Source organism: Deinococcus betulae, from assembly GCF_020166395.1.
GTDB lineage: Bacteria > Deinococcota > Deinococci > Deinococcales > Deinococcaceae > Deinococcus > Deinococcus betulae.
This window is the reverse complement of record NZ_JAIQXU010000026.1, coordinates 1-55,664: the sequence shown is the minus strand read 5'-3', so window position 1 is coordinate 55,664 and position 55,664 is coordinate 1. Positions and strand designations below refer to the sequence as shown.

Sequence of the window (55,664 nt, the reverse complement as noted above, 5' to 3'; positions counted from 1 at the left end):
ATGCGCCGTCCTTCCGCTGTTGCCCAGCCTAATCGTTGGCGGCCAGCACCTCGTAGGTGGCCTCGACCACGCGCCTGAAGAGGCCCTGAATACTCTCCAGCGCGGCGCGGCAGGTCACGGTGCCGGTCAGGTCCAGGTGGGCCGTCAGCCCCTCAAGGTCGTGCAGGGTGTCGAGGTCAACCCGCTCCTGCCGCCACGCCTCTTCCAGTTGCCGCAGCAGCCCCAGGGCCTGGGTGTGGTGCGCGGCCGTCCACCGGCTGGTCAGAGCCTGCTGCCCAAAGCCCCGGTGCAGGTCGGCCAGCAGCAGCTGCAGGCTGGGACTCAGGCCGTGCCACTGGGCGCGGGCCGGGTTCATGGCCGGGCGCGACTGGCCCACAGGTCGCTGACGAACAGCCCCAGTGGCAGGGCGTCCGCCGTCTCGTTGGTCCTCAGCATGTGCCACCCCTCCCCAAACTCTTCTGCACACACCTCGTCGCCAGCGGCCGAGGCGGTCAGGAGGTCCACGGGGCGGCTCAGGGCCACCTGGCCACCCAGCCAGACATTACTGGCCGCGCCGCTCAGCGAGACAGTCAGGGCGGGCAGCCCGGCCGGACGGGGTTCATCCCGGCCCTGAATGCACGCCACAGGCAGGCTGACAGCGTCGGTGTCATCCAGGGAGAGGTGCAGCCACTTGCCGCTGACGGTGACCTGAGCGCGGCGTGCCTGGGCCAGAACCTGGAGCCTGGGCACCTTGACCTCGATCAGGTCGGTGGGCTGGCCCAGTTCCGGCAGGCCGCCCGCCTCACTGGCCCACACCCAGGCCGCCTGGACAGCGTGACTCGGTTTGCCACACGAGGGACAGATGTCGTCGTTCAGGGCGCGCAGGGCCGGCGCGGTGGCGGTGGCCTGGGGGGCAGGCACACGGGCGGTGCCGCAGGAAGCGAGCAGAGCAGCGAGGGTCAGGGGCAGCAGGGCAGTCAGGGGGTTGGGCATGGGGGTCCTCTGACCGGCAGCATGCCGGGCGACCTGGGAACTTTCAGGGAACGCGGCAGGCCAGCGTCAGGCAGGTCAGCGCACCGGAGGCGTGACTCGCAGCTGCGCCAGGAAGCCCTCGGGCAGCCCGCTGCCGTAGTCCTCGCGCAGGACCCGCTCGTAGGTGTGTAGCGCCTGCCGGGCCTGCGCGGCTTCCCCCTGCGCCTGAAGGGCCAGCACCAGCCCCTCGTGCGCCGCGCCCAGCAACGGGTCCAGGCGCAGGAGCGCGCGGTAGGCTTCGGCGGCCTGGGGGGCGGGCAGGGCAGCGGCGGCGTCCAGCAGGGCACTGGCGCTGCGCCCCGCCTGCACCTGACGGAAGGTTTGCGCCCATTCGGTGTCCACCCCCGGCAAGAAAGGCCGCAGCGCCGCTGGGCCGGGGGCGTCTTCAAGGTCGGTGTGCACCGTCAGCACCGGGTCCAGGCGGTAGCGGCCGTCGGCGTAGGGCAGGGGGTCCAGGCCGCCGGGCAGATGATCGCGCAGCGCGGCGCGCAGCCGGCGCACCGCCACCCGGAAGTATTCGACATGCCGCTCCTCGGCCGAGCCGTCCCACAGCGCCGTGACCAGTTCATCACGTGACCCCGAGCCGTGCAGCGCCAGCCACACCAGCAACTCGCGCGCCTTGGCCAGCCCCAGTTTCACAGGCTGACCGTTGATGCTGGCCCGGCAGTCCCCCAGCGTGACCAGGTGCAGCAGGTAGGGAACCGCGCTGACAGCCGGGTCTGACGGTGCTGGGACGCCTGCCTGCCCGGACGGGCTGAGGGCCTGGGCACGGGCGCGGGTCTCGGCGTCCGGCTCGGCCTCCAGGTCCTCTGGCGAAACCTGGAGGGGCTGCCCTGCCGCCTGCGCCCGCAGCAGCGCCTGAAGCAGCCGCGATTGGCCGGGGGCGTCGGCTGAGAGCCAGTCCTGCGCTTCCTGAGCCTGGCCCGCTTGCAGCAGCACGTCGGCCAGCGCCAGAGTCAGTCCCGCGCTGCCCGCGTGGATGCCGGCGGCGCCCGCCACTTGCAGTGCGCGGCGCAGCGCCGCTTCGGCGGCGTCCAGGTGGCCCAGTCGGCGCTGAACTGTGCCCAGCAGCCGGAGCCGGCGAACCTGCGCGGCCGGGGCCTCGGCAGGCAGGCGGCCTTCTAATGCGCTCAGGGTCACGGCCAGCACCTCAGACGCCCGTCCGGCCCGCACCGCCAGTTCCAGTTCTTCAAGCTGCACCGCCGCCGCACGGCCCTGCCAGCCCAGGGCCTCGTAGGCCGCGCGGGCACGCGCCAGAGGGCGGGCCGCCGCTTCGGGCGGGCGGGTGTGGCGCCACACCAGGGCCTGCAACTGCCACGCCTCGGCCTGGCGCACGCTGTCGCTGCCCGCCTGAGCCCAGCGGTGAAAGGTCTCGGCAGCCTGCTCGGCCTCGTCAAACTCGCGCAGGCGCAGCGCTGCCTGCACAAAGGGCCAGAACAGGGCGGGGACGGGGGGGCCGCCGCGTTCCAGGCCTTCACGCGCCAGCGCGTACTGCGCGGCGGTGTCTCCCTGGCGCCCCCTGACCATCGCCAGCGAGGCGAGCCCAGCGGGGCTCAGCGCTTCTGTTGCCCGCAGCGCCGTCAGGGTGGCCTCGCCCTGCGCGGCGGCCCCCGTCTCGATCTGGGCCCAGGCCAATCGCTCTTGCAGGGGCGCGTCCAGCCCGGCGGGCCCAAAGGCTTCCAGCAGCGCGCGGGTGCGCAGATGCTCGCCCCGGTCACGGTAGACGCCCACCACCGGGCGCGCGGCCTTCAGGGCGGCTTCAGGCTGCCCCGCCTGAAGAAACAGCTGGGCGGCGCGGGCCAGGTCGCCGCGGTCCTCGGCCAGGGCGGCGGCGACGGCGCGCGCGGCGGCCGCGCGGCCGGCGTCACGGGCCAGCAGACTGTCCAGCACGCCGGCCAGCAGCCGGTGAGGCTGAAAGGCGCCGCCCCCCAGGGCCGTGACGGGCAGCCCGGCCCGCTGCACCGCCTGAAGCCAGCCGGCCGGTAATTCGGGGGCCACCAGCGCCGCGTCGGCCTCGTTCCAGGTGTCCAGCGGGGCCAGCGCGGGCAGGGCGGCCTGCACGGGGCCGGGCAGGGTCAGCAGCGCCTCCAGCACCAGGTCGTCGGCGCCCGCGTGGCGCGGGGCGCCGTGGGCCGCCAGGGCCAGGCCGGCGGGCCAGCCGCCCAGGTGGGCCAGTTCGTCTGCGGCGGCCAGCCCTCCCCGCTCCTGAAGGTAGGTCTGCGTTTCTTGCGGGGTAAAGGCCAGGTCGGCGGCGTCCAGCACCTGCGCGCGGCCCTCGGCTAGCCGCCGGGCAATCCGCAGGCCTTCGGTGCTGTAGGTGCCCAGCAGCAGCCGGTGCCCCTCTTCCAGGGCGTCGGCCAGGCGGGCCAGCCACTCGCTCTGGGCCAGGGTCTCGACGTTGTCCACAATCAGGTCCACGCCGTCGTGGATGGCCGATAGCCCAGCCGCCAGTTGCTCCAGCAGGGCGCCGGCAGGCGTGCGCGCGTCGGGAGTGGTCAGGGGGGCCAGTTCCGGGAGGCTGGCCGCCAGCCGCGCCGTGATGCTGGCCGGCCCCTCCTGCTCACCGGTCAGGCGGCACCAGGCCACCCGGCGCGGGGTCACGCGGGCGTACTGCGCCAGCAGGGTGGTCTTGCCGTACCCCGACGGCGCGGCCAGCACGATCAGGGGCACGTCAACGGTGTCCGAGAGCTGGGTCAGCAGGTGCGTGCGGGGCCGCTCGAACCGGGCGGCGCGCGGCACCGCCGAACGTCTGGGCACAGGGGTCATGGCTGGGGGCAGTCTAGCCCTTCTGGTGGGCGCGGGCAGTCCCCAGGGCGCCGCGTTCCCTGAGCGTTCCCTGCGGCCCCACCATGCTCACGCCATGCCAAGACCTGACCCCGCTGCACCCCCACCGACGCTGCTTTGCCTGGCTGGCCTGACGCTGGCCCTGGCCCTGTCGAGCTGCGGCACGCCCACCCCAGGTGGTAACCCGGCGGCCGTGCAGGCGCAGACCGCCATGCAGGCCCAGCGCGCCGCTCCCTGCGACACGTTCACGCAGGAGTGCCCCCCGACTGGCCCCACCGAGCCGGCAGACCCCACAGAGCCCACCGAAGTTGCCGATCCCACGGTGTTGCACACCCCAACCAGCGCCGCCGAGACCTTTGAGGCCCAGGGTGGCGTGGCGGCCATCCCCGTGACCGGCGAGGTGCCGGGCTGGGCGCGCGACCTGATGGACGGCGACCACCTGCGCGCCGGCAGCGTGAAGCTGGGCGAGCCGGTCGAGGTCCGCTCGACGGTTGAACTGAGCGTCTCGGGTGAGGACGCCGCCGCTGATGCCCAGGCCGGGGCGGCCGCCCTGCTCACGCTGGCCGAGGTCGGTGATGCGGCGCTGCTGCCCCTGCTGCTGCCCAGCGGCGACCTGGCCGGCTGGGTGCGCCTGCCGCTGGTGCCGGTGGCCCCGGACGCCGCTTCTCCCCGCCATGAGGCTGTGGACATCCGCCGCGTGGCCCGGCCCCGGCTGGCCCTCCTGACCACGCCGGCCAAACCCCCCAGTGCGGCGGCGGCCCGGCAGGCTGCGGGCGCAGGGCCAGAGGCGCTGGTGCTCGCCCTGGCCACGGGCGGCAGTGACTACCGGCCCTTTGATTTCACTTGGCTGGTGCAGACCGGCGGCCAGCCCACGCTGGTGGCCCAGGGCCAGCCCAATCTGGTGACCGATGACGGGCGCCTCATGCCCAGCCTGGAGGCAGGTGCGCGCCCGGCTGAGGCTCTGAAGCCTGTCGAGCCCAGCGCGGCCCTCAAGACCGAAGCCAGTTTTGCGCCGTACCACCCCGGCCAGCAGGAGGAGAAATAATGCGCCGCTTAGCCCCCACCTTCCCGCTGCCCGTCTTAGCCCACCAAACCCTGCTGTGCAGCGTGGCCCTGTTGGCCCTGGGCGCCGGCACGGCGGGCGCCTGGAAACCCAGCACCCACCTCGCCGTGGCCGAGGAAGCCATGCGCGACGCTCTGGATGACGGGCAGGTCAGCATTCAGCAGCTGAGCGGCGGGCAGGTCGTGGCCACGCGCCAGTACCCGGTGGACCCCACGGTGCTGCAGGACCTGCGCACGAACGCGGCGCAGTACCGGGCCGGCGTGGTGGGCCCCGACGCCTACCCCGACCTGCTGACCGGTCAGCAGATGATTCATCCGGGGGACCTGCCCACCGGCAACCCGCAGATTTCTCCGGGCAACAGTGACGCCTGGTTGCAGCACCTGTTTCAGAGCAGCCGCTCACAGGGGGGCGCGGCGCGGGCCTTTACCACCGGCTTCATTACCCACGCCGCCGGCGATATGTTCGCGCACAGCCTGGTCAACCACTACACGGGCGGCCCCTTTGAGCTGGGCGGCAACGCCGTTCAGCATCTGGTGCTCGAAGGCTATATCGGCAAGCGCACGCCCAATATTGCGCGGGTCAGTGGGGGCGGCCTGGTCACCCGCAGTGACCTGAGCATCAGCGGCGCCGAATCCTTTATCTACCAGTACCTGATTGACGCCAAGCCCGGAACGCCCCTGCATGGGCTGTACCAGCACAACGACAGCCGCCTGTCTGTGCCGGCCATCTTTTCCAAGCGCCGGGCGGGCCTTCAGCGCGACATTGACGAGTACTACGCGAAAAAAGCGGACTATCAGCGCCGCATCCGGGAGTGCCGCACCTGGGACTTCAGCTGCAGCCGCGTGGCGCTCAGTCTGCAACTGGCCGCCTACGTAACGGCCAATGCCTGGAAAATTGAGTACAAGGAACACTGGCGTGCCGATATTGACACCGGCCTGCGCGCCTGGCCCCGGGTCAGCGCGGACATCTCCAGCGCCCTGATCTTCACCACCACAACCGGCGACCTGGCCCAGGGCGGTATGGAGATCAGCCGCGCCCGGCAGGTGCTGGGCGATTACGTCACCGGGCATGTCCTCTCTATGATGGGCGCCCCAGACTTGGTCGGCCAGATTGCGGGCTTTGACCTGCTGCCGCCGCTGGAACTGGCCTTCGTCAAGGAGTTTATCCGGGACCGGCTGGACAGCGTGGTGCAAAACGCCACTGGCATGAGCCTGAATGACTGGCAACTGCGCATGACCAACCCCGAGAATTATTTCGACGCCACCATGAATCTGCCTGGCGGCGCGCCACTGACCCTCACGCAGCTCAACCGCGCCCTGGGACTGACCGACACGGGCTACACCAACGCGCAGGAGCGCTTTAACCTCGCCTCGTTCGCGCCCACGGCCAATACGCTGACCCTCAGCAAGCTGGTGCTGCTGAGCCAGGGCACCTTTGAGCAGGTTATTCGGGATCTGGGCGGCACCGTTCCAGCAGGGCTGCCCGGCAACGCCGCCCTGGGCTTTATCCGCACCTTTGACGGCGACCACCAGTGGAATGCGTCTTCGCTGCTGACGGCCAACAGCTGCGCGGTGTACTACAAGCTGTTCCGGTCGCAAGACGGTGACGGCTGCGGCGCCGTGACCCCGGTGGTCTGCCCCGACACGCTGGCCAGCAACACGACCATGAACATCAACGAGCAGCGCGTGTCGTGCAGCGGCCGCAACGTGCTGATCATGCAGGGCGACGGCAACCTGGTGCTGTACAAGAGCGGCCGGGCGGCCTGGGCCTCTCAGACCTGGGGCAATACGGCAGCGGCCCGCCTGACCCTGGGCGGTGACGGTCACCTGGCGCTGTACAGAAGTAACGGGCAGCGCGTCTGGACGGCCAGCACCTGGGGTCACCCCGGCGCCTACCTGAAGGTGCAGGACGACGGCAATGTGGTGCTGTACGAGGTGGTGGGCGGCGCGCCCCGCGCCATCTGGTCCACGAACACCTGGGGCCCCTGAAGACTGGTTGCTAAGCACGAAGGGCTCTTGAGCCTAGGGCATGTCGGCAGAGTCTCCGACATGCCTTTTCTCTTTGGCCCAGCGGCCCCCTCTATCTGGGTCCAGAGATGAACCTCTCTTTACACCCCTCTTGTGTGCCCGGCCCCTGCCCACGCGCAAGCTGGGCACCATGACTGACCCCAAGCCCGGCTACGACCCCGCCAACCAGGCCCCTGCCGAGGGCGAGCGCCAGAATGCCCCCGAAGAAGCCCGTGGCAAAGCCCCTAATGCCGACCCAGCCGCCAAGCCCGAGCCTGCCGAGGGGGGCCGTGATGAGGTCGAAAGCAGTGCCGAGCCGCAGTCCTGAGCCACTCCTGATGACCGGCGAGCCTCGCCTGAATGCGGCCCGCCCAGAGCAGGAGCGGGCCGAACTGCTGGTGTGGATGAAGGAGAAGGTGCGGCCTGAATACGGCGAGAAGCCGCTCTCGCCCCGCCGTGATCCGCTGCACGAACTGATCAGCACCATTCTCTCGCAGCGCACCAACTGGCGCGACGAGGACGCTGCCTATCAGGAACTGAGGACTCTGGGGGACTGGGACGCCATCATCGCCGCGCCCGTGGAGACGGTGGCCCACGCTATTCGCCGCAGCAACTACCCCGAGAGTAAGGCGCCGCGCATTCAGCAGACGCTGGTCGCCATTCGGGATTCGCCGGGCGGCTACAACCTTGATTTCCTGAAAGAGTTGCCGGTCAAAGACGCCCTGAAGTGGCTAACTGACTTACCCGGCGTGGGCGTCAAGACCGCTAGTCTGGTCCTCCTGTTTAATTACGCCCGGCCTGTGTTTCCGGTGGACACCCACGTTCACCGCATCACCACCCGCGTCGGTGCCATTCCCAAGATGGGCGAACAGGCCGCGCACCGGGCGCTGCTGAAGGTCCTGCCACCCGACCCGCCCTTCCTGTACGAACTGCATATCAACCTGCTGACCCACGGGCAAAAGGTTTGTTCCTGGCACAAACCCCGGTGTCCGGTCTGCGTCCTAAAGGAACGCTGCGACGCCCACGCGCTGTACGGCAATGACGTGCCCAGCTGGAAAGGCTGAGCCGGCGGCTGTCTGCTCCCCAACAATACTGAGGAGCCCATACGGAGCCTGGAACCCAGCCATGTTCGGCTCTTGCCAAGTCTTTCTAAGACAGGACAGTTTTGATTTCAGGACGTATTGGATGGGCAGAGTCGTGTTCTCCCAGCTTGTCTCGCCGCTATGCAGCCCTGCTTGTAGCCTGCGGTGGGTTGCCGACAAATCCTTATCATTCCGGCTGTGAGGCTGACATCAGCCGCGTTCGCGCTCGCGCAGCACCAGCTGGACCAGGCCCAGCAGCACCAGTTCATCGTCGGCGGGGTCATGCTTGCCCAGCGCCTCAACGGTAAAGCGGCGTGAAAAAAAGCCGCGTTTCTTATGGACGCGGTAGGTGGGCTGCCCGCCTGCGTCGCTGACCGTATAGGTCGGGTTGATCAGGTAATCAAAACCCATGGCGATCAGGTCGCCCACAAAAGGAATGGCGCCGATAACGCCTTCCAGCACGCCCAGCCACGGGTGGTCGTCACGGAGGCTGAACCGGACCTCATCGCTAGGGCCCAGGAGGTCGTAACGGGCGCCCCAGAGCGTCCTTACGCCCTGCGCCTGCAAGGCCCCAACCGGGGTGCCGTCGGCGCGGCGCATCAGGCGCCGGGCTTTCCAGTCCAGCGCGCCGGCCAGAAAGCCCTCGGCGCGGATCCCGTGGGTCTGCTGGGTACGGGCCTCGTCGGCATACACCTTGACCTCGTCGCGTACGCTGAAGGTCTTTTCCTTGACCAGAGCAATGAGATGTCCCCCGGCGTCGGTGACCCGCAGTTCGGTCAGCAGGCTGAATTTGAAGGTCAGGGTCAGCGGAAAGGCGAGGCTCACAGAAAAGAACTACGTGGTCAGTCCGCTGCGGGTTGCCACAGGTCAAAGCCGGTGCCCCGCGAGACGCCCGCTGCCTGGGCCCACAGCTGGGCGGGCTGGGCCTTGCGGGCCTCGGGCTGCACGGTCTGAATCCAAACGGCGCCTGTCTGGGCGGCCACCAGCAGGCCCTCCTCTGAAACCGCCAGCACCTCGCCGGGCTGGCCCTGACCCTCGGCCCTGCTCAGCCCGCTCAGCTTTAGCCGCGCGCCGCCCAGAAACGCGGTGGTCTGTGGCCAGGCGGCCACGCCACGCGACCGGTTGACGATCTGCGCGGCGCTCTCACCCCAGCGCACGAAGCCGTCCTCTTTGGTCAGCATCGGCGCGTGGGTGGCCAGCGCCCCGTCCTGAGGGGTCGGAGACAGGCGCTCCACCTCCGACAGCGCGGTCACGATCAGCCGGGCCGCCTGGGCGCTTAGGGCGTCGGCGAGGTCCAGGCTGGTCCACTCGGGGGCAATCGGCAGCGCCTCTTGAAGCAGCACCGGGCCAGTGTCCATGCCCTCGTCGGTCTGCATGACGGTCGTGCCCGTGACGGTCTCGCCGCGAATCAGCGCCCACTGAATCGGCGCCGCGCCCCGGTAGGCGGGCAGCAGGCTGGTGTGGGTGTTCAGAAAGCCGAAGCGGGGAACCCCCAGCAGAGACGCCGGCAGAATCTTGCCGTAGGCGCAGGTGACGGCCACATCGGCGCCGGATTCGCGCAGCAGGGCCTCAAAGCTGGCGTTGCTGCGCAGTTTCTTCGGCTGGGCCAGGGGCAGCCCCAGTTCGGCGGCGCGGGCTGCCACCGGGGGCGGGGTCAGCTTTAACCCCCGGCCCACGGGTTTGTCCGGCTGGGCCACCACCAGCACGACCTCAAACTGCGCCTGAATGGCGGCGAGCACCGGCAGGGCAAAGGCCGGCGAGCCAAAAAAGGCCACGCGGGGCGGGGTCAACGGCCCTCTCCGGGGGGGCGGGCGGCCAGCGTGTTCAGGTAGGCCTTGGCCTTTTGCTGAAGGGCCAGCAGTTCCCGGCGGTAGTCCTCGGTGACCTCGGCGGGCAGGCGGTCCAGAAACAGCACCCCGTCCAGGTGGTCGGTTTCGTGCTGAAACACGCGGGCCAAGTAATCGTCGGCCTCAATGACGCGGGCCACGCCGTCCAGGTCGGTGTAGCTGACCTGTACCGCGCGGGCGCGCGCCACCCCTTCTTCGTAGATGCCGGGAATACTGAGGCAGCCTTCCTGGTACGAGCGGTCTTTTTTCTTGTCGATCACGCGCAGGACCGGGTTCAGCATCACGTACTCCCGCAGCACCCGTGACTTCAGGGGGGTGTCGCTGCCCTCGTTTTCCTCTTCATCGTCGTCGTATTCCACAGCCACGAACAGCCGCACGGGCAGGCCCACCTGCGGGGCGGCCAGGCCCACGCCGCGCGCCTCGAACATGGTCTCCAGCATGGTGTCGGCCACCTGGCGCACGGTCTGCGGCGAGAATCCAGGCACCGTCAGCCGGTCGGTGTGCAGCAGCGGTTTGGCCTTGCGGCGCAGCACCGGGTCGCCGTACAGGCGCAGCGGGTAAATGCGGGGGGAAGAGGCGGAATCGCTCACAGTACCCTGTTTTACCAGACCGGCTGTTTTGACGGCCCGCTCTGCCTGACCTGCCCCGGAACTGGGAAGGGTAAATACACCCTTAGGGAAGCCAGAGGCTGGGGGTCAGCCCCGGCTGCTGTGATGGCGCCATGCGTGTCCTGACCCTGCTGCTGGCCCTGACCTCGTCCATGTCGCTGGCACAAACCACCCCGGCCCCGGCAGCCCCTACCGCGCCGCAAAGCGCCCTGACGGCGGCCCAGAACGCGACCCAGCTGGCGGCCCAGGCGCGCGACCTGGCCGCCCGTGCCCGCACCGCCTATCCCAAGGGCAGCGCCAACATTGACCAGCCCCTGTGGAAACAGGCGGCGGCCGCTGCCGAGGCCGCTGTGCAGGCGGCGCCCGACCAGCCTGACGTGCTGCGGCTGCGGGCCCAGATTTATACCGAGGTGGGCTTCTGGCGTCAGGCGGAACTGGCGTGGACCGCCTACTTTAAGGTGGCGCCCAGCGCGGCAAAAAACAGTGCAGAGGCCAAGTCGGCCGCCACCGTGCAGTACAACCTGGGCTACGCGGCTTACACCCGCACCCAGCCTGAGCAGGCCGCCTCGTTTTTTGCCGCGTGCCTGAGCTTTGACCCGGCCAACGTGCTGTGCGCCACATGGGCGGCCCGCACGGCCCTGGAAGCTGGCAAGAGCGCCGAGGCCCTGGCCCTGTACGACCGCGCCCTGGCCCTGACGCCCGGCGACAAGATCCTGACCTACCTGCGCGGGGTAACCAGTCGCGCCGCCCAGTACGGCCCTGAGGCCACCCGCACCTTCAGCCGCGCCTACGCAGACCTGGAAGCCGGACGGAAGGCGCAGGCCTTGACGGGCTTTCAGGCGGCGGCCCGCCTGGCCCCTACCTTTGCCGAGGCCCAGCGTGAAGCAGGCCGCCTGGCGCTGGACCTGGGCAACGTTGACGCCGCCGCCGACGCCTACACCACGCTGGTGGCCCTGCCCAGTCCCACGGCCGCCGACCGCTATAACCTCACGCTGGTGCAAGAAGCCCAGCAGTACGGGCTGGGCGCCGTGCAGACTTTCCGCGCGGCGTACAGCAAATACGCGGCGGGCGATAAGGCCGGCGCCGAGGCCGGCTTTCAGGCCGCCACCGAGCAGAGCCCCCGGTACGCCAAAGCCTGGGCCTGGCTGGGGCGCGCCCGCTACGAGCGCAAGGAGTACCCTGGCGCCGCCAGTGCCTACGAGCAGGCCGTGACGCTGGACCCCGCCGACAAGAGCAGTGCCTATTACCTGCGCCTCGCCCAGCAGGGCAAGTAGGCGGCCCGGCTGAGGTCACCTACGACAGCGCGCAGCGGTAGGTGACCTTTTCCCAGTCAAACTTTAGACCAAACAGGCGCCAGGTGCCCAGCAGGGCCGAGAGGGTCAGGCGGCCGATGGGCTGGCCCTGAGTGACATACCGCTGGTAATGCGGCTGAATCTGCGGCAGCGCGCGGCCCGTCGCCAGCACCTCGGCCCCGGCCGCGTTGGTCGCCAGCTGCACAACCTGAAAATGAAGGGGGCCTGCTTCTTCCAGGGTGAGGGCCGCACTGAGGGGGGGCCGGCCTGGCGCTGCGCAGGCCACGCGGCGCACCTGAAGGGGACGACCCGAAGGCGCCCGCACCTGCTCGGTGTGAACAGAAGCCAGCGCCGCGCCTCCCGCCACCAGGCCGCATATCAGGAAGGCCGACGCTGCTTTCATCGTGCCCACAGCGTACCTTCTTCGACCTGACACTGCGGCAGCAAAAAGAGGGAGATCGCGGCCGTTTGCTTTTGTGGCTCTGTTAGTACCCCTTAGCGGTAGAGAGGAAAGGTGAACGACCCTGGCTTGGTATCGGCGTGGCCCAGGCCCCACTTCAGGAGACTGTTCCATTTGTCACCGACCTGCTGGCCGACCGTCAGGGTCGAAACCGCAAAGGAATTGGTGTTCTTGCCGGGTGTGTATTTGACGGTCACCACGTTCTTCCCGGCTTTCAGAAAAGGAGTCAGGTCGGTGTTGCCGTCTGTATTCATGCTGGCCACGACCTCGCCGTTCAGGGCGACCTCAAATTCTGCGGGCTGCGATTGACTGAATTTGCCAGACACCACGATCTTGCCCGGCTTGGGCGCGGCGCTGGGGTTGCCCATAAAGACGAAGCTGGTGCTGCCCGCCGCCGTCCCCTTCTCGACCACGCGGTTGAGCAGCGTTTTCCACTGGCTGCCGTTCCGGGCCCCAAAGGTGAGGCTTGACTTGTTAAAAGAGTTGGTGTTCTTGCCTGGCATCCACTCGACTGTCAGCGTGTTCTTGCCTTTCTTGACCAGCGACGTGACATCCAGCGACCCGTTGGCGTTGTGGTAAAGGGCCACCGGAACACCGTTCAGGGTCGCTTTCAGGGTGGCCGGCTGGTAGAGGCCAAAGTCTGTCGAGAGGACGTACTGCTCGGCCCACGCCACTGAGCCCACACTGGCCAGGGCCAGGGCACCGATCAATTTGGGTGTTCTGAACATGGGGTCATCGTGCCCAGGGACTCTGGCGTTTGGGTGAATCCACCCAGTCGCTGGCTTGGCCGAGTGTTAGGTGAGTGGGGCAACCGAGACAATGCTGGTCTTTAGTCTGTAGCTGGGTCAAGACAGATCAATCCGTCTGGATCGTTCTTTTGAAGAAGGAAAATGTTGGGCTTTGGGTGTAGTGGAAAGCCTCTTTATGTCTTCTGCTTGGGCTGCTGCTCATAGAGGCGTCATGCGGCGACTTGAGGATGACCGCAGTTCAGTTCCGCCCTCGTCCCCTGTCTTTGGAGGTTTCATGCGCGCTCCCGTGTTGCTCTCGTTTCTTCTGACTGGTCTGGCTGCGGCGCAGACCTACCGCGCCGTGGATGTCACCCTGACCTTTGGCAGCGGCATTTTCACAGCAGCCCTCAGTCATGCGGTGAGTGCAACCCTGGGCAGCCAGAAGCCGACTGTTAAAAACGGGGTGGCCTATGTGGGTGCCCGCCAGACCTCAGGCGCCTGGGACGTGGGCCTGAGCCCCAAACTGCCGCTGGCGCTCAATGTCACCCAGGAATCTGGAAGCCAGGACCTGAACTTGCGCGGCTTGCCCCTGACCCGGCTGAACGTGAAGATGGGGTCGGGGCCGGTAGACATTCAGCTCCCTGCGGCCTCCTTGACAGCACAGGTGCGGCAGGAAAGCGGCAGTCTGGACCTCTATGTGCCCCAGAACACGGGCCTCAAACTGGTCGTGAACCGCTTTGAATCTGGCGCGCTGACTATGGAGAGGAGGACCGTGGCGGTAGGGGATAGCCTGAGCGGCACCTATCAGACGTCCAACTACGACACGGCCAAGCACAAGGTCACGGTGAACCTGATCTGGGGCAGTGGCCCGGTGCAGGTGCATACACCGGGACAGTAGTTCAAGGCGTTGGGTAGGGGGAGGCGGGGGACCACTCGCCTGAGCATGAGTCTCTGCGCTTTTCGTGGTGCTCTGAGCTTCAAGGGCAGCAGCACACCACTCGCTCTGCTCAGCACAACGTCCTCTGCCCCGACTGAAGCGCCCGCGCTAGGCTGCGGTATGGCAGCACACAAGCGACAGGCAGACCGGCCCACCGTGCTGGTGGCCAACGACGACGGCATTTTCAGCCCCGGCATCAAGGCGCTGGGCCTGGCGATGGCGACTTTTGCCGATGTGGTGGTCAGCGCCCCCGATGTTGAGCAGAGTGCGGTTGGCCACGGCATTACCATCCGGCGCCCGCTGCGCTTCAAACACACGGCCGCCGCCGGATTTGGCGAGGTGCCGGCCCACCGGGTAGACGGCACCCCGGCCGACTGCGTGGTGCTGGGCGTACACCTGACCGGCCTGCCGGACCTTGTGGTGAGCGGCATCAACCTGGGGCCCAACCTGGGCGACGACCTGACCCATTCTGGGACAGTGGCCGCCGCCATTGAGGGGATGACGCTGGGGGTGCCGGCCATTGCCTTCAGCCAGCAGGCCACGCCAGGCGGCGAGTACGACTTTGGCCGCAGCGCCGAGTACGCCGCCCGGTTGGCCCAGCAGGTGCTGGCGCGCGGCCTGCCGCCCCGGACACTGCTGAACGTCAACTTTCCGCATGGTGTTCCCCGGGGTGTGCGCGTGACCCGCGTGGGCGAACACCGCTGGGAAGACGCCATCGTGACGCGGGCTGACCCCGAGGGCCGGGAGTACCACTGGGTTGCCGGGACCAGCCGCGCCGCCGACGCCCACGACGAGGACACCGATTACGGCGCGGTGCAGGCCGGGTTTATCAGCGTGACCCCCGTGCGTATTGACCTGACCGCCCGCGACCTGCTGGCCGAGGTGGCGGGGTACGTGCCGGGGCTGAGCTGAGATTTAGATCTCTATGTCTTCAGCTGCTGGCCGAACAAAGTAATCAATCGGTTTAAAGGTGCCGTTGTTGCTGCCTTCTGCAGAGCAGGCCGTAAGACCCACCACCAGGTCCATTTCAGCGCGCAGTTCCAGCCGTTGACCCGCCTGCGAGATGGGCGGGCCAATCTTGACCTGGCCGCGCTCATCCACCAGCACATTCATAAAGATGTTCAGGGTGGTAGGAATCTGGTCGGGCGAGATGCCGTAGGGCGCAAAGGCCGACATCAGGTTGGAAAAGCAGCTCGGGTGGCCCTCGGCAGTACCAGGCGGATACAGCAGTTCAAAGGTTTCTGTCGAGCAGGGGGTCAATAAAAAGTCGTGCCGCCCCACGTCATCGCGTAGCAGCGTGAACATGGGGCGGCTGCGGTTGCTGTACAGCACATGCCCGGTCGTCAGGTAAATAGTCTCGTTGTAGTCAAAGGTGCGGCCTGACGACAGCCACTCCTCGCGGTTCTCCTGGGCAAAGGCCATTAGATCGGCCACCTGCTCGCCCTGAGGATCAATCACCACCAGCACGTCGCCGCGCCGCAGCAGAAAACCTGTCCCGCTTTGCGGGGGAATACGGTGGGTGGGAAGACTCATGGCGTTCACCCTAGCGGCCAGGGTCCTACACACGCCTGCTGCCACAACTTTTGCTCAAGAGGCATGCTGCTTAACTGTGACCAAAGGGGCAGCGGCCCTGTGGTGCCTGCGGAAAAGGGGCAGCCCAGTCAGCCTCCACCGCACGGCCAGAATACTGGCGGGCCTCGCTGGCCTCACCGTAATCGGCCAGGTTGGGATTCAGGTTGCCCTGCCCCTTCAGTTCGCGGGTGCGAATGGTGTCCTGCATGCGGCCGTAGCGGCCAGTATCGCGCAGCGCCTGAAACTGGCGGTGGGCGTTCAGCACCAGCGCCGGAAAAGGAAAGGTGCGAGCCAGACGGCTGCTGCCAGGATGCAGGCCAATCACAAAAAATGCGCGGCCTCCAAATGAAAATCCAAAGCGCGGGTCATTCGGGTCGCAGCTGACCTCAGGGCTGTAATCGGCGTCATCCAGGCGGTGTATGGCCCGCAGGAGGTGCCACAGCGCCGCCTCGAACTCGTGTTCATCGGCTGGTGTCTGACCGTCAAAGGTGGCAATCATGGACGTGAAGCCTGATCCCATGCGGTCCTGGTCCTGAAGGAAGCGGCTCAGGTCACTGGCCAGCATCTGCGCCGTACTGTCTGCGGTCAGCTCACCGTAACAGCCCAGCGCGTAGCAGTCTGTATTCAGTGAGGCGCGAGCGGCAACACAGGAAAAATCGTTTGCCAGAATCTTGCTGCGAATGGCGCTGTGGACAGCCTGAACCTGCGGGGTCACGGCACCTCGGGTGGCCTGGGCCTCGCCACGGCAAATCAGGTGGTAGCTCTGGGCGGAGGGGGTTGGGATGCGCCGGGCGGCGGAAAAGGTCTGGGTCATGGGCAGGCTCCTGAGGGCGGGCCAGGGGCGCCGCAGAACCCCAACCTAGAAAGTTCGGCTGGTCCACTTGGGGAGAAATACCCGAATTGGCTTCAGGTGCGAAGCCTGGACCAACAAGCTCTCAAGGCTGCCTTCAGATCAAGGGAGCTCAGATGATGGCGGTGAGAAGACCGCCAATGCCTGGACCAGTGCCAGATGGCAACTTTGAGATGACGCCGCTCAGGCTCAAAATTCACGTGACTTGCTGGAACAGAGACCAACGTCTTTAGACAAATCAGCTGGCGAAACCTTTCGGAAGTGGGGACGGTTTGAGGACACTTGTGCCAGTGACCCTGTGCTCAGAGTGCCGCAGCGCTCCTGGTGTGTCCCCCATGTAAAAGCTCGGTGTATCTCCTTTCAGGCTTCTGGGGGGCGAGCCAGTGGATTGGTGTTTTCTAGATGGCACAATTGCTTGCGTTCCTCTTCACTGCACGAGGCCGCGCAACCTGGGCTGATTCAGACCCAGAGATGTAAATGCAGAGGCCATTTGTCAGCCCTGCACACCAGAACTGCCCAGGTGAACCAACACCATGCCTGGACCCTGCTGTGTTTTTGCTCTCCCTCTTTGGATTCCACCGTCTGCAAATGGCTCCCTTCAGGCTTGTATGGGTCAAAAGGCGGCGGCGGACGTGAGATTCACGTCCGCCGCCTTCTTGGTCTGCTTTACAGCACGAGCAGAATAGGCTGTTCCAGGGTGCCGGCCACTTGCGCCAGGAACTGCGCGGCGCGTGCCGTTTCCACGTCGCCGTTCAGGCTCAGGGTGGCGCGGCCGTTCTCGGTGCGGCCCACGCTGAGGGTCACGGTCTGCGGGTAGTGCAGGTCGTCCAGGTCCAGGGCGGCGGCGTCCACGACCAGCAGGTCGGGCGTGCCGTCAAAGGTGGTGTCCAGCGCCGTCACGGCGTCGCGCAGGCTGCCGCCGCCCACGGTGTGCGTGCGGCCCTGTCCGTCCAGGGCCACGCTGCTCAGGCCCAGGGTGTCGGCGTGGCGCTGCGCGGCGCGGGCGACCAGCAGGCCCAGCGGCAGCTCCTGCGAGAGCGCGCGGCTGACCTGATCGCGCAGGTCGTACAGGGCGGCCACGTCTGCGCCCCGGCGCAGGTAGGTGCCGAACCACACGCCGCCAGTGGGGGCCTGGGCAGGTGCAGCCGGGGTCTGAACCGGCACCGGCGCGGCAGGCATGGGGGCAGCGGGCGTGGGGACCACAGCCGGCTCAGGCTGCGCGGCCACTTCCGGCTGAGCAGGCTCAGGCTCGGGTGTGGGTGCCACAGGCTCTGGCTCGGCCACGACCGGCTCTGGGGTGGGTTCGGGCTGCACGGGTTCGGCGGCAGGTTCGGCCTGCGCGGCGACGGGCTCGGGCAGAGGGGTGGGCTCAGGCACGGGGGTCGGCTCGGGCTGCGCCGCCACTTCTGGCTGCACGGGTTCTGGCTGCACTGGGATCTGCATCGGCTCGGGTTGGGCCGCCACAGGGGTGGCCACCGGCTCGGGCATGGGGGTGGGTGCGGGGGCCGGCGCCGCTTCTGGCTGGGCCGGCTTCTGGTACAGGCGCGAGAGCAGGCTGCTCAGACCACCGGCCGGGGCCGCAGGCGCCGCCGGGGGTGGGGTGACCGGCGCTGGGGTGGGCTCGGGCATGGGGGCCGCCGCCGCAGGCATGACCGGCTCGGGGGTAGGGGTCACCACGGGCTCGGGCACAGGGGGAGTCGGCACCGGAGCGGCGGCAACAGGGGCGGGCGCCACTTCGGGCTCGTCGTCCAGCTCGAACTCGGTGTCCTCGTCCAGATTGCTGGGGGCGGGGGTGGCCGGCACCTCGGGGGAAGCGGTGCGGGTTTGCTCCACAAAGGCTGTCAGGTCGGTGTCCACGCCCGCGCGGCTGAGCATGTCGGCGTTCATGCCGGCCTGGTTCAGCATGGCGGCGCTGGGCACTTCCTCGCCGTTCCAATCGGGCGGCGGCAGGTCCACCGGGGTATCGGGCGGATCTTCCTCGCCAGACATCACACGCGACAGGTAGTTCAGAATGTCCTGTTCGACGATCTGACCGCCGGCTCCGGAGCCTTGAATCTTCTGCCAGTCAATCCCGTTCGCTTCTGCCAGCACCTGGGCAAGCGGCGCAATCCGTTCCATTCAGTTCCCCCTTTGTGCGGCCCATTGTACGGGACGCGGCGACGGGCACGCGGCGCAGGCGCCCCACACGGGCACCAGCACTGGTCGCGCTTCCAACATCAGCATGCCCGTTAGGGTGCCGCCTGGCCTCTGACAGCGTTCTTTCATGCGGCGTTCACCTGAGGCGCAGGCCCGGGGAATCCCGTCCCTGTCGCCTGCGGGGCACGGGTGCTAGGCTGCTTTCTGGTTGGCGCGTCCCCTGCCCCGCAGGCGCCGGGCGCGGCCACAGGAGAAGCCATTTATGCAGATACTTGAAGAGATGGGGTCGCGCGGTCACGAGGCCCTGACGCTGCTTCACCATGCCCCCAGCGGCCTGCGCGCCGCGCTGGCGGTGCATTCGACGGTGCTGGGGCCGGCCATCGCGGGCGTGAGACTGCGCGAGCAGGACGAGGACCTGGCGGTGCGCGGCGCCCTGGCGCTGTCGGAGAGCCTGACCCTGAAAGCGGCCCTGGCAGGCCTGAACTACGGCGGCGGCGCCTGCGTCCTGATGACCCCTGAATGCGGCATGGACGACCCCCACGCCCGCGAGGCCCTGTTCCGGGCGCTGGGCCGTCAGGTCCGCCCCATGGAGTCTCGCGTGGTGCTGACCGAGGATATTGGCGTCAGTCCCGCCGATATCTCGTTTGTGGCGCAGGAAACCGGCTCGACGCTGGGCATGAACACCGACACCAGTTCGGTGACGGGCTACGGTGTCTACCGGGGCATGAAGGCCGCCGCGCGCTTTGCGCTGGGCTCCGAAAGTATGCGCGGCGTGCGCGTGGCGATTCTGGGCGTGGGGGCTGTGGGCCGCACCCTGGCCGCGCACCTGCACCGCGAGGGCGCCCGCCTGACCGTGGCCGATGAGCGCCCCGACCGCGCCGAGGCCCTGGCTGAAGACCTGGAAGGCATCAAGGTGGTGGGCGCCCACGAACTGCTGGACACCCCCTGCGACATCCTGGCGCCGTGCGGCTACGGCCATTCCATCCGCAGCGAGGACGTGCCCCGCTTGCAGTGCCGCCTGATTGCGGGCGGCGAACACCATCCCCTCACCCGCCGGGGCGAGGCGGCGGTCAAAGAGGCGGGCATCGTGTACCTGCCGGATTTCGCTATCAATTCGGCGGGGCTGATTGCCGCGGCCACGGGGCTGGACATGAACCAGGCCGCCGAGCGGGTCTACCAGACGGTGGGGCGCATCACGCAGGCGGCCGAGCAGTACGGCAAGGCTCCCCATGTGGTGGCCCGCCGCATGGCGGAGCGGCGCATTGACCTGATCGGCTCGCTGGGTGCCGGGCAGGGCCGGGGAGGCCGCGCGTGAGCCTGCCCTTCGTGATCGGCGTGGCGGGCGGCTCGGGCAGCGGCAAGACCACCGTGACCCGCCGCGTGATCGAGACGGTGGGCGGCGGCGGCGTGGCGGTGCTGAGCCAGGACAACTATTACCGCAACCAGGACGAGATTCCCTTCGAGACCCGCCTGAAGACCAACTATGACCACCCAGCGGCCTTTGACTGGGCGCTGCTGCGCGAGCATGTGGACGCCCTGCTCTCGGGCGTGCCTATCGCCATGCCGGAATACGACTTTACGCAGCACACCCGTTCGGCGCAGACGACCCCCGTGCTGCCCGCGCCCGTGGTGGTGCTGGAGGGGTTTTTTGCCCTGTACGACGAGGGGCTGCGCGAGCGCATGCACCTTAAGGTCTTTGTGGATGCCGACGCCGACGTGCGGTTTATCCGCCGCCTGCTGCGTGACACCCAGGAGCGGGGCCGCACCCCGCAAAGCGTCATCGAGCAGTACCTGGAATACGTGCGCCCCATGCACCTGAGTTTCGTGGAACCTACCAAGCGCTACGCCGACGTGATTATTCCCCACGGCGGCATGAACGAGCCCGCCCTGGACATGCTGGCCGCGCGCATCCGCACGACGATTTAGGGGCGTGGACAGGAGGAAGTAGGGAGTGGGCAGTAGGAAAAACTCTGGTCCGTGGGGGTTCGCTCACTGCCAACAGTGTCGCCCTTCAGTTCTGTTGAGGTCTGGCGCCGCGCTTCCCCCAAAGTAGGTGGGCTGACCAGATTGCCCAGCCCAGATGTTCTCTCCTCCTTTCCTGTCCCTTTCTTTCGGAGGATGCCCGCGCGCATCCCCGGCGGGCATGCTGACCTGTCATGCCCCCTGTCCGCCTTGCCCCCGCCCCCACTTCACCCGCCCTTTAGGATGTGCCTGTGACCCAGCCCGCCCCCACCCGCCCCGACGCTGCGCTGCCTTCTGGCGTGGCCCTGCCGCCCGCCACGCGGCACCCCTGGACGCCCGCGCTGCTGGGCCTCATCCTGCTGTCGCTGATTCCCGCCTTTGTGCTGGCCTTTCAGCGGGTCAGTTACGAGCAGTCGCAGAAGACGGCCGCCCTGGTGATGGACTACCCGGCTGTGACCGCCCAGGCCCGCCGCTTTGGCCTGGAACCAGAAGTCCTGCTGGAGCGGTATCAGCGGCTGGGCGTCAACGGCGTGGCGCTCTACGAGGACGTGGTGGGCAGTCTGGTGCAGCGCGGCGAGGTCGTCCTGAAAACCGGCGCCGACCTGCTGGCCGATGTGCCCGGCGCCCCGGTCAAGGCGCAGAACGTCTACCTGCGCTCGGTGAAGCCTGGCGCGGCCGAGGCGCTCCCGGCGCGCTACACCATTCCCACCCGCACCGTGCAGGCGGCGGGGCAAACCTGGGTGGAGTGGCCCACCGATCCCACCTTCCTGCCCACCGGCCCTAATACGGAGCTGCTGGCGCGCCTGAAGGCCAAAGGGCTGACCGTGGTGTACCGGCCCTACGCCGACGACGCCCTGCGTGAACCCGGCGCCGACTGGCCCGACGTGCCGTTCATCCTGTTTAACGGCGACGAGGTGATTGGCGCGCGCACCCCCGAACTGCTGAGCAAAATCAACGAGCGGCTGGGCACGCGCCTGCCCGCCCTGATTGAGGCAACGCCCCAGCGCGGCCTGGACTCCCTGATTGCCGGGCGCGGCGCGGCGCGCACCTTCAGCGTCAACCCCAGCTGGCAAAATCGCCTCGACCCCCTGACCCTGGCCAGCAAGTACAACCTGGCCGCCCGCGAGCGCTCGATGCGCCTGCTGTACCTGCGCCCCTATCCCACGATTGGCGAAACCGAGGCCCTGCTGGCCCGCACCACCGAATTGCTGGGCCGGTCGGGCGTGCGGATCACAGAGCCCGTGATCGCGCCCTTTCAGGACAACACGGCGCTGCGCCTGCTGAGCCTGGTGGGACCGTTGGCGGCGCTGCTGCTGCTGGGCCTCAGTTTTTCCCTGGTGCGGCTGGGGCTGCTGGTGGCGGCGGGGTCGGCGGCGCTGGCCTTCGCCCTGAACAAGCTGGACCCCTTTGCCAGCGCGGCTCTGGTGGCGGCCGTTACCTTCCCGGCGCTGGGGCTGGTGCTGCGGCGCCACCGGGTCACCGACTGGTTTCTGGCGACGGGCCTGAGCCTGGCCGGCGTGCTGTTCGTCTCGGCGCTGGGGGCCAACAAAGACAGTGTGCTGGGCCTGGAACCCTTCCGGGGCGTGGGCCTGACGCTGCTGCTGCCGCTGGTGCTGGTGGGCCTGAGCTTCCTGCCCCGCCAGGACCTGCGCCAGACGGCGCGGGACATCTACAACGCTCCTATCAAGTTGGGGGACGTGGTGGTCATGGGCCTGGGCCTGGCGGTGTTTGCGCTGGTGTTCCTGCGCCGGGGCAACACGACCGGGGCCAGCGTCAGTGACACCGAGGCCCGCATTCGTCAGGACCTGCAAGACAGCCTGGTGCGCCCACGCTTCAAGGAGCTGGCGGGGCATCCGCTGGCGCTGGTGGGCCTCAGCGGCGTGCTGCCCGGCTACTTCAGCGCGCTGCTGATTCTAGGTGGGGTGGTGGGCCAGGCCAGCATCCTGAACACGTTCTCGCACTTTCACACGCCGCTGCTCATCAGCGCCCAGCGCTGCTTTCTGGGGCTGGCGGCGGGGCTGGCCGCCGGGGTGGTCATCATCTGGCTGGTCAAACAGGCGCTGCGCCTGTGGCAGACCTACAGTGGCCGCCCGCAGCCCGAGGCCCGCGCATGAAAGTCACCGTCAGCGGCTACTACGGCTTTGGCAACACGGGCGACGAGGCGATTGCCCTGGCGATCACCCGCGAACTGCGCAAATACGGGGCGTCGCCCCTGCTGCTCTCCAACACCCCCGAAGAGACGGCCCGCACCTACGGCTGCGAAAGCGAGGCCCGCATGCAGCCGGCGGCGGTGCTGGGGGCGCTGGTGCGGTCGGGGGTGCTGCTGTCGGGCGGCGGCGGCCTCCTGCAGGACAAGACGAGTGCGCGCACGCTGACCTACTACCTGGCGGTGATCCGGCTGGGCAAGCTGCTGCGCCGCCGCGTGGTGGTGTTTAACCAGAGTGTCGGTCCCCTCAGCGCGCAGGGTGGCCGCAAGGTCGCCGCCGCCCTGCGCGGCGTGCAGGTGATTGTGCGCGACCAGGGCAGCGTGGACACCCTGGCGGCCCTGGGCGTTCAGGCCCAGCTGGGCGGCGACCCGGCCCTGCTGCTGCCCCCCACCCCCGGCCTCAGGCGTGACCCCATGCGCGTCGTCGTGGCCCCGCGCGGTGACGTGACCGAAGCCACCGAGCGGCTGCGCGACGTGGTGCGCGCCCTGCAAGCAGAGGGCCGCCGCGTGACCGCCCTGAGCTTCATGCCTGACCACGACGACGAGGCCGCCCACAGCCTCGGCGCCGACGAGGTGCTCAGCACCCGTGACCCCCAGGTGGCCCTGGACGCCATTGCGGGCAGCGGCTACGTGGTGGGCGTGCGCCTGCACGCCGTCATTCTGGCGGCGGCTAGCGGCACGCCTTTTTCCGGTATTGCCTATGACCCCAAGGTGCAGGGCTTTTGCACCGACGCCGGGGCGCCCGCCCACGCCGTCGCCCTGGACCCTGGCCGCGTGGCCGACGAGGCCCTGCGCCGGGTGCTGCCCGACCAGGCGGCCATAGAGGACATGCGCCTGCGGGCCGCACAGAGTTTTAGCCGGGCCCTGGGCAAATAAGGGTGTGGGCCGGAGGACGTGGGCTGTGGGGTTTTCCTCCAGCCCACGTCCTCCGATCATTTATGCACCGACCGCAATCACGTTGCAGGTGCAGCGCGCCAGGCTGGTCACGCGGCCCCGCTCATCCTTGACCTCAATGGCCCAGACCAGCACGGTGCGCCCCCGGTAGGCCAGGGTCCCCTCGCCGGTGACCCAGCCGCCGGTCACCCCGCGCACATGGGTGCCGTTCAGGTCCACGCCGACGGCCACCTGCCGCGTGGGGTCCAGGTTCATCCACGAGCCGACGCTGGCCAATTCCTCGGCCAGGGCGAGGTTGGCGCCGCCATGCAGGCGGCCGGCGGGCTGGCGGTTCCCTTCTACCGGCATTCTGGCCACCACGCGCTCGCGGCTGACCTCGGTAAATTCAATGCCCAGGCGCGCTCCCAGTGTGCCCGACAGCGCGTTCATGCGCCCGGCCAGTTCCCCTGGAGTCAGGGTGTCGAGTTCGTGGGGCGTGGGGAACTTCAGGTCAGGGTGCAGGGCCATGTGGCCATGCTAAGGCGGTCGCCGTTCCTTTGGGGGTGAACAGCGCGAACGCCGGGCGGCGTGGTGGGAATAGAGCAGCCTCGGTGTGCCCTCTGAACCGCAGGCTGTGAGCCGTGAATTCGGATGAAATCGGTTGCAACAACGATTTTATCCGAGTGGACTCACAAAGCTGCGCCATAGAGCGGGCTGACGGCCGTGGAGTTGACAAATCGGAACAGCCGGCCTCCGATCTTAGCCCTGACGGTGCGCCAGCGTCTGGCCCACGCCCAGGCCATGGCGGTACACCAGTTCGCCGCCCAGAAAGCCGCCCGCGCCGGCCAGCAGCAGCCCAGCGCCCGAGAGCGCCTTCCCCAGACCGCGCTTCCCTTTCCTGCGTGCCAGCAGCGAGCCCACATTCAGGAAAAAGGCGACTTCGTTCAGGGCGCCGTGAATAAAGCCCGTACGCCGGGCCTCGCCGCGCGTGTTGGCCCAGTCGGCCCAGCCGGTGGCAATCGAGCCGACAGCGCCCAGAGTGCCCAGCGTCAGGGCCAGGTCGGCGGCGTGATCATTGCCGCCTGGTGTGTGGGCCGGCAGGTGGTCCAGCGCTGCCGCCACCACCCAGCCGCCCAGCGGCAGATGAATCAGAATGGGGTGAATGGGGTGGCCCAGCCACTCGCCATGCAGGGCATTCACGACGGCAGGTGGCAGCGTCGTCTCGGCGGCTTTCAGCAGCAGTTGCAACCGGTCCGCCACCGTTTCTAAGGTGTCGTGGTTGCTGAGAAGGTCTTCGGCGGCGTGGGCGGGGGGTTCGTGGCGCTGAAGCATGGGTGAAACCTCCTGGCCCTACCGTCGCACCCGCGCGGCGCCGGCATGTGGGAAGCCGGTTGAGGGGGGTTCATGGCCCGGCTTAGTCGGGAATCAGGTCGGCGGGGTCCGGGGTCAGGCACGCCGCCCACGCCCCTTCAAACTCGGCCCGGTCCAGCCCGCGCCCAATGACCACCAGCTCGGAGGTGCCGTCGCCCTCTTCCCAGGCGTCGGCCGTAAACAGGTCGCGCACCGCCTGAAACAGGATGCGCTGCGGGTAGCCGTGCAGGTCGAGAAACCCCTTGGCCCGTAGAACCTCGGCTGGACGCGACAGGAGGTAATCGGTCATGAAGCGCTGCCAAGCGTACGGGTCAAGGGGCCGCGCGGCGCGCAGGGTAAATGACTTCAAACCCGGAGTATGAACCGCCTGTACGTCCACACCGTCCAGCACGCGGGGGTCAAAATCGTCGCGGGCCAGCAGCGCCGCCGCGTTGACCTGACCCTGTTCCACCTTCTTGACCTCGGCCAGCGGGTTGATGCCGCGCAGCACGCCTTCAGCGTGGGCCAGCAGGCCTGGGTCCGCCAGATCGGTTTTGTTCAGCACCACCACATTCGCGTAGGCCAGCTGCCGCGCGGCTTCGGGGTGGTCGCGCAGGGTCTGCAGGGCGTGGCGGGCGTCCACCACCGCCACCAGCGTGGTGACTCGAAAGGCCGCGCGCACCGAGCGCTCCAGCAGTGTCGTCAGAACCGGGGTGGGGTCGGCCACACCCGAGAGTTCAACGATCACGGCGTCTGGTTTGTGCTCGCGCATGGCGATGGTCACCAGCGCGCGCAGCAGGTCGTCGCGCCCCGTGCAGCACAGGCAGCCGGCCGTCAGCTCGGTCACATCGTCCTGAAGGCGCTCAATCAGGCTGCCATCCACGCCCGCCGCGCCAAATTCGTTGACAATCACGCCCAGGCGGTGCGGCAGGCTGCGAATCAGGTGGTTGACCAGTGTGGTCTTGCCGGCCCCCAGAAAGCCCCCCACCACCACGACAGGAATACGTTCATCGGGGTGGGTCTGGGTGGTCATGGGAGACAGGATAGGGGACAGGCTCAGCGGTGAATGGTCACGGCGGTTAGCAGCTTGCACACCCCAACACTCACCACCAGCCACCACAGGACGGCCTCGTCGCGCTGCAGTGTCCCAGCCACGTCCAAATAGCGCTGCCGGGCACGGTAAGCGGTGATCAAACCAAGAGGCACCAGAATGAGGGCTAAGGCATCGACCTTCCAGCCATCCAGTGTCGGCTCGCGGCCTGTGGCCTCAAAACGGGTTTCGTGTCCAAACGTCAGATGAGCGAAAAAGGGAACGACGACGAGGATAAGGCCGGTCCAAAGCGCCCGGCGCAGCACAGGGATGGCCGTCAATGTAGGATCAGACACGTTGTAGTGTAGCTGACTGGGAGCCCAGCTTGAGAAGGTGGCGTTGCGCCGGTCTGCACGCCCGCTTTCCTCTAGCCTGCCCCCCATGCCCACGCCGTCTCCTTCTGTCCTGCGCCGCCTGTACGGGCTGCTGACGCCCTACCGACGCACGGTGGGCGCGGGCCTGCTGCTCCTGCTGGGCAGCGTGGCCGCCGAGCTGTACCCGCCGCTGGTCTGGATCCGCGTGGTGGATCAGGGCCTGCCAGCTCGAGACTGGGTGTTGATCGGGTGGCAGCTGGCGCTGCTGGTGGCGGTGTTCGCATTGCAACAGGTGCTGTCGGCCTGGCGCGGCCTGCTGCTGGAGCGCGCTGGTCAGCAATTCATGCTGGACGTACGTGTGGCGCTTTACCGCAAAGTTCAGGGTCAGTCGGCGGCTTACTTTGAAGCCCAGCGCACGGGCGACTTGCTGGCCCGCCTCACCGGGGACGTGGACGCCCTGGGGGACGTGCTGGTGCGCGGCACGGACGCGGTGCTGGCCAACGCCCTGCGCCTGGTGGGGGTCGTGGGGATTTTTATCGCGCTGCAGCCGCTGCTGGGCGTCCTGACGACGCTGCCCATGCTGGCGGTAGGCCTCATGCTGTGGCGCTACGGCCGCACGGTGCAGCCGGCCTACCGCGCCGCCCGCGCCCGCCTGGGCGACCTGAGTGCTTTGATGAACGACCGCCTGGCCGGCATGCGCGTGGTGCAGGGCTTTGCGCGTGAGGCCGCCGAAACCGCGCGCATCGCGGCCCTGGGCCGGGCCCTGTACGCCGAACAGGTCAAGGCCGTGCGGCTGCGCAACCGCGCCTTTCCCCGCGCCCGCTTCGTGGGCAACCTGGGCAACGTCATCATGCTGGGCGGCGGCGCGTGGCTGATTCTGGCCGGACAATTCACGCTGGGCGGCCTGCTGGCTTACCGGGGTTACGGACGCTACTTTTACGGCCCCATTGACGACCTCGTGAATATTGGCGACCTGTTGCAGCGGGCGGCGGCCAGTGGAGGCCGCGTCTTCGAGGTGCTGGACGCCCCGGTGGCGGTGCAGGAGCGCCCGGACGCTCTGCCTTTGCCTGAGCCGGCGCGCGGCGAGGTGCACTTTGAGGGGGTCACCTTTGGCTACGACCCGGCCCGCCCGGTGCTGCGCGGCGTCAGCCTGCATATTCCCGCCGGTCAGCGCGTGGCCCTGCTGGGCGAATCCGGCGCCGGCAAAAGCACGCTGCTGGGCCTACTGACCCGCACCCACGACCCGCAGGCCGGCCGCGTCACGCTGGACGGCGTGGACGTGCGCCAGCTGACGCTGGGCAGCCTGCGTACCCACGCCGCCCTGATGTCCCAGGACACCTTTCTCTTTCACGACACTGTGGGCAATAACGTGCGCTACGCCCGCCCAGAGGCCACCGACGAGGAGGTTCAGGCTGCTCTGGACGCGGCCCACGCCCAGAAGTTTGTGGGAGCTCTGCCTGAAGGGCTGGAGACAGTGGTCGGAGAGCGTGGGGTGCGGCTCTCGGGTGGGCAGCGCCAGCGCCTCTCGATTGCCCGCACGCTGCTGGCCCGGCCCACCGTCCTGCTGCTGGATGAACCCACCAGCGCCGTGGACGCCGAGAGCGAGGCGCAGGTGGTGGCGGCCCTGAATGAACTCATGCGCGGCCGCACCGCCCTGATGGTCACCCACCGCCTGAGTCTGGCCCGCACGGCCGACCGCGTCGTGGTGCTGCGCGGCGGCGTGGTGGTTGAGGACGGCCCGCCGGAGGTGCTGCGCCGTCAGGGCGGGGCGTATGCGGCGCTGGAACGCGTGATGGGGGAAACAGAAAAAACCCCCGCGTAAGCGGGGGCGTTCTTGGTGGCCAGGGCCGGACTTGAACCGGCGACCCAACGATTTTCAGTCGTTTGCTCTACCAGCTGAGCTACCTAGCCTTCCTTGGCGGTCCGGACGGGATTTGAACCCGCGACCTTCTGCGTGACAGGCAGATATGCTAACCGCTACACTACCGGACCAAACGCTTTGGAAGAAGCTGCAAAAAGCAGCGGGGTTAAGGATAACGGCGGCCTGCGGGCTTGTCAACCGCGCCACACTTGTGGGGCGCTGGGCTGAAACGACCTGTTGCTCTGACCTGCTCAGGCGGGCGGGGTCGGCCGGTGCGGAGCGCTTCTCCAGACTCACGCACTCACGCTTCAGGAGGTCACAGCTTCGTCCGTTCAGAACGGGGCGGCGCGCACGCTCTGCACTGGATACTCCTGGCCCGAGTCCAGCATTAGTTCCAGGTATTCGCGCTTATGCAGGGCGTCAATCATGGCGAAGGGGTGATCTTCGGGCAGCAGGATGCCGCCTTCCATCTGGGTGTGGCCGTAGACGCCGAACTCCAGCCCGGCCATCTTCACGTACTCGGGCGATTCTCGGTACCAGCGCTTGGAACTGTGGTCGGCGTAGAACAGGTCGTCGTAATAGGCGTGCGCGGGCAGGGGCGACACGTGGGCAAACTGCACATCCCCCACCCGGATTTCGCGCGGGAAGGTGCGCATCCAGGCGGCCAGGTGGTCAGGCAGGTGCAGGCCGCCGTGCGCCGGGTCAAACTCGGCGTGAATCAGGCCGCCGCTGGTGCCCAGCATGTAGCTGGTGTTCAGTACGGCGTCGTCGTGGTTGCCCAGGATGATGTGAATGGCGTGCGGCGCCGCCGCCTGGTAGGCCTTGAGGCGCTCAAGGTGCTTGACCTGTTCACGGGCCGCCAGGAACAGGTGGTCGGGGTCTTTGGGGTCAAAGCGCGGCAGGCCGGTCAGGCGGCTGTATTCCCGCTCGTTTTTAGGATGAACGAGGTCACCGATCAGGATGACCTGATACAGCCCGGCCTGCACAGGCGGCGTGGGTTGCCCCGCACCATCGGCACAGCTGGCGGCCCGCAGCGCCGCCCAGAGCGTGTCGAAATCGGCGTGAACGTCACCGAAAGCCAGGAACTTCCGCATTGGCTCCAGCATAGCGGGTGACGGCGGGCGCCCCATCAGGCCGTCTGGGGGTGCCCGCCTGTGGGCCAAGGACTCAGGCGCCCCTAGCCTTTGAGCAGCGTCTGCAGTTCCTTGTAGATGGCGCGGCTTTCGTCCAGGGTCTCGCCGTACCCGCGCATCAGGATGCGGGCGGCGTCTCCGCCCCGGCCCGCCACCTTCAGCTGCTCCAGTAAGTCTTCAATGTGGCGCCGGGCCTTGTCCATCTGGGGATCGCGCGGCGGCTCTTTGGGCAGGGGGCGGCTGGCCGGCGCCTGGGGCGCGGGGGTCTCGGCTTCCAGTTCGGCGGTGTTGGCCCCGTCTTCGGGGTCGTATTCCACCCACACCGCCTCGCTGCTGGGCTGCACGCCGTAGCTACGGGCCAGGTCGGCCAGGGCGGCCAATTTGGCATCGGCCAGGGTGTGCCCGGTGGCCAGGCCTTCGCGGGTGGCGCCCAGCACGCCCAGGCGGGCGCGCACGATGGGCGGCGTCACATGGTCGCAGGCCCAGGTCAGGCTCCAGCCGGGGTCAATGGCGTCCAGCTGCGCCGACAGCACAGCCAGATCGGGGGTCAGGGTCACGCGCGCCTGGTCGCCGCGCACACTTAGGGTGGCCCAGGCGGTCATGCTGGCGCGCAGCGCGTCGCGCACGCGGGAAGGTTCAGCCATGTCCGGCAGTCTACCGAGTTCAGGCACTCGCAGCGGAAACGGAGCCGTTGCGGTGGCCTTTCGGAAACGCGAACTGTGAGCCGCGAGGGCCTGTGTTTGCGCCCTGCCCGGTTGGTCTGGGGTAAACGCAACGTCTCAGGGAACGCTTGACCCCGCTGTGGGCTGCAGCGTCAGGGTGCGCGCCTGGCCCCAGTCCTGCGGGCGGGTGCTCATGGGCAGGTACTCACCGGCAATCCAGCGCTTCATCTGGTCGTCGGCGTGCGGAGCCAGCGGACTGCCCGCTTGCCCCAGGCTGCCGATATACAGGCTGCGGTCAGGGTCACTCAGGTCCACAATCTGGCGGTAGCTGGGGCCGTGCGTCTGGCGGAAGGTGCCGTGCTCGGGGCGCGCCACATTCACGGTGTTCGTGCCGCCGGGGGTCGGCGCCGAGTGGTTAAACAGCCAGGCCAGGGCGCTCACCTTGCCAAAGGCGCGGTGATTGCTGGCCACCTGATGCAGCCGGCCGTAGGTCCAGCGGGTCATATCCGGCCCCAGGCGCTCCCGCAGGTCAGTCAGGGCCGCCGTCAGGGTGCGGGTCAGCAGAGAGGCGCAGTCGCCCTGACCCTGCACGGCGCACAGCTCGCCGTCCCCACGCAACTGATTCAGGACCGAGAGGCTGTTCATGACGGTCTCGTCGTTCAGTTCGTCGCGGGCCATCTCGCGCAGCCCCATCATCCAGGCTTCAAACAGCAGGCTGGGCACGCTCTCTACCGTCTGCTGGCCGTCCCAGCCGTGCAGCGCCTCAAGGGCGCGCCGGGCTTCATCGTCCGCAGGGCGCGCGGCCAGCAGCAGCGGCCTGAAGTCCGGCCACATGGGACTGAGCGTGTCGGTCTGGGTGGCCTGCACGTCGGCCACGCTGAGTTTGGGTTTAGCCTCAAGCAGCGCGGTGATGCGCGCGGCGCGGTACGGCTCGGACCAGTTGCGGGCATTGCCCAGTGCGTAGGGGAAGCCCGGCGGGGTCACCTGGTTGTTGGCCGTGACCACCAGGTTGTCTTTGGGGTTGTACACATGCGGGAGCTGCTCGAAAGGAATGAAGCCCTGCCACTCGCGCGAGCCGTCTCCGCTGACCGGCAGGCTGCCGTCCCAGCCCCGGCGGATGGGCACGCGGCCCGGCGCATAGTACCCGGTGTTGCCGTCTACATCGGCGTAGACAAAGCTCTGGCTGGGGGCCACGTACCGGGACAATGCGCGGGTAAAGTCCGGCCAGTTCTGCGCGTAATTGAGGCCCAGAAAGGCGTCCATCGTGGTGTCGCCTGCCGCCAGCGCCGTCCACTTCAGGGCCACGCGCGGCCCCAGCCCCTCGGCGCCGGCGCCGCTGACCACCGGGCCGTGGGCACTCTCGCGCACCATCAGGGTCACGTCCGGCTGGCCCTTGACCCGAATGACCTCGGTGCGGGTGCGGAAGGTCGCGTCTTCGGGTTCCAGGTACAGGTCCTGCACGTCGGGGTTCACGTTGGTCACGCCCCAGGCCACCCGCTCGTTGCGCCCAATCACGATGGCGGGCAGGCCCGGAATGCTGGCCCCGATGGCGTTGAGCCCGCCGCCCTGAAGGTCGGCCAGATACCACAGCATCGGGGCAGTCAGGGCCAGGTGAGGGTCGTCGGCCAGAATGGGCTTGCCGCTCTCGGTGCGGGCGCCGCCCACTACCCAGTCGTTGCTGCCCTTGCCCGGCACGGCCTGCAGGCCCAGCGTGCGTGCGGCGGCCAGGTGGGCCCGTAACTCGGCCAGCGCGCCCGGCGGCACCGCCTGGGAGGGGAGACGGCTCGCTGGCTGGGCGGCCTGCGGCGGCAGTTCATCGGCGCTGAGGATGGTCGGCGCCCCGGCCGGATACGGGGCCATCACCGCGTCCAGGCCGCCCTCGCCCAGCCGCTCCACCACCCGCGTGCCCAGCACCTCTTCTTCGTAGTTGCCGCCCAGGTCAAAGGCCATCAGCTTGCTCCACGACAGGCTGTCCACCTCCTGCCAGGGCTCCGGGCGGTAGCCCAGAATCCGGAACTCCGGGGCCACCTTGCCCTGGGCCTGCGCCGCATTGACCCCTGCCGTGTAGGCGCGGATCAGGCGGCGGGTGCGGTCTTCCAGGGCCGGCAGTGCCGACAGGGCCGCGCGCTGAAAGCCCCAGGTGCGCAGGAAGCGGTCCTGGCCCAGTGCGGCTTCGCCCAGCACCTCCGAGAGGCGGCCCTGGGCCACCCGGCGCTGAAAATCCATCTGCCAGGCGCGGTCTTGCCAGTGCACGAAGCCCAGCGCAAATACCGCGTCCTCATCGGTCTGCGCGCGAATGTGCGGCACGCCCCAGGCGTCGCGCGTGACCTGCACGCTCTGGCCCAGCCCGGCGGCCGTCAGGGCGCCCGCCGTGCGCGGCTCTGAGGTCAGGCGCAGCCAGCTGTAGCCGCCCGCTCCGGCGGCCCCCAGCACCAACGCGGTCCCCAGCAGCCCGGTGGCCACCCGGCGGCCCCACCCCCCACGCCTCTTGCCCTGTGTGGTCTTCATGTGATGTCCGCCCAGCATAGCGGATGGGGCCGTCTATCGCGTACTTGGCGGCAAAGAGCCGCTCTGTTCTTCAGGCTGAACCGTCTGCATTTGGCCCAAGGCAGTGTGCCCGGCGTCCAGTTCAGGAACGCCGGGCACACCCAAGGACCGACCTTAGAACTCTTCTTCAATCAGGGCGGTGTTCGCCTCCACACAGCGCTCGTGTAGCGGCAGGCGCTCGGCCAGCATCAGCAGGGCGTGGGCGTCGGTGTGCGACAGCCCCGAGCGGAAGGCCGCCGCGACCGGCGTGGTCAGGCAGGGCTGCGGCTCGGGCAGAGTGCAGTCCAGCACGCAGAATTCAAAGGCGGTGTCGTCGGGGCGCGACATCTGCCGGGTCACGGCGGCGCCGTAGCCATTGGCAAAGCGGAACACCAGCAGTTCGGCGCCGGGAAGGGTATGGCGCTCAGGCAGCGCGGTGACCTGGGGAAAGTTGGCCACCGGCACAAACAGCAGCGGATTGACGGTAAAGCCCGTCTGGTCATGCAGCGTCATGAATCAGAAGCCTCCTTTCAGAAGCGAAAAGCGCAGTGCGCCGTTCCTTGTACGCCACGCAATCTTGCGCGCCGGACCTGACATGCCCCTTACGGCAGCTGACTTCAAGGTCACCAGGGCAAGTGGACCAAGGAAGGGGCCATAGAGGATGGGCTGGATGTAAGGAGAAATGCCGCCTGGGACGCTGGCGATGGCAGCCCCGATCAACCGCCCCATGAGATTCAGCCCTCATGCAGCAGGGTTGGAGGCCCACCCACACGGCCCGGCGCGGTGAGAACCTGCCTCATCCTCCAGCCTCGGCCCTGAGTTAACGGCATAAGAGAGCCCCGCTCCCACTCGGCCTTTTGACCGTGCCCAGATGAAGCCGCTGTGACGTGGCCCTGAGCCCGGTGAGCCGGCGCTGGCGCCGCCCTGAGAAAAGGCCAGGTGCCCCCTTGAGCCTGCCCGCAGAGAAAGCGCAGGTCGCGGCGGCAGGGTGAAAGGCAGGAACAGGCGCCGCGCCGCCGTTCACTTTTTCTCAGGGTGCCCGACGCGGCCCCGTCCCAGAGGTGTGACATGCGAACTTTCCCTTCTTCTGCCCGCTCGGTTCTGGCCCTGCTTACTCTGAGTCTGCTCGCTGGCCCGACCCTGGCCCAGAGTGGCGAACCCGTGTTGCCTAACCTGAATCTCCCAGCGACCCAGACCATCCCCGCACCGCCAGCACCGACGGCACCTGCACAGACACCGACCAACCCGGCGACCACTGAGCCGGCGGAGCCAGCCACCGAGCCGGCCCCCGCCACAGACACGGCGCCTGCAACCGAGGTGGCGCCCACCACTGCCCCGGCTGAGGCCACCCCCGCCGAAGCCGAAGCTGCCCCGGAGAGCAGCGCTCCCGCCAGCTTGCCTGCTGCGGGCAGCGTAAAGGTCCCAGTGCTGAGCGGCGAGGAGGTGCTGAAAACCGTGCCCACCGTGCTGGGTGAGGCGCTAATTTACGCGGCGGGGACTGAAGACGCCCTGGCCCGCACCGCCGAAGCGCTGGCAGCTGAAGGGTATACGCCTGCGCAGAACGAGCCAGCAGGCACCGGGACCACCGCAACCGCCCTACGCCTTCAGAAAGATGACCAGACCTACGAGCTGAGCACCAGAACCCAGTTTGGGCTGACCGTCGTGGCCCTGTCGCGCGTGATGGACACCGCTGCCGGGGCGGCTGCAGCTGAAGAAGAGGCGGTCCCAGCTGAAGACACCGCTGCCGAGGACACCCCAGCGTCTGCTGAAGACCCAGCCACTGAATCTGAGACGCCGGCCACCGACACTTCTGAGACCGGGGAACCCGCCACGGACTCTGAAGACCCGGCCACCGAATCCACAGAGCCAGCGGCGCCTGAAACAGCCCCGGACGGCACCGTCGCGCCCGAGCCGGCAGCCCCTGACCCCGCCACGCCAGGCACCCAGGCTCCAGTCACGCCGCCCTCACAGCCGTAAAACCACCCTCACGCTGATCTTCAGGTCTGCCGGCCCCCACCGGCAGGCCCTTTTCTAGCCGCCAGTTCCCACTTCTGGCCCTGCCCAGCAGCCCTTGCCCACCACGGTGGCGGGGGCTGCTGGCTGTGTTCTTTTATGGTCTGGCCACGTTCTGGGCACGGTCGTGCAGGTACACCTCTAGGTTGGTGTAGCCGGCGCGCCCCAGTCGGGCCAGTGACAGGGTGGTGGTGTTACCGTCCGCTGCCGCCGCCGGATTCAGGCCGCTGGCGCGCTCCCAGCTGTCAGGCATGCCGTCGCCGTCGGTGTCGGCTGGCGCTGGGGGCGGCGCCGTGAAATCCAGTCGCAGTGCGTCGCCCGCCGGGTTGGTGTCCTGAGGTGCCGGGTCAAACGTTCGTGCCGCCACGTGGGCCATCAGGCGGCGGTCCATCGGGTCGCGGGGCAGCGCGCCCACGTCGCGCGCCAGGAGGGTCAGCAACTCGTCTGCTGGGTGGTAGGTGATGGCCGGAAAGGGGTGCCGGGCCGGGGCGGCAAAGGGGGGCGGCGTCTGGGCAAAGGGCAGGCCCCCTGTCTGTGCCGCCTCGGCAAAGTCGTTGCAGCAGTACACCAGCCCAAAGTCGCGCTGTGCCGGAAACAGGTTGACCCGGTTGCCGGACAGAAACAGCCGGGTGGGCGTGCTGGCCGGCAGGTAGCCTTCCTCGGGTCGCCCCGCCCCTTCCAGCGTGAACATGCCGTGGTTAAAGCGGCTGGGCTGCGCGTAAAAGAGGTTACCCACTGCGTTCAGGCGGTAGTACAGCGGCTGCGAAGCGTAGCCTCCGGCCTCGGCATTCACCCGCGCGGTCTGACTGAGACTGACCGGGCGGCTGGGGTCGTACATCACGTTGTTGGACAGCTCGTAGTCGGCTGCTGTGCCGCTGGCGCTGGGGTTCTCGCGGCTGAACTCGGGCAAGCGGCCCACGATACGGTTCCAGAGGTTGTGGTGAAGAGACAGGCGGGTCAGGGGAAAGCCGCGCCCCGGATCGGTGTAATTGAGCAGCATCCCGCCAAATTCAGCGTGGTCACCCACCGTCTCGGCAAACAGGCTGCGCTGCACCGTGATGTCGCTGGAAAAGGAGATCTGCACGGCCTCGTCCGAGGCGTTGCCCACCGATACGTGGTCAATGATGCCCAGTTTGGCGCGGTGCAGGCGCAGGCCGTCGTCCCCTATCCCGGCGGGGCGCAGGCGCAGATGACGCACGATGAAGTTGCGCGGTGTGACGGGAGGCAACGGGCAGCCGTCGGCCTCGCACACCGTCTCGCCTTCAATCAGCAGGCCGCGCAGGATGACCCCGCCCGGCGAGGTTTGGCCCGCCACCGTCACGTCGGGCTGCGTCAGCACCGGCACGCCCTGGATCACGCCGCTGACCCGGAAAACGATGGTGCGCGGTCCCTTCTGGTCCAGCGCCGCTTGCAGCGACCCCGGCCCCGACGCTGCCAGGGTGGTCACGGCCAGCACGCGCCCGCCCCGACCGCCACTGGCGCCCGCCCCAAAGCCCTCGGCCCCCGGAAAGGCGGGCAGGGCGGCCTGGCTCTGACGGGCCAGCGCGGCGCCTGCGGGGTGCCCCGGCAGCGCCGACGCCATGAGCAGCGCGAGCATTCCGAACAGCCGTCCTCTGTGCATGCTGGGCCTCCCCTCGTGGTCCGAACTGCTCCGGAGCATAGGGGGCGCGGCCTTGCAGAAGTCTGAAAAGCGGAAATGGACAAGGGTGAGGCGGAGCGTCAAGGCACGCCGAACGGGCCCACGAATTGGGGAAGGCGGCTGGCCCTGTCGGCAGAACTGGTGCAAAACGGAATGGGCAGTCACCTCCTGGCTACTTTGAACAGGCTTGTTTTTACAGGCTGGCGGAGGCACGCCCCAGGCCTGAAGAGCTTTGCCGCTGGTCTCCTAGGCTCCTGTGGCGTTTTTCCTTCACCTTCCCCGGATACAATCGGCGCGATGCTCTGGCAGCGGCCCCTGACCATGCTGCGGCTGCTGGCCCTGCTCGCCCTGAGCGAAACGGTGCGCGCCGCGTTTTTTGTGGCGGCGCTGCCCATTGGCGGGCCCGCACTGGGCCTGAGCGCCGCCGTGATTGGCGTGATGGCCGGGGCACACTACCTGGCCGACGCCCTGATGCGTGGCCCGGCCGGCGCGCTGGTGGCGCGAGCTGGCCTGGGGCCAACCCTGCTGGCGGGCAGCGTGCTGGGCCTGCTGACCCTGTGGCTGACCCGCACCCTGCCGTCGCCCCTGGGGGGGGTGCTGGCCTGCGCCGTGTGGGGGGCCGGCAGCGCGGCGCTGTGGCCCGCCGTCATGAGCGCCTCGCAGGCGCTGGCCCGGCCAGAGCGCACCGCCCGCGCCCTGACGGTGACCAACCTGACCGCTGTGCCCGCCGTGCTGGTCGGCGCCCTGGCGGCTGGCCCCCTCATGCAGGGCTGGCCGGAGGCCGTCTGGACGGGGCTGCTGCTCCTTCAGGGCGCAGCGGCGGCGCTGGCCCTGAGCCTGTGGCGCACCTCTTTGCCGCTGCGCACCGCGCCTGCCCCCTGGCGAGAGTGGCGGGGTGTGGCGGCGCTGCTGCCCACGGCCTTTGTGCAGACATTGGCGCCAGGCTTGCTGGTCACGACCCTGTATCCCATGCTGAGTTTTCTGGGCCTGCGCCTGGGGGACCTGCTGCTGCCGGGCGCGCTGACCGGCGTGCTGATCGGCGTCAGCGCCGCGTGGTTGGGCCGCCACGCCGACCGCGACCACCCAGGGCGGGCGCTGCTGCCAGGCCTGGCCCTGCTCAGCGCCGGGTTTTTCCTGGCAGCGCTGACGGGCGCCCAGTTTCTGTGGCTGCTGGCGGCGGTGGCGGGTGTGGGTTTCGGCGCCTTTCTGACCGGCTGGAACGGTCTGGTGGCGCGCACCCTGCCGCAGGGCCAGCGCGCCGCCGCCTGGGGGGCCGTCATGACCGCCGAGGCGCTGGGCGCAGCCGCCGGTCCCATGCTGGGCGGCGCGGCCTGGCAGGTCTGGGGCGTGGGCGGCGTCTTCGCGCTGGGGGGCGCGGCCTTTGCTGGGGCGCTGCTGTATGCGGTTCGCCGCCCAGCGGGCAAAGTTGCGGCGTCCTGAGCGAGAGGGGTGCTGGCCTCCAGTCCATAGGGGCCACTGGGCGCAGGTACGTTGCCCCGTCTCTGCGTCTACCACGGCGCTGAGGCTTGCCCGAATGCGCCGCTTGTCAGCCCTCTGTGTCTTTTGCTCAAGAGAAGCAGACGGCGGCATTCCGGTGCGCCTGCACCTCTTCTAGTCCACAGAGGCGCTGTCGGTGGCGCGCACTCCGCTACGGCTTAACAAGGCTGCTTGCTTGAGACTGGATGGCCTGCCTTCATCCAGCTGTGAGCCTGAGATGTCAGCGGCCACAGAGGCTCTGAAGGCCTCACCGCGCAAGATGGAAGCCTTGTGGTTTTTACAGCGTGCAGGCCGCCGTGACCCACCAGTCTGGATACACCCGGCTCAGCGCCTGCACCGCTTCGTGCGCTTGGTCATCATTCTGGGCCAGGGCAAAGCAGGTGCCGCCCGAGCCGCTCATCAGGGGCGAGTGCAGGCCAGCCCCTTCCAGAGCGCGCAGCGCGGCCCGGATCGGCGCGTGACGGGCCGCCACCGGGTCTTGCAGGGCGTTGAAATACGGCACCGGGCGCCCGTTGGACAGCGCCGCCACGATGGCTTCGATATCCAGGGCGCCACTAAAGTCTTCCTCGGCGTCCAGCCAGATATAAGCGTCGCGGGCACTGACCTCGACCCCTGGGTTCAACAGCACCAGCGCGGTGCGCGGCACCGGCGTGGGGGAGAGCACCTCGCCAATCCCGGCGGCGGTGGCGGCGCGCCCCAGCAGGAAAAACGGCACGTCGGCGCCCAGGCCCCGGGCCAGGGTCGCCAGGTTCACGCCCGATGGATACAGCCGCGCCAGCGCCATCAGCGTGGTCGCCGCGTCGCTGCTGCCGCCCCCCAGCCCCGAGGCCAGCGGCAGCCGCTTGTGAAGCGTGATGGCCGCGCCGCCCGTCACCCCCGCCGCCTGCAGATACGCCTGCGCCGCGCGGTATACCAAGTTGCGCTCGTCGGTCGGCAGGTCGGCGCCAGTGACCGTCAGGCTGAGGGTCTCGGCGCCCCGGACCTCCAGGTCGTCCCCGACATTCAGCGGCACCATCAGGGAATGCAGGTCGTGGTAGCCGTCGGCGCGCAGGGCGCGCACGCTCAGGCCTAGATTGACCTTCGCCGGGGCGAAGTACGTGACCGGCGCGGCGTCAGGCGTCATACCCCCTCAGCATTCCATATCTGGGCGTCCCACACCGGGGCCAGCGCCTGGGCCAGCGCCAGGTCGCCTGGGGTGGTCACCTTGAACAGCCGCGCGTCGCCGGGCACCAGGGCCACCGCCTGCCCCAGCCGCGCCAGTAGCCCCGCGTCGTCGGTGGCCGCGTAGCCGTCGCTCAGGGCCGCCTCGTGGGCGGCGAGCAACGCCAGGCGCCGGAAGGCCTGCGGCGTCTGCACGGCCCACAGGCCCTCACGTGGGGTGAGGGTGCCCCAGTGCGGGGGTGCGGCGGCCCCTGGGTGGGCGGCCTGCACCAGCGTATCGGCCACCGGCAGGGCTGCGGTGGCGGCGCCTGTGGTCTGCACCGCAGCCAGCAGCGCCAGAACCACGCCCGGCGGCAGGAAAGGCCGCGCCGCGTCGTGAATCAGCACGGTGTCGGCGTCGGTGGCGCGTAGCAGGGCCAGCACAGTGGCCTGCCGGGTGGCGCTGCCCACCACGGCGCGGGCGGGAACATCGGCAGGCAACTCTTCGCCGGGGGGCAGCGCCACGAGCACCTCGGCCACATGCGGCGCCAGGGCCGCGGCGCTGCGGGCCAGCAGGGTGCGGCCTCCCACCTTGACCAGCGCTTTGGGCCCCAGCCCCAGCCGGGTGCCGGACCCGGCCGCCGGAATCAGGGCCGCGACTTTCATCCCATCTCCGGCGAAAAGGAAACGGGGCGCAGTTCGGGACCTGGACTTGCAAAGCGCCGCACGGGTGGACCTTCCGGCGCTTTCCCAGCGGCGACGCAACTGGACGCACGCCGGCTCACGCGTGCCCGTCCTCACGCCAGCGGCGAAAGCCGGGCACGTCCAGCCCGAACTGGTCCAGCACCCGCGCGGTGACGAAATGCAGCAGGTCGTCGACCGTGTCGGGCGCGTGATAAAAGCCAGGACTGGCGCTCATCACGGTCGCGCCGGCGTCAAAGGCGGCCAGCAGGTTAACGAGCATCGGCCGCGGCAGGGGGTCCTCGCGCACCACCAGCACCAGGGTGCGGCGCTCCTTGAGGGTGACGTGTGCCGCGCGGGTCAGCAGCGTGTCGGCAAACCCGTGGGCCACTTTGGCCAGGGTGCCCGCGCTGCACGGCAGCAGCAGCATGCCGTCGGTGCGGAACGACCCGCTGGCCACGCTGGCCGCCAGGTCGCGGTCGTCGTGAACATGCGCCGCCAGCGCCGTCAGGTCGGGGAGCTGCGGCCCGGCCCCCTCGGCGGTCATCACCCGCTTGGCCCCGCTGCTGACAACCAGGTGGGTCTCGACCTCCAGATGGTGAAGGGCGCGCAGGGCTGCCAGGGCGTAGGGCATGCCGCTGCCCCCGGAGACACCGACGACCAGCCTCACGCCGCCGCCTCGCGGCGCAGGCGGCGGCCGTGACGCACCTCGGCGGCGATAAAGGCCAGCAGATTCAGGCTGTAGGTCAGCACCAGGCCGGTCACCAGGGCGGTCTGGGTGGTGGGCAGCGTGAGGGCCGGCAGACTGGGGGTCAGAATCAGACCGCTGCTGACACTCAGCGCCGCCACCAGCGCGCCCCAGGCCAGCAGCAGCATGCTGCCCCAGGGGCTATCCAGCAGGGCCGAGCCGGGCAGCAGCAGCCCCAGCGCGCGGTAGATCAGGGGCCGCGCCTGTGCGGGCGCCAGCGCCGAGGTCGGCAGCAGCAGCGCCAGCGCCAGCAGCCCCGAGAGCAGCGCCGCGCCCAGCAGCGCCAGGCCCAGGCGCGGCGACCCGGCAGGCGAGTCGTCCAGCAGGGTCAGCGGCCGGCTTAGCCCGGCGCGCAGGGTCACGCTCAGGTCGCCGGTCACGGCGCGGGTCAGGCGGCGCTGGTCGGGATAGCACAGCCGGGGCGTGCCGGGGCGGTAGGCCCGCTGAAAGGCAGCCTCGGGTGTGCCCGGATTGAGCCCCAGATTAAAGGCGGCGGCTTCCAGGTCCGGGCGGGCGGCCAGGGCGGCGCGGTACAGTTCGCGTGCCTGGGGCTCATCGCCGCGCGTCTGGGCAATCACGCCCAGGTTGTTGCGCGCGCAGGCGTCGGCCCCGGCGCGGGTGTACTGCTCGCGGGCCAGGGCGTCCTCGCCGTCCAGCTGGGCGCTCAGGCCCGCCAGCAGCGCGGCGTCGGGGCCGGGGCGCAGCGGCAGATTGGCCAGCTGCGTGCCGCCCCAGCCGCCGCCGTAGGTGCCGCCCGTCAGAGCCGGCGACTGGAGCCCGGCGCCCGCCACATTCACCCATTGCAGCCCCCCCGTCACTGCCAGCAGGGCCGCCGCCAGCAGCACCAGGGTCAGGCGTTCGGGCAGCGTGGCGTAGGCCACGAAGACCCGCCGGGCGCGGGACAGGGGATGGCGCAGCCACGACCGGTAACGGCCCCCCAGGGCGCGGGTGTCCTGGCCCTGGGCACGCCACGCCCGCACCGCGACGGCCAGCAGCCCGGCCAGCAGGGCCGCGCCCAGGGCCAGCATGGCCAGCCGGGCCGCGTCGCGCACGCCGCCCAGGCCCTCTGGGCCCAGGTTGTACAGCGTGCCGGCGCGCAGCGAGCGCGAGAACTGCCGCCACTCGCCGGCCTCGCCGTCGCGGCCCTGGTCCTGCAGGGCCTGGGCGTAGCGGGCGTACAGGGCGGTGCCGCCTTCAAAGCGCGGGTGCAGTTCGCGCAGGTAGGCCATCCAGACGGCGGCCCGCGCCAGGCGCCGCTGGTCCAGCAGGGTCGCCACGTACCCGCTGGGGTTGCCGTAGGCCCCCAGCGCCCCCCGGCTAACGGCAATGGCCGGGTCCACGCCGCGCGCCGCCGCGTCCCGCCGCGCGCGGTCCAGGGCCAGGTCGGCCGCCGCCGGAAACCCCGCGCCGTCCAGCCGCGCGGCCAGCGCCACCCACGCTGGGAAAGGCAGGGTGACGCTCAGGGCGCGCCGCACAGCGCTCAGGGCCGCGTAAGCGTCGGCTCGGGCGGCCTCGGCTTCGCGCACCGCCAGAAAGGGATTGAGAGGATCGGCGGCGGCTGCGCGCCCCAGTTCCCCAGGAAGCACGGCGTCGGCGGCGCGGGCCAGCCAGCCGGTGACCTCGGGGTCAGGCGGAAAGACCACGCGCTCCTGCACGCTCAGGGCCGGGGTGATCTCCAGGGTGAGGCGCTCGGTCAGGTCGCCCAGTTCGGTGCTGACCCGCACCACGCCCCCCGAGCCGTCCAGCGAGGTCACGGTTCCGGGCAGGTCGGCGCGGCCCGCCACCACGCCGCCGGCGCCCAGGTCGTACACGACCGGCCCCACCCCCAGCAGCACGCGCGAGCCCAGTTCGAGGGGGCCAGTCAGCGGCCCCAGGGCGTCTGGAAAGGTGCGCTCCCAGCGGCCCGCCGGGTTGTCCACGCGCAGGGTGCGGCCGTCCAGGGTGGCTTCGGCGCCCGCGCTGCCCAGCGCAGAGGCGAGAAGGGTCAGCCCAAGCCACCTCTTCATGCGCCCTCGGCCTGGTTGCCGCGCGCGACCAGCTGGGCGCTGCGAACCGCCATGACCACGCCGCCCGCCAGCAGTTCCCACAGGCCACCAGAGCGCGTGGCCAGCAGCAGGCCCACCGGCACGGCCACCAGGGTGGCGGCCGGCACCGCGTTCAGCTTCAGGCGGGCCTGCAGGGTGGCGCGGTACAGCGGGATAAACAGCAGCGCGGTGCCCAGCGTGCCCAGCAGCGTCACCGGGGCCAGCACCAGCAGCGCCCCCAGCAGCGGCGCGATGCCCCCGCCGCCCCGAAAGCGGAAAAACACCGGGTAACAGTGGCCGGCCACCACGGCCGCCATCGCCAGCCAGCCCCAGTCGGGCGCCATGGCGCGGGCCAGGCCACCGGCCAGCGCGCCTTTGAGGACGTCACCCGCCGTGACCAGAACGGCCGCCTGCCGCCCAAACTGACGGTAGGTGCCGCTGCCGCCCGGCAGGTCGCGCTCCCGGATATCCGCGCCGCGCGCGCGCGAATACAGCACCCCCGAGACCAGCGAACCCAGCAGATACGCAGCGAGGGCGACGAGCACGGGCGCGGCGGACGGCGGCATATGGGCGGCATTCTAGCGGCCCTGGGTGAGCCCGAAGGCGGCGCTGCCGTGTGCAGGCTATGCCTATCAACTGCCAGGGGGCGCAGCCAGTCGAGGCTGAGCGAGTTCTTCGGGGCACATCTGACTGCGCAGGCGGCTCTACCAGGCCACTTGCCTTTGAGCGACCCAGATGCAAGGAGCGGACCAGCAGCTCTCGCCCTGGCTAAGCCGGGGAGAGCCCTTGTTGCGGACATGGTGGATGAAACGCGGCAAAACCTGTTCTAAGGGAGAGCCGGTCTGGCCGTGAAGTCCCCCTGCTCCCAAGCACCGTTTCAAGCGTCCTCTACAGCGTCAAGGCGTGGCGGGCCGCAAATTCCTGGCGAAAGGGGCCCGGCACCTGCGCCAGGGCGGCCTGCCACCAGGCCTGCGCCTGCTCACGTCCTTCGGCAGCGGCCCCGTCTCCGGTGTGCTCCAGGGCGCGGGCATGAACGTCCAGCAGGTCGCCCAGCGGCTCCTCTGGAGTCAGGGCGGCGCTCAGGTCCAGGGCCGCGCGGCTGTCCTCCAGTGCCGCCGCGCTGTCTTCCAGGTCCAGGTGCGCCTGGGCCCGCCGGGTCAGCGCCAGCACCTCCAGCCCGCCCAGTTCGGCGTCGTGGGCGAGGGTCAGGGCCGCCGTGGCGCTCTCCAGGGCCTGGGCCGGTGAGACCACCCTGGTCAGGGCGAGCAGCAGGCGGCCTCGCTCGAACGGGTCCTGGTGCAAGACCGGCCGGGCCAGTGCCGCCTCCAGCAATGCGCGGGCCTCCTCGGGCTGGCCCAGGGCAGTCAGCACCTCGGCGCGGGTCAGCAGCACGCGCGGCTGGTCGTGGCCCACCAGGTCGCCCCGCGCTTCCAGATCGTCCAGTTCTTTCAGGCTGCGTGCTGGGGCACCCAGTGTCAGGTATAGCCGCGCCAGATCAAGCTGCAGAATGCTCAGCCACCACGTCCGCACGATGACGGGCGAGGTCAGGGCGGCATTCAAGGTCTCCAGGGCGCCGGCCCACAGCCCCAGCGCGTGCTGGGCCAGTGCCTGGGCGTGCGCGGCGGTAAACAGTAGCTGACTGGGGGTGTCGAGCTGGGTCAGGGTGTCCTGGGCCAGCTGGGCCAGCCGCAGGGCCAGCTGGGCGCGCCCCAGTTCCTGCTGCATCCACGCCATGCGGGCCAGCGCGGCCACCTGTCCGGTGTGGTCGTTCAGTTCGGTGTACAGGGCCAGCGCCCGGTCAAACTCTGCCAGGGCCGCCTGGCGGTGGGTCACGCTCAGGACGCGGCCCAGGCCCAGATGCACCGAGGCCTGAAGGTCGGGGTCGCTCAGCGTCGTGGCCAGCGTGCCCAGCTGGGTCAGGTGGTGACGGGCGGCGGTCAGGTCGCCGTGCAGCAGGGCCTCGGCGGCCAGGGCCTCATGGCACACGGTTTGCAGGCGGTGGTCGCTGGCGCCCGTGGCCTGCGTCAGGGTGGCTTCGGCCAGGGCGTGCAGGCCCGGCCAGTCCCCCTGCTCGAACAGGTCCCTGAGCTGCGCCTCGTAGGCGCGCACCGCCTGCTGGGGGGTGTGGGCCAGCCGGTGCAGCAGCAACCCCAGCCGGTGAAAGAGGCCGGGCACAGCGACGGCAGCGGCCAGGCGCAGGGCAACGGTGGCCGCCTCAAAGGCGCCGTCATTATTGCCCACGGCCTCGAACGACGCGGCGGCCTGCTCGCCAAAGGCCACAGCCTCGCCCAGGCGGCCCTGGCGCCGCGCCGCCTCGGCGGCCCGCAGCAGCCAGGGGGCGGCGCGCGCCTCGTCGCCGCCCACCTGCCAGTGCCCGGCGATGCGCGCGGGCGCGGCGTTCCCCTCACTTTCCAGCACGCGGGCGGCGCTGCGGTTCAGTAGGCGGCGCACCGCCTCGGTCAGGCCGGCCAGCACGGTTTCCTGTACCAGGTCGTGGGCGAAGCGCTCGCCCACCATGACCTGCGCCTCTTCCAGCTCCTCCCAGGCGGCGGCGGTGTCCAGCACCGGGGCGCCCAGCACCGCCGCCACCAGCTCGATTTGCAGGTCGCTTTGCAGCACGGCCGCGGCCCGCGCCGCCGCCAGGGCCGCCGCCGAGAGCCGGGTCAGGCGGTGGGCAATGAGGCTGGACGCCTGTTCGGTGACGGGCAGCGGCCCGTCCAGGGCCGAGGAGGCGAGCATATGCTTGACGGTTTCCAGAATGAACAGGGGGTTGCCGCCTGTAAACCGCGCCAGCGCCGCGCCCTGCGTCTGCAGTTCGGGCACGTCAAGGTCCCCCACCAGCTGCCCCACTGCCTCTGGGCGCAGCGGCGCGAGGTCCAGGGTGCGGTGGTAGCTGGCGGCGGCGCTGCGCCGGAAAAGGTCCAGCGTGTCACTGGCCACCTCGGCGGGGCGCAGGGTGCCGATCAGGCGCGGTACGCCTCCCGGCTGCCCCAGGGGAAAGTGATTGGAAATCAGGACGAACGTCGCCTCCACAGAGGCGCGGTCCGCGAGGTGCAGGTCGTCGTATACCAGGGCGCTGACGCCCGCCAGCCCGGCCCGGAAAACGTGGGCAATGGCCTCATGCAGCCGGTCGTCAGGACGGTCAAGCTGCGGGTCCTCTGGGCCGCCCAGTTCGGGCAGCAGCCGGGCGAGGCAGCGGCGCGTCCACGGCTCCAGAGGCAGTCCAGGTGTGCGGGCCAGAATTCGCCGCAGGCTCCGCGTGGTGGTGGCGTAGGGCACGGTGGCGTCGCCGGGCCGGCCTTCCAGTGTCAGCACCTCGCCCCGGCTGCGCGCAAAGTCGTGCGCCAGCCTGGACTTGCCCACCCCCGCCTCGCCCGACAGCAGGATGACCTGGCCAGCGGCCCAGGCGTCGTCCAGCTGTCGCCATTCGGCCTCACGGCCCACTAGGCGGGGGGGGCGCCGCACCGCCAGCGGCAGCCGGGGCCGGGCCGGTACTGCCGGCACCGCCACGGGCGCGCCCCGCTCGATCTCCTGGGCCAGCGCCGCCGTCTCTGGCGCGGGCTCGACCCCAAATTCACGCTGAATCACGGCGCAGCAGCGCTCGAAAGAGGTCAGGGCGGCGCCCCGGTCACCCGCCAGATACTGCAGCCGCATCAACCGGCGCCACGCCTCCTCGGATGTGGGGCTCAGTTCCAGCAGGCGCTGGGTGCTCAGGCCCGCCGCCGCGAAGTTGCCCGCATCTTCTTGCCGCTGGGCCTCGTTCAGCAGGCGCTCGGCCCAGAGCCGCTCGGCGCGCTCACGCCAGATCAGCAGCCAGTCGGCCAGTTCTTCCTGGGCGTCAACTTCGGTGCCGGCCAGCAGCAGACCGGGCGCCGGCGCCTCCCCGGCCGCGTGCAGGGCCGGCTGTTGCAGGGCGTGAACGTCAACCCGCACCTCGGGCGCCAGCGCCAGCAGGTCGCCGGCCAGCACCAGCCCGTCACCGTGGGTCCGCGCCAGCCGCCGCACCAGATGAACCAGGTTGTTCCGCGCGCCGCGCTCGGGCGTGTCCGGCCACAGCAGCCGGGCCAGGCGCGCGCGGGTGGTGGGGCCTTCCAGGGCCAGGTAGGCCAGCAGCACGAGGGCCGCGCCGTCCAGCGGGACACTCAGGCCACCAGGGCGGATCAGGCGCGGCGCGCCGAGCAGGTGCAGCTGCCAGAAGGGCGCGGGCGTCATGGGGCCTCAGCATACCGAGTCCGCCCCACAGGCGGGCAGACCCCAGCCACCAGGATGCAGAGAGGGCCTGGCCGTGCCGCCGCCCAGGCCGTTTCTGGTGCCTGGGCGGCGCTCTACACTGCCGGTCATGGGCACGCCCCCCACTCCTCCCCTGACCCGCACCGAACTGCGCCGGGCCAGCCGCGCGCTGCTGGTTCCCGAATGGCAAGAGGCCGGGGCCCAGGCCCGCCTGAAGGCGGCGCGGGTGCTGGTGGTGGGCGCGGGCGGCCTGGGCAATCCCGTGATTGCGGCGCTGGCCGGGGCCGGGGTGGGCGCCCTGACGGTTGCCGACAGTGACACGGTGGCCCTGAGCAATCTGCACCGCCAGCCGCTCTTTACCACGGCAGACGTGGGCCGCCCCAAGGCCGAGGTCGCCGCCGCCCGGGCCCAGGCCATCAATCCATTTGTGCGGGTCAGGGCGGCGCCGCACCTGACCGCCGACAACCTCGGCGCCCTATTGGCAGAAGCCACTTTGCTGATTGACGCCACCGACAATTTCGAGACCCGCTACCTGATTGCCGACACCTGCACCGCTGCCGGGCGCGAGTGGGTGTGGGGCGCGGCCAGCGGCACCAGCGGCCTGGTCAGTGTCTTTGGCCCTGGTCTGGGCCTGCGCGACGTGTTTCCTGACCCCGGCGACGTGGCCTCCTGCGACGAGGCCGGAGTGCTGGGGCCGGTGCCGGGGGTGGTGGGCCAGATGATGGCCCTTGAGGCCTTGAAGGTGCTGGGCGGCGTGGGTGAGGCGCTGCGGGGGCGGCTGTGGACCCTGGACGCCCTGACCGGTCACACCCGCACCCTGAAGCTGGGTTCTGTGCGTGCCCCAGGCCCCCCAGCGGCGACTTGACGCCGGGAACAGGTGTGTTACTGTGCGCCTGAGCCTACAATCCAGCTCGACTTCAGTTCTCGGAGGTTCCCGCATGGCCAAGAGCAGCAAGCCCGCCGCGAAGAAGCCCGCCACCCATCCCGCCGCCCGCGCCGCTGACCGCAGCGCCCCCAGCAGCGAGGGCGGCGGCAAGATTGCCAAGACCCAGATTATTGACCTGGTCGCCGACCGCACCTCGCTCAGCAAGAAGCAGGCCGGCGACGCCGTGGCCACCATGCTCGACTGCGTGGTATCGGCCCTGCGTTCGGGCCAGAGCGTGGGCCTGCCCGGCCTGGGCACCCTGAGCGTGGCCCAAACCGCTGAGCGCAGCGGGGTGCGTCCCGGCACCAGCGAGCGCATCACCATTCCTGCCGGCAAGAAAGTCCGCTTTAAGGTCGCCACGACCCTGAAAGGCACCCTGTAAAAGCCAGGGGGAATGGTCTGTCAGCGGCGCCAGGTGCGCCGCTGCTGCGTTGTGTAGGGCGCGACTCTTTTCTATCGGCTCCAGCTTCCGATTAAAACATTGAGACGAGCGAGTAGGTGAGGTCAAGCAGGACACTGACCTACCGATGCTCTTGCCGAGTATCAACAAGACAGGTGGAATTCTTACCAATCAAATTGTTGAAGAGCAAGGCCTCTTTGCAAAGAGGGCGGTGTAGAGGTGATTGACGCCTCTTCCGTCTACGACAGTTGCGGGCTCTCTCTGAAGAGTGATTCGTCTCCACTGCTTGGCAGGTTCCCTCATCTCAGGGGCATAGGCGGATAGAGCGTGAGAGGTGTTGGCTTCTACGGGCCGTGTCCCTTTCCCATTCAAGCGTTGAAAAAGAGTAAAGCCCTGTTCTGGAGCCTTCCAGGGCTGTGGGGAAGCGATTTCTTTTCAGAGCCCTTTGCTTGCGCTAGAGGGGGCACGCTTTACATAACGCAGGCGGGGCACCCATACTTCAGGTAAGGAGGCTTTTATGGCTTACAAGAAACTCAGTGAACAGGTGCTGGAACTCAGCAACCCCCAGCGCAGCGATTCATTTATCAAACTTTTCCGTGAGGCGGTGCGTCAGGGCAAGTTTGACGCGGCGTACATGCCTGAACGCTTCACCATGCCCAAGCAGTTTAGCCGCCGGGGCACAGAAGGCACCTACGAGCGCGACACCCGCGAAATGCTCTTTGACCAGACGGAAGACTTTGACGCCTGGTTTGAAGACACCAACCGTTCGTTGGCTGCGGCCCGGCGGGGCGGCAGTGTCAAACCCAGCGTGGAAGCCATTGAAGCGGGTCTGGTGGACTTCAAGACGATGGCCGAAGAAACCCGCCGCAAGATGCAGGCCAGCTATGAAAAAGGCCAGGCCCTGGGCAAGAGCCGCTCTAAAGGCAGCCCCGCAAAGGGCAAGAAGAAGTAACGCTGCCCCTTGCGTCAGCGGCCCCCAGCAGTGGCGGGGGCCGCTGTTCTCTTTGGGCGGCTGCATTGGGTATCGTGGCGGGATGACCGCTGGTCCCTTTTCTGACATGCCCCTCAGCACCTCGCCGCGCCGGGGCCTGCTGCTCGTGATGACCGGCGCTTCGGGCGTGGGCAAGGGCACCCTCCGTGAACGCTGGCTGGCGGGCCAGGACGTGTTTTACAGCACCTCCTGGACCACGCGTGAGGCCCGGCCCGGCGAGGAACACGGCGTCCATTACGTCTTTGTCGGCGCCGACGACTTTGAGTACAAAGCCCAGGCAAACGGGTTTCTGGAACACGCCGCCTTTGTGGGCAACCGCTACGGCACCCCGATTGAGCCCATAGAGGCCGCGCTGTCCCGTGGGCAGGACGTGATTCTCGAAATTGAGGTCGAGGGCGCCATGCAGGTCAAGAGCCGCATGGGTGAGGAAGCCATTCTGGTGTTTATCATGCCGCCCAGCCTCTCCGAGCTGCGCCGCCGACTGGAAGGCCGCGCCACCGAAACCCCGGAGCGTATCGAGGGCCGTCTGACCCGCGCCCGCGAGGAAATCCGCGAGGCCCATGAGTTCCGCTACGTGGTGGTCAACGACGATCTGGACCGCGCCGTGGACGAGCTGCATGCCATTCAACGGGCCGAGCGCGCCCGGCAACTTCCCGAACCCGAGTGGGCTGAGGCCGACCGCGAGGCCCGGGTCAAGGCCGATGCCCTGCGCAGCTATACCCTGACCGACGCGCAGCTGAACGAGGTCGCCACGCACTAAACACCCCTTCAGTCAAGGAGGCTCTTTCATGCCACTGGAACTCGTGCAGGGCGATATTGCCGCGCAGACCACCTGCGCCGTGGTCACCGCCGCCAACAAGCAACTGATGGGCGGCGGGGGCGTGGACGGCGTCATTCACCGCGCCGCTGGCCCCGAGCTGCTGCGGGCCATCCGGCAGCTGGGCGGCACGCCGACCGGAACAGCCGTGGTCACGCCGGCCTTTGAGCTCTCGCGGCAGGGCGTGCAGTACGTGATTCATGCCGTGGGGCCGATCTGGCGTGGTGGGCAGGCAGGAGAGGCCGAGCTGCTGGCCAGCGCCTACCGCCACAGCCTGGCGTTAGCGGTCCAGCAGGGCTGTGCCAGCGTGGCGTTTCCGGCCATCAGTACGGGGGTCTACGGCTACCCACTGCCAGAGGCAGCCGAGGTCACCATTCGGACTATCCACGACTTTCTGGCGGCTCACCCCGACTTGCAGGTGCGCGTGGTGCTGTATGACCGGGGCACTCTGAACGTGTTTCGGCAGGCCGAGCAGCGGCAACTGGGCGGGGCCTGACAGCGGAACCCCGCGTGGCTGGGGGTTACGATCTTCAACCACGTGGAGGCGACCACAGTGAGTGTTCGTCAGAGACAGCGGCGAAAGTGGAATGGAGGGGCGGCGTTGGCCCCTCAATGGAACGGGCAGCCGCTGTGAGACGGATTTCACGATATGGAAGCGCAGAGGGTGCCTTTCCGGCTGTGCTGCAATTAAGCGAAATCCGCATCTTTTCCTGCTCGCTCCGCTCGGATTTCATCGAGCAGAATGCTCGATTCAATCGGAGTCCGTATGAGTCCAGTTGGCAGTCTGGAAGACGACTGAACCTCAAGACGAAAAGAGGGCGCCTGCTGGGGCGCCCTCTTCCTCAGATGAGTGGTGGCTCAATCGGCGGGCAGGTCTGTGCCGCTGGGGTCCGCGCTGCAGCGCACGGTCTCAGCCTGGGGGCTGATGGTCACGGCGCAGCTGCTGCCGTCCTGAAGCCGCAGGCGGCCCGACTGGACCTGACCTGTGCGCGGAAGAAGCCCGGTTCCAAAGGCGTCAAGGTCGTACTCCTCGCCCGTGTCCAGACTGACGGTGGCGTAGCTGGCCTCGGCGCCAGTCGGGGTCTGGAAACTGACGATCCTGGCCTGCTCGAAGTTCTCGCGCCAATCCACCTTCACCGCGCGCGATTCTGGGCTGGGCAGCAGCAGGTGGGCGTCTTTCACGCTGATTTCGATGGGCAGGGCCTGAACGTCCACGCGAAGATCGACCGGCTGACCAGAAGACACCGAGAACACTAGCGCGCCCTGCGCGTCGGTGCGGCCCTGGAAGGCGCCTGCCACATAAATCGAGAGGTTCGGAATGCCCGTTTCCAGCAGGACCGAGACCTCGCTGCTGCGCGCCGCACTGGCATACACCCGGTCATTGGCATACACCAGCGCGCCCTCCACACCCAGGTCAATCTGTCCGTTGGAGCCGGCTCCGGCATTGACCTCGACCGTGCCGCGCTGCTGGTAGGCGCCGTACAGGACACCTGAGCCGTAAGCCAGGCTCACGCGCTGGTCCGGCGTGGGCAGATAGGTGGCGGCGGCCCGCACCTCGGGTCCCGACGGGCCCGCTGCGGCGTTGACCACCGCCGTCCACTGCTCGCTGGGTTTGTAGCCCAGCGTCAGGCTGACCTGCCGGCCGCGCTCGCTGAGGCGCGCCGCGCCGCTCAGCCGCACGGTCTCGCTCAGGTCGCCCGAGGCCTGCACGCGGCCGTACCAGCCGGCCTGCTGCGGGTCATAGCCCACGCCCACAGCAGTCGCCACGCCGCCCAGGTCGTACCCCAGGGCCGCCTCGCCGCGCGTGGCCTGGACATTCCCCAGCGGAATCTGCGCCTTGATGCCCAGGCCAGCGGCGCTGCTGAGCCGGCCGCCGTAGGCCACCGTCGCCGCCGTGCCCTGGTCTGGGCTGTTGTGGGCCAGCCCAACCGTCAGGGTGTGGTTCTGGTTGGCCGTGGTCACGGCCAGCGCGCCGCTGGTCACCCCGGCCTTGACCTGTGCCTGCGCGTCCAGCGTGAGGGCCGGAGTCAGGCCGTAACTCAGCTGCGCCCCGGCGTAAGGGAGGGTGCCCAACCGGCCAGCCTCGCCCAGGGCGCGGTAGCTGCCGGCGGGCAACAGGGCCGCCGGAAAGCTGTAGGCCGCCGAGACTTCCCGCTGGCCGCCTGCGTCGCTGATAATCGCCACAATGGCGCCGGCACTGCCAGTGAGGGGCAGCTGCCGAAACACCGCGCGGCCTGCGCCGAAGCTCCAGCGTCCCAGGAGGACGCCGCCCGAAATCAGGGTGACCGTCCCCGGCTGGGGAAGGGCGACTGTAAAGTCATCGGTGCGGCGCACGGCCGAGCCGGTGACCTGGGCCTGCAGCCCGCTGAATCCTCCTACGCCGCCGGCCAGCAGGGGCTGAATATTCCAGCCGGCCTCAATGTGGGCGTCCCGGTTCAGCTGATAGCGGGCGGCAGCTGAAGGAAGCAGTTCCAGTTCCCGCGTGGACGAACTGGTTTCTGTGATGCCTACCCGCGCGCTGAAGGGGCCGTTGGCATAGGTGCCCTGAAGGCGCCCGCGCTGCTCCAGCACGCTTGACGGCAGGCGGTGGGCCTCCAGGCTGTATTCCAGCGCATACAGCGGCAGGTTCTGGGAGGCTGCTGGCGCCGCCTGGGCGTCTGAAACCGTGACGGTGTAGACGGGCAGCAGGTCCAGCCGCGCCTGAAAGGCCAGGGTCTGACGTTCGGCGTCGTACTGCGCGGCCAGGACGGGATTTAACTGCGTGAAGGCCAGGCCGTCACAGGTGACCTGGGCCTGGCCGTAGCGCTCCTCGCCGGCCTGCAACGCTTCTGTCTGCAGCCACAGCCCTTCTCCGGCGCGGCGCAGCGAATAGGTGCCCCGGCTCAGGCCGTCCACCCGCACCTCGGCCAGGTCTTCGGGGGCGGCGCAGATGTCGGCCGCCAGCGTGGTCTGGGCCGACGCGGTGGGCGCCAGACCCAGCAGGGCGCTGAGCAGCAGCCAGCGCCCAGATATCCGGCCCAGCGGCGCAGGCTTACTGAACATTCAGGGTGACTTTGACCGGCTTCTGGTTCGCGTCATCGGCCGCGAACTCCAGCGCCCGGACATCCTTGAGTTCGGCGGGCAGTTTCAGTTCCATGGTGGCGCCGCTCAGCACATACTGGTTACCCAGTTCAAAGGTGCGGCCTGCTGCGGTGACCTTGATGTTGCGGAACACCCCGTAGCCGTCCCCAGCGTTCTTAAAGACCAGTGAAGTCCCTTCCGCGCGCGGCGCCGCACTGATGGTCACACCCGCACGCGCCGATTGCCTCTCGACAAACAGGGGCAGGCTGAAGACGTACCGGGGAGTAATCGTGACGCTGCCGCTGCTGGTGGGCTGCGGCTGCACCTTCTGGCGCAAAATCAGCCGGTAAGTCACCGAAGCCGTATTGGGCGCCTGACGCAGCGCCACGCGCACCACCTGGCTTTTGCCCGGCGCCACGGTGAAGGTCATGGGACTCACGATGGCGTCGCGGGTGGGGACCAGCACGTCCTGGCCGTCTTTCTGTGTCCAGGCCAGCACTTCGGCGGTAAACGCCGTAGGGGCGCCGTCGGTGTTGGTGATGGTGGTGGCGGTGGTCAAGGTCTGTGCGGGGTTGAGGTTCAGCAGCACAGGGCTCAGCACAAATTTGGCTGCTTGCGCCTGACCCAGCGCGCACAGCGCAGCGGCCAGCACCAAAGCTCGTTTAAAGTTGGGCATCATTGTTCCTCTGAAGGTGGCCACAGGGCCAAAAAACAGACTGTTGTCTTGTGTTGGGAAGTGCCAGAAAAGAGGCGCCGCTGGGCGGCTGCCTCCTTGACTGGCTTAAAAATCGACGCTGACCGTCAGGCTGTCCGAATAGGGGCCAGTTGGGGCGCCCCACTGTCCGGCCGGCACCGTGACCTGAAAGGTCAGCAGACTGCTGATCACCCGCAGCTGCGCAGCGCCGGGAATCACGTAGTTCAGGGCACTGGCCCCAAACCGCATGGTGCCCAGAAACCGGCCCGTGCTGGCTTCCAGGGTGCCGCCCGTGCTGCTGAGCCGCACGCTGCTGACGGTGCTGCCGCCGGTGCAGGAGACGGGCAGCTGCACGGTCTGGGTCCAGTCCTGCGCGTAGCGGTAACTGTCCACCGCATTCACGACGGGCGCGCCGAACTGGCAGCTGGCCTGGGCCGCGCCGCCCGTCAGCAGGGCCAGCGCCGTCCAGCGTGCCCAGTCAGCCAACCTGCGAGACAAACGCATCACCTTAAAATTCTACGGTGAAGTCAACTGTTCCGGTGTAAAACCCGGTGGGGGCACTGAACTGTGCCTGCTGGGGCCAGCCGGACCGGATCACCGAAACGTAGCGGGTGGCGCCCTTAAAGGCGCCGCTGGCCACCGTGTTGGTGCCGCCCGCCGAGAACCACACCAGGGTGTTGATGGTGGGGCCACCTGCCGCGCCGTCACGGGTCAGTGTCACGGGCACGGCATTCTGTTTCGTGGTGGCCACCGTGCTGCCGCCAATCTTGCGGGCCGTCAACGCAGTGCCGCTGTTGCAGTACACGCTGATAGACACCTGAGCCTGCTCGCCGCTGTAGGTGTTGGCTAGGGCCGCCTCATAATCGGGCAGTTCGATGGTGGGGCTGCTGTTGGCGGTGTCAAACTGACAGGCCGACTGGGTGGCCGCGTTGATGGTCACCGTTGTCGATGTGGTAGCTGCCGTGGCAGCCGAAAAGCACACCAGAGGCAGGGTCAGCCAAAAAGCTTTCATAACTCTTCTCCGTGGAATCTTGAACATGTCCTCTCTGGCTTTAGACGCAAGAGGCCGGGAGTTTATGCTTTCCCAGCCTCTTGTCCAAATCTCGACTACTCAGTCCATAGCCTGCGCTCAACCGCTAAACAGATATGGATTTAAAAACATTCTGAGTAGCCATTATTCTTTATTGTTTGATGGTCACCGACATATCGTCTATGTTCAGGTAGTCGCTGTAATAATCCACCACTGTGGAAACCTTTACATATTTGACGTTTTTCCAGTTCAGTGTACGGGTTTCGACAGGGCTTTGATATTGAGCCATATTGGTAAATGTTGTTGTCCCCACAACATTGTTATTAGCGTCGTATGCTGTTAGCTTACTGCCGCCCTCAAAAAGCGTGTTTGCTGTAATGCTGTTGAGGTCAAAAACAGAACCATTCGCGGCGGAGAAATTTGTCTCAGCACCATTGTAATGGTACATAAAGAGTGCCTTATGTCCATTAGGTAAGCCGCCGCCACTCTGCATAATGTAAAGATAGGGAGATGAGAACTTCAGCCCACCTTCTTGGTAATTTGAGTTTCCCATATAAGTGTATTCAAAGCCACAGCACTGATAGACGTTTTGATATGGGTATGCATCAAACAAGTCCATATTTGACTGAACAGTGGCCACAAAGTTCATCGTTTTAACGTCAGCGCCGCAGCTGAGTTTGATGGCATATGTGCCGCTTTGCCCATAGGTATGGCTAAGCTGCTGACTGCTCACATTGGTCGGCGTTGGCGTTGTTGCACCCTCGACTGAACTGTCGCCCCAGTTGACCGTGCAACCCGTTTCGGCGGGGTAGGTCGTCTTGATGTAGGCGCGGGCGGTGCTGTCGCTCATGCGCAGCACGTTCAAGTAGGACTTGGGTGCAACGGCCTGAGCGCTCAGGTCGCTGTCCAGCCCCAGGGCCTTGAGGTCGCTCTGAACCTTGGCTTCGAAAGCCTGAACGTAGTTCTGACCGGCCGCGACAGGCGCGCCCCGGAGGAGGCTGTGGTCAGCAGACTGAGGAGCAGAGGAAGTGCCGCAGGCGGCGAGCAGCAGGGGAAGCAGCAGAACAGAAGCAATTTTTTTCATGGTGTTTAAGCCTCAGGAAGCAGATAAGGAAGAGGGCTTACCAGCCGATGTAGTAATCGACCGTGGCGGTGTACAGGCCCGTTGAGGCTGTCCACTGGTGCGCGCCGGCAGTGGCCGTCAGGGCGTAGCTGTAGCGGCTGCCGTCCTCGGCGTTGCTTTCTTCTTCCGTCGGCTCGAACGCCGTGCTCAGCACGATGTTCAGCTTCTTGGTGCCGTTCAGCAGGTCCAGGCTGCCGTTGGCGTTCCACTTGGTGTCGTCCCAGTACCCCAGGAACGGGCTGGAATCCAGGTTGCAGCGCACGAACAGGTCACCGCTGCCGGTGGCAGCCGTTGCGTTG

General features: G+C 68.4%; 50 protein-coding genes, 2 tRNA genes and 1 pseudogene. 19 read left to right on the top strand and 34 right to left on the bottom strand.

Annotated elements, in window-relative coordinates:
* Window positions 1–28: 28 nt before the first annotated feature.
* From K7W42_RS17290 to K7W42_RS17280, 3 genes are all read right to left on the bottom strand, one after another.
* On the bottom strand, window positions 29–355 hold the full coding sequence (locus tag K7W42_RS17290; RefSeq protein WP_224576154.1) for a hypothetical protein: 327 nt from the start codon (window positions 353–355) through the stop codon (window positions 29–31).
* A complete protein-coding gene (locus tag K7W42_RS17285; RefSeq protein WP_224576152.1) occupies window positions 352–972 on the bottom strand; it encodes a hypothetical protein in 621 nt (206 codons plus the stop codon). Before K7W42_RS17285 ends, K7W42_RS17290 begins: the two co-directional genes overlap by 4 nt.
* Before the next feature lie 75 nt (window positions 973–1,047).
* Window positions 1,048–3,777: an AfsR/SARP family transcriptional regulator gene (locus K7W42_RS17280; protein ID WP_224576149.1), complete on the bottom strand. Its 2,730-nt coding sequence runs from the start codon at window positions 3,775–3,777 to the stop codon at window positions 1,048–1,050.
* A gap of 94 nt (window positions 3,778–3,871) precedes the next feature.
* On the opposite strand from K7W42_RS17280, the gene K7W42_RS17275 reads away from it, so the two are divergent.
* From K7W42_RS17275 to K7W42_RS17260, 4 genes are all read left to right on the top strand, one after another.
* Window positions 3,872–4,840 (top strand): hypothetical protein, encoded by a 969-nt coding sequence (locus K7W42_RS17275; RefSeq protein ID WP_224576146.1) that lies wholly within the window; start codon window positions 3,872–3,874, stop codon window positions 4,838–4,840.
* A complete protein-coding gene (locus tag K7W42_RS17270; protein ID WP_224576145.1) occupies window positions 4,840–6,846 on the top strand; it encodes a hypothetical protein in 2,007 nt (668 codons plus the stop codon). The genes K7W42_RS17275 and K7W42_RS17270 overlap by 1 nt, the downstream gene beginning before the upstream one ends.
* 169 nt (window positions 6,847–7,015) lie before the next feature.
* Window positions 7,016–7,192 (top strand): hypothetical protein, encoded by a 177-nt coding sequence (locus K7W42_RS17265; protein WP_224576142.1) that lies wholly within the window; start codon window positions 7,016–7,018, stop codon window positions 7,190–7,192.
* A 10-nt stretch (window positions 7,193–7,202) separates the two neighbouring features.
* Window positions 7,203–7,928, top strand: a complete 726-nt coding sequence (locus K7W42_RS17260; protein ID WP_224576139.1) for a monofunctional DNA glycosylase — start codon at window positions 7,203–7,205, stop codon at window positions 7,926–7,928.
* Between the two features lie 228 nt (window positions 7,929–8,156).
* On the opposite strand, the gene K7W42_RS17255 is transcribed toward K7W42_RS17260, so the two are convergent.
* From K7W42_RS17255 to def, 3 genes are read right to left on the bottom strand one after another with little or no spacing between them, the layout of a single operon-like run.
* Window positions 8,157–8,771: a hypothetical protein gene (locus tag K7W42_RS17255; protein ID WP_224576137.1), complete on the bottom strand. Its 615-nt coding sequence runs from the start codon at window positions 8,769–8,771 to the stop codon at window positions 8,157–8,159.
* A 17-nt stretch (window positions 8,772–8,788) separates the two neighbouring features.
* Complete coding sequence (gene fmt / locus K7W42_RS17250) at window positions 8,789–9,736, bottom strand: methionyl-tRNA formyltransferase (protein WP_224576135.1); 948 nt, start codon at window positions 9,734–9,736, stop codon at window positions 8,789–8,791.
* Complete coding sequence (def, locus tag K7W42_RS17245) at window positions 9,733–10,383, bottom strand: peptide deformylase (protein ID WP_224576132.1); 651 nt, start codon at window positions 10,381–10,383, stop codon at window positions 9,733–9,735. The genes fmt and def overlap by 4 nt, the downstream gene beginning before the upstream one ends.
* Window positions 10,384–10,514: 131 nt before the next feature.
* Here def and K7W42_RS17240 point away from each other — a divergent pair, with 131 nt between their 5' ends.
* The gene (locus K7W42_RS17240) at window positions 10,515–11,675 is read left to right on the top strand and encodes a tetratricopeptide repeat protein (protein WP_224576130.1); all 1,161 of its coding nucleotides are present in this window, start codon (window positions 10,515–10,517) and stop codon (window positions 11,673–11,675) included.
* 19 nt (window positions 11,676–11,694) lie between these two features.
* Here K7W42_RS17240 and K7W42_RS17235 read toward each other — a convergent pair whose 3' ends face one another.
* On the bottom strand, window positions 11,695–12,096 hold the full coding sequence (locus K7W42_RS17235) for a hypothetical protein (RefSeq protein ID WP_224576129.1): 402 nt from the start codon (window positions 12,094–12,096) through the stop codon (window positions 11,695–11,697).
* Between the two features lie 92 nt (window positions 12,097–12,188).
* A complete protein-coding gene (locus tag K7W42_RS17230) occupies window positions 12,189–12,881 on the bottom strand; it encodes a hypothetical protein (protein WP_224576126.1) in 693 nt (230 codons plus the stop codon).
* Between the two features lie 295 nt (window positions 12,882–13,176).
* Here K7W42_RS17230 and K7W42_RS17225 point away from each other — a divergent pair, with 295 nt between their 5' ends.
* Both K7W42_RS17225 and surE read left to right on the top strand, forming a co-directional pair.
* Window positions 13,177–13,779 (top strand): toast rack family protein, encoded by a 603-nt coding sequence (locus K7W42_RS17225; RefSeq protein ID WP_224576124.1) that lies wholly within the window; start codon window positions 13,177–13,179, stop codon window positions 13,777–13,779.
* A gap of 159 nt (window positions 13,780–13,938) precedes the next feature.
* A complete protein-coding gene (surE, locus tag K7W42_RS17220; protein WP_224576122.1) occupies window positions 13,939–14,730 on the top strand; it encodes a 5'/3'-nucleotidase SurE in 792 nt (263 codons plus the stop codon).
* A gap of 3 nt (window positions 14,731–14,733) precedes the next feature.
* Here the strand turns inward: surE and K7W42_RS17215 are convergent, their stop codons facing one another.
* The 3 genes from K7W42_RS17215 to K7W42_RS17205 all read right to left on the bottom strand — a co-directional run bounded on the left by K7W42_RS17215 (window position 14,734) and on the right by K7W42_RS17205 (window position 18,358).
* Window positions 14,734–15,351 carry a DUF1989 domain-containing protein gene (locus K7W42_RS17215; RefSeq protein ID WP_224576120.1) on the bottom strand — a complete coding sequence of 206 codons (618 nt, stop codon included), beginning with the start codon at window positions 15,349–15,351 and terminating at the stop codon, window positions 14,734–14,736.
* A gap of 70 nt (window positions 15,352–15,421) precedes the next feature.
* A complete protein-coding gene (gene gntA, locus K7W42_RS17210; RefSeq protein WP_224576118.1) occupies window positions 15,422–16,204 on the bottom strand; it encodes a guanitoxin biosynthesis heme-dependent pre-guanitoxin N-hydroxylase GntA in 783 nt (260 codons plus the stop codon).
* Between the two features lie 702 nt (window positions 16,205–16,906).
* The gene (locus K7W42_RS17205) at window positions 16,907–18,358 is read right to left on the bottom strand and encodes an E3 binding domain-containing protein (RefSeq protein WP_224576115.1); all 1,452 of its coding nucleotides are present in this window, start codon (window positions 18,356–18,358) and stop codon (window positions 16,907–16,909) included.
* 280 nt (window positions 18,359–18,638) lie between these two features.
* Here K7W42_RS17205 and K7W42_RS17200 point away from each other — a divergent pair, with 280 nt between their 5' ends.
* The 4 genes from K7W42_RS17200 (at window position 18,639) to csaB (ending at window position 23,420) form a co-directional block, all read left to right on the top strand.
* Entirely contained in the window at window positions 18,639–19,691 is a 1,053-nt protein-coding gene (locus tag K7W42_RS17200; protein ID WP_157461248.1) for a Glu/Leu/Phe/Val dehydrogenase family protein, read from the top strand.
* Window positions 19,688–20,302, top strand: coding sequence for a uridine kinase (gene udk, locus K7W42_RS17195; RefSeq protein ID WP_224576114.1), 615 nt, complete (start codon window positions 19,688–19,690; stop codon window positions 20,300–20,302). Before K7W42_RS17200 ends, udk begins: the two co-directional genes overlap by 4 nt.
* Window positions 20,303–20,589: 287 nt before the next feature.
* Entirely contained in the window at window positions 20,590–22,452 is a 1,863-nt protein-coding gene (locus tag K7W42_RS17190) for a DUF5693 family protein (protein WP_369411381.1), read from the top strand.
* Complete coding sequence (gene csaB / locus K7W42_RS17185) at window positions 22,449–23,420, top strand: polysaccharide pyruvyl transferase CsaB (RefSeq protein ID WP_224576113.1); 972 nt, start codon at window positions 22,449–22,451, stop codon at window positions 23,418–23,420. Before K7W42_RS17190 ends, csaB begins: the two co-directional genes overlap by 4 nt.
* A 60-nt stretch (window positions 23,421–23,480) precedes the next feature.
* On the opposite strand, the gene K7W42_RS17180 is transcribed toward csaB, so the two are convergent.
* From K7W42_RS17180 to K7W42_RS17165, 4 genes are all read right to left on the bottom strand, one after another.
* Window positions 23,481–23,945 (bottom strand): PaaI family thioesterase, encoded by a 465-nt coding sequence (locus tag K7W42_RS17180; RefSeq protein WP_224576112.1) that lies wholly within the window; start codon window positions 23,943–23,945, stop codon window positions 23,481–23,483.
* Between the two features lie 231 nt (window positions 23,946–24,176).
* Window positions 24,177–24,749, bottom strand: a complete 573-nt coding sequence (locus K7W42_RS17175) for a DUF2231 domain-containing protein (protein WP_224576111.1) — start codon at window positions 24,747–24,749, stop codon at window positions 24,177–24,179.
* Window positions 24,750–24,831: 82 nt separating this feature from the next.
* A complete protein-coding gene (locus tag K7W42_RS17170; protein ID WP_224576110.1) occupies window positions 24,832–25,800 on the bottom strand; it encodes a CobW family GTP-binding protein in 969 nt (322 codons plus the stop codon).
* A 23-nt stretch (window positions 25,801–25,823) separates the two neighbouring features.
* Window positions 25,824–26,153, bottom strand: coding sequence for a hypothetical protein (locus K7W42_RS17165; protein ID WP_224576109.1), 330 nt, complete (start codon window positions 26,151–26,153; stop codon window positions 25,824–25,826).
* Window positions 26,154–26,238: 85 nt separating this feature from the next.
* On the opposite strand from K7W42_RS17165, the gene K7W42_RS17160 reads away from it, so the two are divergent.
* Complete coding sequence (locus tag K7W42_RS17160; RefSeq protein WP_224576107.1) at window positions 26,239–27,993, top strand: ABC transporter ATP-binding protein; 1,755 nt, start codon at window positions 26,239–26,241, stop codon at window positions 27,991–27,993.
* A 13-nt stretch (window positions 27,994–28,006) separates the two neighbouring features.
* Here the strand turns inward: K7W42_RS17160 and K7W42_RS17155 are convergent.
* From K7W42_RS17155 to K7W42_RS17130, 6 genes are all read right to left on the bottom strand, one after another.
* A tRNA-Phe gene (locus K7W42_RS17155) sits at window positions 28,007–28,082 on the bottom strand.
* Between the two features lie 5 nt (window positions 28,083–28,087).
* Window positions 28,088–28,163: transfer RNA gene (locus K7W42_RS17150), tRNA-Asp, on the bottom strand.
* Window positions 28,164–28,364: 201 nt separating this feature from the next.
* Entirely contained in the window at window positions 28,365–29,126 is a 762-nt protein-coding gene (locus tag K7W42_RS17145) for a metallophosphoesterase (RefSeq protein ID WP_224576106.1), read from the bottom strand.
* An 83-nt stretch (window positions 29,127–29,209) separates the two neighbouring features.
* Window positions 29,210–29,809: a single-stranded DNA-binding protein gene (locus tag K7W42_RS17140; RefSeq protein WP_157461256.1), complete on the bottom strand. Its 600-nt coding sequence runs from the start codon at window positions 29,807–29,809 to the stop codon at window positions 29,210–29,212.
* Window positions 29,810–29,944: 135 nt separating this feature from the next.
* The gene (locus K7W42_RS17135) at window positions 29,945–32,335 is read right to left on the bottom strand and encodes a penicillin acylase family protein (protein ID WP_224576105.1); all 2,391 of its coding nucleotides are present in this window, start codon (window positions 32,333–32,335) and stop codon (window positions 29,945–29,947) included.
* A 153-nt stretch (window positions 32,336–32,488) separates the two neighbouring features.
* Window positions 32,489–32,866 (bottom strand): hypothetical protein, encoded by a 378-nt coding sequence (locus K7W42_RS17130; protein ID WP_157461258.1) that lies wholly within the window; start codon window positions 32,864–32,866, stop codon window positions 32,489–32,491.
* Window positions 32,867–33,421: 555 nt separating this feature from the next.
* Between K7W42_RS17130 and K7W42_RS17125 the strand changes: the two genes are divergently transcribed.
* The gene (locus K7W42_RS17125) at window positions 33,422–34,330 is read left to right on the top strand and encodes a hypothetical protein (protein ID WP_224576104.1); all 909 of its coding nucleotides are present in this window, start codon (window positions 33,422–33,424) and stop codon (window positions 34,328–34,330) included.
* Window positions 34,331–34,463: 133 nt separating this feature from the next.
* Here K7W42_RS17125 and K7W42_RS17120 read toward each other — a convergent pair whose 3' ends face one another.
* Window positions 34,464–35,987 carry a hypothetical protein gene (locus K7W42_RS17120; protein ID WP_224576101.1) on the bottom strand — a complete coding sequence of 508 codons (1,524 nt, stop codon included), beginning with the start codon at window positions 35,985–35,987 and terminating at the stop codon, window positions 34,464–34,466.
* Window positions 35,988–36,302: 315 nt separating this feature from the next.
* Here K7W42_RS17120 and K7W42_RS17115 point away from each other — a divergent pair, with 315 nt between their 5' ends.
* Window positions 36,303–37,445, top strand: coding sequence for an MFS transporter (locus K7W42_RS17115; RefSeq protein WP_224576100.1), 1,143 nt, complete (start codon window positions 36,303–36,305; stop codon window positions 37,443–37,445).
* Window positions 37,446–37,779: 334 nt separating this feature from the next.
* Here K7W42_RS17115 and K7W42_RS17110 read toward each other — a convergent pair whose 3' ends face one another.
* The 6 genes from K7W42_RS17110 to K7W42_RS17085 form a co-directional block, all read right to left on the bottom strand.
* Window positions 37,780–38,625 carry a 4-(cytidine 5'-diphospho)-2-C-methyl-D-erythritol kinase gene (locus tag K7W42_RS17110; RefSeq protein ID WP_224576098.1) on the bottom strand — a complete coding sequence of 282 codons (846 nt, stop codon included), beginning with the start codon at window positions 38,623–38,625 and terminating at the stop codon, window positions 37,780–37,782.
* Entirely contained in the window at window positions 38,622–39,308 is a 687-nt protein-coding gene (gene ispD / locus K7W42_RS17105; protein ID WP_224576096.1) for a 2-C-methyl-D-erythritol 4-phosphate cytidylyltransferase, read from the bottom strand. Before ispD ends, K7W42_RS17110 begins: the two co-directional genes overlap by 4 nt.
* A gap of 115 nt (window positions 39,309–39,423) precedes the next feature.
* On the bottom strand, window positions 39,424–39,993 hold the full coding sequence (locus K7W42_RS17100) for a UbiX family flavin prenyltransferase (protein WP_224576094.1): 570 nt from the start codon (window positions 39,991–39,993) through the stop codon (window positions 39,424–39,426).
* On the bottom strand, window positions 39,990–42,077 hold the full coding sequence (locus K7W42_RS17095; RefSeq protein ID WP_224576092.1) for a hypothetical protein: 2,088 nt from the start codon (window positions 42,075–42,077) through the stop codon (window positions 39,990–39,992). Before K7W42_RS17095 ends, K7W42_RS17100 begins: the two co-directional genes overlap by 4 nt.
* Window positions 42,074–42,661 (bottom strand): glycerol-3-phosphate acyltransferase, encoded by a 588-nt coding sequence (locus K7W42_RS17090; protein WP_224576090.1) that lies wholly within the window; start codon window positions 42,659–42,661, stop codon window positions 42,074–42,076. The genes K7W42_RS17095 and K7W42_RS17090 overlap by 4 nt, the downstream gene beginning before the upstream one ends.
* Window positions 42,662–42,983: 322 nt before the next feature.
* Window positions 42,984–46,307, bottom strand: a complete 3,324-nt coding sequence (locus K7W42_RS17085) for an ATP-binding protein (RefSeq protein ID WP_224576088.1) — start codon at window positions 46,305–46,307, stop codon at window positions 42,984–42,986.
* Window positions 46,308–46,434: 127 nt separating this feature from the next.
* Between K7W42_RS17085 and K7W42_RS17080 the strand changes: the two genes are divergently transcribed.
* The 5 genes from K7W42_RS17080 (at window position 46,435) to K7W42_RS17060 (ending at window position 49,954) form a co-directional block, all read left to right on the top strand.
* Window positions 46,435–47,190, top strand: a complete 756-nt coding sequence (locus tag K7W42_RS17080; protein ID WP_224576085.1) for a HesA/MoeB/ThiF family protein — start codon at window positions 46,435–46,437, stop codon at window positions 47,188–47,190.
* A gap of 73 nt (window positions 47,191–47,263) precedes the next feature.
* Complete coding sequence (locus K7W42_RS17075; RefSeq protein ID WP_224576083.1) at window positions 47,264–47,632, top strand: HU family DNA-binding protein; 369 nt, start codon at window positions 47,264–47,266, stop codon at window positions 47,630–47,632.
* 535 nt (window positions 47,633–48,167) lie between these two features.
* A complete protein-coding gene (locus K7W42_RS17070) occupies window positions 48,168–48,602 on the top strand; it encodes a hypothetical protein (protein ID WP_157461269.1) in 435 nt (144 codons plus the stop codon).
* A gap of 82 nt (window positions 48,603–48,684) precedes the next feature.
* Entirely contained in the window at window positions 48,685–49,401 is a 717-nt protein-coding gene (gene gmk / locus K7W42_RS17065; protein WP_224576081.1) for a guanylate kinase, read from the top strand.
* A gap of 28 nt (window positions 49,402–49,429) precedes the next feature.
* Window positions 49,430–49,954, top strand: a complete 525-nt coding sequence (locus K7W42_RS17060) for a macro domain-containing protein (protein WP_224576078.1) — start codon at window positions 49,430–49,432, stop codon at window positions 49,952–49,954.
* Window positions 49,955–50,316: 362 nt separating this feature from the next.
* On the opposite strand, the gene K7W42_RS17055 is transcribed toward K7W42_RS17060, so the two are convergent.
* From K7W42_RS17055 to K7W42_RS17030, 6 genes and pseudogenes are all read right to left on the bottom strand, one after another.
* Window positions 50,317–52,500, bottom strand: coding sequence for a fimbria/pilus outer membrane usher protein (locus K7W42_RS17055; RefSeq protein ID WP_224576076.1), 2,184 nt, complete (start codon window positions 52,498–52,500; stop codon window positions 50,317–50,319).
* Complete coding sequence (locus K7W42_RS17050; RefSeq protein ID WP_224576074.1) at window positions 52,490–53,197, bottom strand: fimbrial biogenesis chaperone; 708 nt, start codon at window positions 53,195–53,197, stop codon at window positions 52,490–52,492. The genes K7W42_RS17055 and K7W42_RS17050 overlap by 11 nt, the downstream gene beginning before the upstream one ends.
* 102 nt (window positions 53,198–53,299) lie before the next feature.
* Window positions 53,300–53,719 carry a hypothetical protein gene (locus K7W42_RS17045; RefSeq protein ID WP_439648869.1) on the bottom strand — a complete coding sequence of 140 codons (420 nt, stop codon included), beginning with the start codon at window positions 53,717–53,719 and terminating at the stop codon, window positions 53,300–53,302.
* Window position 53,720: 1 nt separating this feature from the next.
* Window positions 53,721–54,224 carry a hypothetical protein gene (locus K7W42_RS17040; RefSeq protein WP_224576072.1) on the bottom strand — a complete coding sequence of 168 codons (504 nt, stop codon included), beginning with the start codon at window positions 54,222–54,224 and terminating at the stop codon, window positions 53,721–53,723.
* 169 nt (window positions 54,225–54,393) lie between these two features.
* Window positions 54,394–55,326 (bottom strand): hypothetical protein, encoded by a 933-nt coding sequence (locus tag K7W42_RS17035; RefSeq protein ID WP_224576069.1) that lies wholly within the window; start codon window positions 55,324–55,326, stop codon window positions 54,394–54,396.
* Window positions 55,327–55,363: 37 nt separating this feature from the next.
* Window positions 55,364–55,664: pseudogene (locus K7W42_RS17030) on the bottom strand (hypothetical protein); the annotation flags it as partial.

Bases quoted from the DNA above. Each gene is read 5' to 3' on its own strand.
- K7W42_RS17290 (WP_224576154.1), bottom strand. From the start codon at position 355: ATGAACCCGGCCCGCGCCCAGTGGCACGGCCTGAGTCCCAGCCTGCAG.
- K7W42_RS17285 (WP_224576152.1), bottom strand. From the start codon at position 972: ATGCCCAACCCCCTGACTGCCCTGCTGCCCCTGACCCTCGCTGCTCTG.
- K7W42_RS17280 (WP_224576149.1), bottom strand. From the start codon at position 3,777: ATGACCCCTGTGCCCAGACGTTCGGCGGTGCCGCGCGCCGCCCGGTTC.
- K7W42_RS17275 (WP_224576146.1), top strand. From the start codon at position 3,872: ATGCCAAGACCTGACCCCGCTGCACCCCCACCGACGCTGCTTTGCCTG.
- K7W42_RS17270 (WP_224576145.1), top strand. From the start codon at position 4,840: ATGCGCCGCTTAGCCCCCACCTTCCCGCTGCCCGTCTTAGCCCACCAA.
- K7W42_RS17265 (WP_224576142.1), top strand. From the start codon at position 7,016: ATGACTGACCCCAAGCCCGGCTACGACCCCGCCAACCAGGCCCCTGCC.
- K7W42_RS17260 (WP_224576139.1), top strand. From the start codon at position 7,203: ATGACCGGCGAGCCTCGCCTGAATGCGGCCCGCCCAGAGCAGGAGCGG.
- K7W42_RS17240 (WP_224576130.1), top strand. From the start codon at position 10,515: ATGCGTGTCCTGACCCTGCTGCTGGCCCTGACCTCGTCCATGTCGCTG.
- K7W42_RS17235 (WP_224576129.1), bottom strand. From the start codon at position 12,096: ATGAAAGCAGCGTCGGCCTTCCTGATATGCGGCCTGGTGGCGGGAGGC.
- K7W42_RS17230 (WP_224576126.1), bottom strand. From the start codon at position 12,881: ATGTTCAGAACACCCAAATTGATCGGTGCCCTGGCCCTGGCCAGTGTG.
- K7W42_RS17225 (WP_224576124.1), top strand. From the start codon at position 13,177: ATGCGCGCTCCCGTGTTGCTCTCGTTTCTTCTGACTGGTCTGGCTGCG.
- surE (WP_224576122.1), top strand. From the start codon at position 13,939: ATGGCAGCACACAAGCGACAGGCAGACCGGCCCACCGTGCTGGTGGCC.
- K7W42_RS17215 (WP_224576120.1), bottom strand. From the start codon at position 15,351: ATGAGTCTTCCCACCCACCGTATTCCCCCGCAAAGCGGGACAGGTTTT.
- gntA (WP_224576118.1), bottom strand. From the start codon at position 16,204: ATGACCCAGACCTTTTCCGCCGCCCGGCGCATCCCAACCCCCTCCGCC.
- K7W42_RS17205 (WP_224576115.1), bottom strand. From the start codon at position 18,358: ATGGAACGGATTGCGCCGCTTGCCCAGGTGCTGGCAGAAGCGAACGGG.
- K7W42_RS17200 (WP_157461248.1), top strand. From the start codon at position 18,639: ATGCAGATACTTGAAGAGATGGGGTCGCGCGGTCACGAGGCCCTGACG.
- csaB (WP_224576113.1), top strand. From the start codon at position 22,449: ATGAAAGTCACCGTCAGCGGCTACTACGGCTTTGGCAACACGGGCGAC.
- K7W42_RS17180 (WP_224576112.1), bottom strand. From the start codon at position 23,945: ATGGCCCTGCACCCTGACCTGAAGTTCCCCACGCCCCACGAACTCGAC.
- K7W42_RS17175 (WP_224576111.1), bottom strand. From the start codon at position 24,749: ATGCTTCAGCGCCACGAACCCCCCGCCCACGCCGCCGAAGACCTTCTC.
- K7W42_RS17170 (WP_224576110.1), bottom strand. From the start codon at position 25,800: ATGACCACCCAGACCCACCCCGATGAACGTATTCCTGTCGTGGTGGTG.
- K7W42_RS17160 (WP_224576107.1), top strand. From the start codon at position 26,239: ATGCCCACGCCGTCTCCTTCTGTCCTGCGCCGCCTGTACGGGCTGCTG.
- K7W42_RS17145 (WP_224576106.1), bottom strand. From the start codon at position 29,126: ATGCGGAAGTTCCTGGCTTTCGGTGACGTTCACGCCGATTTCGACACG.
- K7W42_RS17140 (WP_157461256.1), bottom strand. From the start codon at position 29,809: ATGGCTGAACCTTCCCGCGTGCGCGACGCGCTGCGCGCCAGCATGACC.
- K7W42_RS17135 (WP_224576105.1), bottom strand. From the start codon at position 32,335: ATGAAGACCACACAGGGCAAGAGGCGTGGGGGGTGGGGCCGCCGGGTG.
- K7W42_RS17130 (WP_157461258.1), bottom strand. From the start codon at position 32,866: ATGACGCTGCATGACCAGACGGGCTTTACCGTCAATCCGCTGCTGTTT.
- K7W42_RS17125 (WP_224576104.1), top strand. From the start codon at position 33,422: ATGCGAACTTTCCCTTCTTCTGCCCGCTCGGTTCTGGCCCTGCTTACT.
- K7W42_RS17120 (WP_224576101.1), bottom strand. From the start codon at position 35,987: ATGCACAGAGGACGGCTGTTCGGAATGCTCGCGCTGCTCATGGCGTCG.
- K7W42_RS17115 (WP_224576100.1), top strand. From the start codon at position 36,303: ATGCTCTGGCAGCGGCCCCTGACCATGCTGCGGCTGCTGGCCCTGCTC.
- K7W42_RS17110 (WP_224576098.1), bottom strand. From the start codon at position 38,625: ATGACGCCTGACGCCGCGCCGGTCACGTACTTCGCCCCGGCGAAGGTC.
- ispD (WP_224576096.1), bottom strand. From the start codon at position 39,308: ATGAAAGTCGCGGCCCTGATTCCGGCGGCCGGGTCCGGCACCCGGCTG.
- K7W42_RS17095 (WP_224576092.1), bottom strand. From the start codon at position 42,077: ATGAAGAGGTGGCTTGGGCTGACCCTTCTCGCCTCTGCGCTGGGCAGC.
- K7W42_RS17090 (WP_224576090.1), bottom strand. From the start codon at position 42,661: ATGCCGCCGTCCGCCGCGCCCGTGCTCGTCGCCCTCGCTGCGTATCTG.
- K7W42_RS17085 (WP_224576088.1), bottom strand. From the start codon at position 46,307: ATGACGCCCGCGCCCTTCTGGCAGCTGCACCTGCTCGGCGCGCCGCGC.
- K7W42_RS17080 (WP_224576085.1), top strand. From the start codon at position 46,435: ATGGGCACGCCCCCCACTCCTCCCCTGACCCGCACCGAACTGCGCCGG.
- K7W42_RS17075 (WP_224576083.1), top strand. From the start codon at position 47,264: ATGGCCAAGAGCAGCAAGCCCGCCGCGAAGAAGCCCGCCACCCATCCC.
- K7W42_RS17070 (WP_157461269.1), top strand. From the start codon at position 48,168: ATGGCTTACAAGAAACTCAGTGAACAGGTGCTGGAACTCAGCAACCCC.
- gmk (WP_224576081.1), top strand. From the start codon at position 48,685: ATGACCGCTGGTCCCTTTTCTGACATGCCCCTCAGCACCTCGCCGCGC.
- K7W42_RS17060 (WP_224576078.1), top strand. From the start codon at position 49,430: ATGCCACTGGAACTCGTGCAGGGCGATATTGCCGCGCAGACCACCTGC.
- K7W42_RS17055 (WP_224576076.1), bottom strand. From the start codon at position 52,500: ATGTTCAGTAAGCCTGCGCCGCTGGGCCGGATATCTGGGCGCTGGCTG.
- K7W42_RS17050 (WP_224576074.1), bottom strand. From the start codon at position 53,197: ATGATGCCCAACTTTAAACGAGCTTTGGTGCTGGCCGCTGCGCTGTGC.
- K7W42_RS17040 (WP_224576072.1), bottom strand. From the start codon at position 54,224: ATGAAAGCTTTTTGGCTGACCCTGCCTCTGGTGTGCTTTTCGGCTGCC.
- K7W42_RS17035 (WP_224576069.1), bottom strand. From the start codon at position 55,326: ATGAAAAAAATTGCTTCTGTTCTGCTGCTTCCCCTGCTGCTCGCCGCC.